The organism is Ruegeria sp. CDSA221 (assembly GCF_059611825.1).
Window position 1 is genome coordinate 1 of record NZ_JBXWPK010000001.1, and the last position, 56,885, is coordinate 56,885.

The 56,885-nt window shown below is 54.1% G+C and carries 52 protein-coding genes and 3 pseudogenes (1 of these 55 running past the window's edge); 32 read left to right on the forward strand and 23 right to left on the reverse strand.

All coding sequences use genetic code 11. The features are described 5' to 3' along the window. From AC2FJ5_RS00005 to AC2FJ5_RS00040, 8 genes are all read left to right on the forward strand, one after another. Positions 1-2,697: hypothetical protein (locus AC2FJ5_RS00005; RefSeq protein ID WP_496791936.1), on the forward strand; the 2,697-nt coding region annotated here is incomplete at its 5' end. Next, on the forward strand, positions 2,694-3,332 hold the full coding sequence (locus tag AC2FJ5_RS00010) for a tail fiber protein (protein ID WP_496702479.1): 639 nt from the start codon (positions 2,694-2,696) through the stop codon (positions 3,330-3,332). The genes AC2FJ5_RS00005 and AC2FJ5_RS00010, both read left to right, overlap by 4 nt. Positions 3,333-3,353: 21 nt before the next feature. Next, positions 3,354-4,070: a glycoside hydrolase family 25 protein gene (locus AC2FJ5_RS00015; protein WP_496791938.1), complete on the forward strand. Its 717-nt coding sequence runs from the start codon at positions 3,354-3,356 to the stop codon at positions 4,068-4,070. A gap of 370 nt (positions 4,071-4,440) precedes the next feature. After that, a complete protein-coding gene (locus tag AC2FJ5_RS00020) occupies positions 4,441-5,274 on the forward strand; it encodes a type IV pili methyl-accepting chemotaxis transducer N-terminal domain-containing protein (protein WP_496709093.1) in 834 nt (277 codons plus the stop codon). A 216-nt stretch (positions 5,275-5,490) separates the two neighbouring features. Beyond that, positions 5,491-7,104 (forward strand): phosphate ABC transporter substrate-binding/OmpA family protein, encoded by a 1,614-nt coding sequence (locus AC2FJ5_RS00025; protein WP_496702397.1) that lies wholly within the window; start codon positions 5,491-5,493, stop codon positions 7,102-7,104. Positions 7,105-7,186: 82 nt separating this feature from the next. After that, positions 7,187-8,824 (forward strand): phosphate ABC transporter substrate-binding/OmpA family protein, encoded by a 1,638-nt coding sequence (locus AC2FJ5_RS00030; RefSeq protein WP_496791939.1) that lies wholly within the window; start codon positions 7,187-7,189, stop codon positions 8,822-8,824. A gap of 101 nt (positions 8,825-8,925) precedes the next feature. Continuing rightward, complete coding sequence (locus AC2FJ5_RS00035; protein WP_496791940.1) at positions 8,926-10,746, forward strand: serine/threonine protein kinase; 1,821 nt, start codon at positions 8,926-8,928, stop codon at positions 10,744-10,746. 175 nt (positions 10,747-10,921) lie between these two features. Further along, entirely contained in the window at positions 10,922-11,743 is an 822-nt protein-coding gene (locus AC2FJ5_RS00040; protein WP_496791941.1) for a PP2C family protein-serine/threonine phosphatase, read from the forward strand. Positions 11,744-11,843: 100 nt separating this feature from the next. Here the strand turns inward: AC2FJ5_RS00040 and AC2FJ5_RS00045 are convergent, their stop codons facing one another. Further along, positions 11,844-12,362, reverse strand: coding sequence for a cold shock domain-containing protein (locus AC2FJ5_RS00045; RefSeq protein ID WP_496791943.1), 519 nt, complete (start codon positions 12,360-12,362; stop codon positions 11,844-11,846). Positions 12,363-12,804: 442 nt separating this feature from the next. On the opposite strand from AC2FJ5_RS00045, the gene AC2FJ5_RS00050 reads away from it, so the two are divergent. Beyond that, positions 12,805-13,101: a hypothetical protein gene (locus AC2FJ5_RS00050; protein WP_496791944.1), complete on the forward strand. Its 297-nt coding sequence runs from the start codon at positions 12,805-12,807 to the stop codon at positions 13,099-13,101. Positions 13,102-13,250: 149 nt separating this feature from the next. On the opposite strand, the gene AC2FJ5_RS00055 is transcribed toward AC2FJ5_RS00050, so the two are convergent. From AC2FJ5_RS00055 to AC2FJ5_RS00075, 5 genes are all read right to left on the reverse strand, one after another. Further along, positions 13,251-13,874 carry a class I SAM-dependent methyltransferase gene (locus AC2FJ5_RS00055; protein ID WP_496791945.1) on the reverse strand — a complete coding sequence of 208 codons (624 nt, stop codon included), beginning with the start codon at positions 13,872-13,874 and terminating at the stop codon, positions 13,251-13,253. 9 nt (positions 13,875-13,883) lie between these two features. Beyond that, positions 13,884-14,630 carry a CDP-diacylglycerol--serine O-phosphatidyltransferase gene (pssA, locus tag AC2FJ5_RS00060; protein WP_496702493.1) on the reverse strand — a complete coding sequence of 249 codons (747 nt, stop codon included), beginning with the start codon at positions 14,628-14,630 and terminating at the stop codon, positions 13,884-13,886. A gap of 12 nt (positions 14,631-14,642) precedes the next feature. Continuing rightward, a complete protein-coding gene (locus tag AC2FJ5_RS00065) occupies positions 14,643-15,317 on the reverse strand; it encodes a phosphatidylserine decarboxylase (protein WP_496791946.1) in 675 nt (224 codons plus the stop codon). A 347-nt stretch (positions 15,318-15,664) separates the two neighbouring features. Continuing rightward, positions 15,665-17,098 (reverse strand): NCS1 family nucleobase:cation symporter-1, encoded by a 1,434-nt coding sequence (locus AC2FJ5_RS00070; RefSeq protein WP_496791948.1) that lies wholly within the window; start codon positions 17,096-17,098, stop codon positions 15,665-15,667. A gap of 222 nt (positions 17,099-17,320) precedes the next feature. Further along, positions 17,321-18,778: an NCS1 family nucleobase:cation symporter-1 gene (locus AC2FJ5_RS00075; protein ID WP_496791949.1), complete on the reverse strand. Its 1,458-nt coding sequence runs from the start codon at positions 18,776-18,778 to the stop codon at positions 17,321-17,323. Positions 18,779-18,887: 109 nt separating this feature from the next. Here AC2FJ5_RS00075 and AC2FJ5_RS00080 point away from each other — a divergent pair, with 109 nt between their 5' ends. After that, the gene (locus AC2FJ5_RS00080; RefSeq protein ID WP_496691418.1) at positions 18,888-19,454 is read left to right on the forward strand and encodes a recombinase family protein; all 567 of its coding nucleotides are present in this window, start codon (positions 18,888-18,890) and stop codon (positions 19,452-19,454) included. A 46-nt stretch (positions 19,455-19,500) separates the two neighbouring features. On the opposite strand, the gene AC2FJ5_RS00085 is transcribed toward AC2FJ5_RS00080, so the two are convergent. Continuing rightward, entirely contained in the window at positions 19,501-20,454 is a 954-nt protein-coding gene (locus AC2FJ5_RS00085; protein ID WP_496791950.1) for a helix-turn-helix transcriptional regulator, read from the reverse strand. A gap of 454 nt (positions 20,455-20,908) precedes the next feature. Beyond that, positions 20,909-21,375: pseudogene (locus AC2FJ5_RS00090) on the reverse strand (IS6 family transposase); the annotation flags it as partial. Positions 21,376-21,553: 178 nt separating this feature from the next. On the opposite strand from AC2FJ5_RS00090, the pseudogene budA reads away from it, so the two are divergent. Both budA and AC2FJ5_RS00100 read left to right on the forward strand, forming a co-directional pair. Then, positions 21,554-22,348: pseudogene (budA, locus tag AC2FJ5_RS00095) on the forward strand (acetolactate decarboxylase). A 123-nt stretch (positions 22,349-22,471) separates the two neighbouring features. Continuing rightward, positions 22,472-24,124, forward strand: a complete 1,653-nt coding sequence (locus AC2FJ5_RS00100) for an NAD-dependent malic enzyme (protein WP_496791951.1) — start codon at positions 22,472-22,474, stop codon at positions 24,122-24,124. Between the two features lie 97 nt (positions 24,125-24,221). Here AC2FJ5_RS00100 and AC2FJ5_RS00105 read toward each other — a convergent pair whose 3' ends face one another. Beyond that, positions 24,222-25,445, reverse strand: coding sequence for a YbfB/YjiJ family MFS transporter (locus AC2FJ5_RS00105; RefSeq protein ID WP_496791953.1), 1,224 nt, complete (start codon positions 25,443-25,445; stop codon positions 24,222-24,224). 145 nt (positions 25,446-25,590) lie between these two features. Here AC2FJ5_RS00105 and AC2FJ5_RS00110 point away from each other — a divergent pair. Then, positions 25,591-25,797: pseudogene (locus AC2FJ5_RS00110) on the forward strand (isochorismatase family protein); the annotation flags it as partial. Positions 25,798-26,154: 357 nt separating this feature from the next. Beyond that, positions 26,155-26,478: a hypothetical protein gene (locus AC2FJ5_RS00115; protein WP_496791954.1), complete on the forward strand. Its 324-nt coding sequence runs from the start codon at positions 26,155-26,157 to the stop codon at positions 26,476-26,478. 218 nt (positions 26,479-26,696) lie between these two features. Here the strand turns inward: AC2FJ5_RS00115 and AC2FJ5_RS00120 are convergent, their stop codons facing one another. Continuing rightward, positions 26,697-28,001: a tetratricopeptide repeat protein gene (locus AC2FJ5_RS00120; protein WP_496791955.1), complete on the reverse strand. Its 1,305-nt coding sequence runs from the start codon at positions 27,999-28,001 to the stop codon at positions 26,697-26,699. 135 nt (positions 28,002-28,136) lie between these two features. Between AC2FJ5_RS00120 and AC2FJ5_RS00125 the strand changes: the two genes are divergently transcribed. The 5 genes from AC2FJ5_RS00125 to AC2FJ5_RS00145 all read left to right on the forward strand — a co-directional run bounded on the left by AC2FJ5_RS00125 (position 28,137) and on the right by AC2FJ5_RS00145 (position 33,952). Continuing rightward, a complete protein-coding gene (locus tag AC2FJ5_RS00125; RefSeq protein ID WP_142639695.1) occupies positions 28,137-28,415 on the forward strand; it encodes a hypothetical protein in 279 nt (92 codons plus the stop codon). A 1-nt stretch (position 28,416) separates the two neighbouring features. Then, positions 28,417-30,054: a sulfatase-like hydrolase/transferase gene (locus AC2FJ5_RS00130; RefSeq protein WP_142639693.1), complete on the forward strand. Its 1,638-nt coding sequence runs from the start codon at positions 28,417-28,419 to the stop codon at positions 30,052-30,054. 102 nt (positions 30,055-30,156) lie between these two features. Beyond that, positions 30,157-31,824, forward strand: coding sequence for a sulfatase-like hydrolase/transferase (locus AC2FJ5_RS00135; RefSeq protein WP_142639690.1), 1,668 nt, complete (start codon positions 30,157-30,159; stop codon positions 31,822-31,824). A 60-nt stretch (positions 31,825-31,884) separates the two neighbouring features. Further along, positions 31,885-33,129: a DUF3179 domain-containing (seleno)protein gene (locus tag AC2FJ5_RS00140; protein WP_496788971.1), complete on the forward strand. Its 1,245-nt coding sequence runs from the start codon at positions 31,885-31,887 to the stop codon at positions 33,127-33,129. Positions 33,130-33,199: 70 nt separating this feature from the next. After that, positions 33,200-33,952: an outer membrane protein gene (locus tag AC2FJ5_RS00145; protein ID WP_496705346.1), complete on the forward strand. Its 753-nt coding sequence runs from the start codon at positions 33,200-33,202 to the stop codon at positions 33,950-33,952. Positions 33,953-34,462: 510 nt separating this feature from the next. On the opposite strand, the gene AC2FJ5_RS00150 is transcribed toward AC2FJ5_RS00145, so the two are convergent. The 5 genes from AC2FJ5_RS00150 to AC2FJ5_RS00170 are packed head-to-tail and all read right to left on the reverse strand — an operon-like array spanning position 34,463 to position 38,103. Next, positions 34,463-35,032: a TetR/AcrR family transcriptional regulator gene (locus tag AC2FJ5_RS00150; RefSeq protein WP_496791956.1), complete on the reverse strand. Its 570-nt coding sequence runs from the start codon at positions 35,030-35,032 to the stop codon at positions 34,463-34,465. Between the two features lie 3 nt (positions 35,033-35,035). After that, positions 35,036-36,094, reverse strand: a complete 1,059-nt coding sequence (locus AC2FJ5_RS00155; protein ID WP_496791957.1) for a flavin monoamine oxidase family protein — start codon at positions 36,092-36,094, stop codon at positions 35,036-35,038. Positions 36,095-36,097: 3 nt separating this feature from the next. Continuing rightward, the gene (locus AC2FJ5_RS00160; protein ID WP_496791958.1) at positions 36,098-36,781 is read right to left on the reverse strand and encodes an SDR family NAD(P)-dependent oxidoreductase; all 684 of its coding nucleotides are present in this window, start codon (positions 36,779-36,781) and stop codon (positions 36,098-36,100) included. Further along, a complete protein-coding gene (locus AC2FJ5_RS00165; protein ID WP_496791959.1) occupies positions 36,781-37,449 on the reverse strand; it encodes a cupin domain-containing protein in 669 nt (222 codons plus the stop codon). Before AC2FJ5_RS00165 ends, AC2FJ5_RS00160 begins: the two co-directional genes overlap by 1 nt. A 33-nt stretch (positions 37,450-37,482) precedes the next feature. Next, positions 37,483-38,103, reverse strand: coding sequence for a glutathione S-transferase family protein (locus tag AC2FJ5_RS00170; protein ID WP_496702516.1), 621 nt, complete (start codon positions 38,101-38,103; stop codon positions 37,483-37,485). Positions 38,104-38,458: 355 nt separating this feature from the next. On the opposite strand from AC2FJ5_RS00170, the gene AC2FJ5_RS00175 reads away from it, so the two are divergent. Continuing rightward, entirely contained in the window at positions 38,459-38,746 is a 288-nt protein-coding gene (locus AC2FJ5_RS00175; protein ID WP_496691431.1) for a DNA polymerase beta superfamily protein, read from the forward strand. A 188-nt stretch (positions 38,747-38,934) separates the two neighbouring features. Here AC2FJ5_RS00175 and AC2FJ5_RS00180 read toward each other — a convergent pair whose 3' ends face one another. The 8 genes from AC2FJ5_RS00180 to AC2FJ5_RS00215 form a co-directional block, all read right to left on the reverse strand. After that, the gene (locus AC2FJ5_RS00180; RefSeq protein WP_496702351.1) at positions 38,935-39,378 is read right to left on the reverse strand and encodes a YqfO family protein; all 444 of its coding nucleotides are present in this window, start codon (positions 39,376-39,378) and stop codon (positions 38,935-38,937) included. Between the two features lie 80 nt (positions 39,379-39,458). Next, on the reverse strand, positions 39,459-40,163 hold the full coding sequence (locus AC2FJ5_RS00185; RefSeq protein WP_496791961.1) for an ArsR/SmtB family transcription factor: 705 nt from the start codon (positions 40,161-40,163) through the stop codon (positions 39,459-39,461). 360 nt (positions 40,164-40,523) lie between these two features. Continuing rightward, positions 40,524-41,333: an NAD-dependent epimerase/dehydratase family protein gene (locus AC2FJ5_RS00190; RefSeq protein ID WP_496791962.1), complete on the reverse strand. Its 810-nt coding sequence runs from the start codon at positions 41,331-41,333 to the stop codon at positions 40,524-40,526. Further along, positions 41,321-42,223: a hypothetical protein gene (locus AC2FJ5_RS00195; protein WP_496791963.1), complete on the reverse strand. Its 903-nt coding sequence runs from the start codon at positions 42,221-42,223 to the stop codon at positions 41,321-41,323. The genes AC2FJ5_RS00190 and AC2FJ5_RS00195 overlap by 13 nt, the downstream gene beginning before the upstream one ends. A 52-nt stretch (positions 42,224-42,275) precedes the next feature. After that, positions 42,276-43,271: a substrate-binding domain-containing protein gene (locus AC2FJ5_RS00200; RefSeq protein ID WP_496691436.1), complete on the reverse strand. Its 996-nt coding sequence runs from the start codon at positions 43,269-43,271 to the stop codon at positions 42,276-42,278. A gap of 56 nt (positions 43,272-43,327) precedes the next feature. Then, the gene (locus tag AC2FJ5_RS00205; RefSeq protein ID WP_496691437.1) at positions 43,328-44,290 is read right to left on the reverse strand and encodes an ABC transporter permease; all 963 of its coding nucleotides are present in this window, start codon (positions 44,288-44,290) and stop codon (positions 43,328-43,330) included. Positions 44,291-44,316: 26 nt separating this feature from the next. Continuing rightward, on the reverse strand, positions 44,317-45,882 hold the full coding sequence (locus tag AC2FJ5_RS00210) for a sugar ABC transporter ATP-binding protein (RefSeq protein ID WP_496791964.1): 1,566 nt from the start codon (positions 45,880-45,882) through the stop codon (positions 44,317-44,319). 136 nt (positions 45,883-46,018) lie between these two features. Continuing rightward, the gene (locus tag AC2FJ5_RS00215) at positions 46,019-46,690 is read right to left on the reverse strand and encodes a GntR family transcriptional regulator (RefSeq protein ID WP_496791966.1); all 672 of its coding nucleotides are present in this window, start codon (positions 46,688-46,690) and stop codon (positions 46,019-46,021) included. 92 nt (positions 46,691-46,782) lie between these two features. Here AC2FJ5_RS00215 and AC2FJ5_RS00220 point away from each other — a divergent pair, with 92 nt between their 5' ends. The 12 genes from AC2FJ5_RS00220 to AC2FJ5_RS00275 all read left to right on the forward strand — a co-directional run. Next, positions 46,783-47,667 carry an SMP-30/gluconolactonase/LRE family protein gene (locus tag AC2FJ5_RS00220; protein WP_496791967.1) on the forward strand — a complete coding sequence of 295 codons (885 nt, stop codon included), beginning with the start codon at positions 46,783-46,785 and terminating at the stop codon, positions 47,665-47,667. A gap of 26 nt (positions 47,668-47,693) precedes the next feature. After that, positions 47,694-48,728 carry a sugar ABC transporter substrate-binding protein gene (locus AC2FJ5_RS00225; RefSeq protein WP_058276292.1) on the forward strand — a complete coding sequence of 345 codons (1,035 nt, stop codon included), beginning with the start codon at positions 47,694-47,696 and terminating at the stop codon, positions 48,726-48,728. Positions 48,729-48,812: 84 nt separating this feature from the next. Beyond that, on the forward strand, positions 48,813-50,336 hold the full coding sequence (locus tag AC2FJ5_RS00230) for a sugar ABC transporter ATP-binding protein (RefSeq protein ID WP_496791969.1): 1,524 nt from the start codon (positions 48,813-48,815) through the stop codon (positions 50,334-50,336). Then, a complete protein-coding gene (locus AC2FJ5_RS00235) occupies positions 50,333-51,334 on the forward strand; it encodes an ABC transporter permease (protein WP_496791970.1) in 1,002 nt (333 codons plus the stop codon). The genes AC2FJ5_RS00230 and AC2FJ5_RS00235 overlap by 4 nt, the downstream gene beginning before the upstream one ends. A 1-nt stretch (position 51,335) precedes the next feature. Next, complete coding sequence (locus tag AC2FJ5_RS00240) at positions 51,336-52,124, forward strand: SDR family NAD(P)-dependent oxidoreductase (RefSeq protein ID WP_496791971.1); 789 nt, start codon at positions 51,336-51,338, stop codon at positions 52,122-52,124. 22 nt (positions 52,125-52,146) lie between these two features. Continuing rightward, on the forward strand, positions 52,147-52,641 hold the full coding sequence (locus tag AC2FJ5_RS00245) for a lactoylglutathione lyase family protein (protein WP_496702537.1): 495 nt from the start codon (positions 52,147-52,149) through the stop codon (positions 52,639-52,641). Continuing rightward, on the forward strand, positions 52,634-53,665 hold the full coding sequence (locus tag AC2FJ5_RS00250; protein WP_496791972.1) for a C-terminal binding protein: 1,032 nt from the start codon (positions 52,634-52,636) through the stop codon (positions 53,663-53,665). The genes AC2FJ5_RS00245 and AC2FJ5_RS00250 overlap by 8 nt, the downstream gene beginning before the upstream one ends. 12 nt (positions 53,666-53,677) lie before the next feature. Further along, positions 53,678-54,367: an RraA family protein gene (locus AC2FJ5_RS00255; protein WP_496691446.1), complete on the forward strand. Its 690-nt coding sequence runs from the start codon at positions 53,678-53,680 to the stop codon at positions 54,365-54,367. Further along, positions 54,348-55,268 (forward strand): 2-dehydro-3-deoxygalactonokinase, encoded by a 921-nt coding sequence (locus AC2FJ5_RS00260; RefSeq protein WP_496702306.1) that lies wholly within the window; start codon positions 54,348-54,350, stop codon positions 55,266-55,268. Before AC2FJ5_RS00255 ends, AC2FJ5_RS00260 begins: the two co-directional genes overlap by 20 nt. Continuing rightward, a complete protein-coding gene (locus tag AC2FJ5_RS00265) occupies positions 55,265-55,891 on the forward strand; it encodes a 2-dehydro-3-deoxy-6-phosphogalactonate aldolase (protein ID WP_496791973.1) in 627 nt (208 codons plus the stop codon). The genes AC2FJ5_RS00260 and AC2FJ5_RS00265 overlap by 4 nt, the downstream gene beginning before the upstream one ends. Then, on the forward strand, positions 55,888-56,589 hold the full coding sequence (locus tag AC2FJ5_RS00270; protein ID WP_496791974.1) for an SDR family NAD(P)-dependent oxidoreductase: 702 nt from the start codon (positions 55,888-55,890) through the stop codon (positions 56,587-56,589). The genes AC2FJ5_RS00265 and AC2FJ5_RS00270 overlap by 4 nt, the downstream gene beginning before the upstream one ends. Before the next feature lie 9 nt (positions 56,590-56,598). Next, on the forward strand, positions 56,599-56,885 hold the 5' portion of the coding sequence (locus AC2FJ5_RS00275; protein WP_050606110.1) for a 2,4'-dihydroxyacetophenone dioxygenase family protein. The gene runs 232 nt beyond the window's last position; the window shows 287 of its 519 coding nt (coding positions 1-287); it begins with the start codon at positions 56,599-56,601; its stop codon lies beyond the right edge, outside the window.

Genomic DNA, 56,885 nt, shown 5'->3' on the forward strand with positions numbered 1-56,885 from the left:
AAACATTGGCCGTCGATAGCGCCGGGCGCGCTGGATGCGGGTTTCATGGAGGTTCCGCAAAAGATCCTGGCGAACAGCGTGTTCCTGCAAAGCCTTGTTTCAAAATCCGGGGACAGGTCAGGGCAGGAGGCTTTGGCGGTTACTTACGTGGATCCAAGCTCGAACACCGACAATACACCAAGTGGGGATAGTTCGCCCCATCCGGCATCGGATGCGGGGCAATCCGGCAAGGCTCAGCCAGCGGCCGAACCGGGCAAACCCAAAGGGTTCATCTCCTCGATTGAAACGCTTGGCCCGCCATTCAGTTCTTACCCTGAACTGTGGCCGGCTCTGCGAGAGCTGCCGGAATTTTCGCTGGCCCAGATCACAGATCTGATCAAGGCCCGTCTGGGCGGATGGGCCGCATTCAAGGTTCTGGCAAATGCACCGGATGCGCAAAAGGAACTGGCCCGCATCTGGGAAAGCATCGTTGCGCTGAACCTTCTGGCTGGCTGGCAAAAAGACGAACTTGCAGTTCTGATTCAGGTGTTGACTACCCATCACGTTCTGACCCGCGCGCTGGCTGCAACCGAAGGAGGGCAGGCCAGTTTGATGACCGATCCGGTCACAGGACAACAGATCAAAGCTTGGATGCATGCGACGCTGGTTTTGCCTGGCTCCATATTCGAGCCGAAAAAGCCTGCGCCGGTTGCGGCAAAGGATACAGATCATCAGATCCCTTTGAAATTGACAAAGCCCGGCTGGGTGCGCGCCTATTCATACGGGCTTGCCCGTTCGATCCGGTATCAGCCACTTGGGTATGAATTGGGCGACGTGCAGCGTATCGAAAATGTCCTGCGCGGTGAAATGCGCGAGACGCGAAACCGGAGGTTGCAGCGCCGCGAAAGCCATGAGGCACATTCCGATGTGACCACCAAAATTGCACGGCGGGACGAGGATACCTCGGTCTCGGACCTAATCAACCAGGTGCAAAAGACGTTGGCCGACCATGTCTCGACCACGCATGTCAACTCCTACGACACCCAGTACGGAATGCCGACAGATGGCAATAAGATGAGTGTTACCGGGAATTGGTGGGTGCAAGAGCAGCCAGCCGGAGGCTTTGCGAAAAACGACCTGAAATTTGCTCGCGACATCGTCGAGAAAACGGTGCGAAACCTGTCACGCGAAATGCGCCATACGCGCGAGTTATCCGAAGTTGAAGAAACCGAATACTCGGATGTGACGCGCTTTGACAATCGGCGGAACGGCACGGATATCCGCGGCATCTATCGTTGGGTGAACAGAAGCTTTCGCTTGCGCACGAAAAGTCTGGGCGAGGTTTTGATTTTTGAGATCATGGTTCCCAGCCCGGGTGAGAATCTTGTCCGGCATATTCGCCGGTCCTGGCAGCTTGATCTGCGTCCACCGAAATCTCCAGGTGAGTTTGGGATAAGCGGGTTTCAGGATTTGACCGACGAGGCTGGCAAGACAGACGATGGCAAGGTCTTTTACCTTGATGCGTTTCAGGAATTCGGCGTGGAAGAGACCCGTATGGCCCCGCCATTCAAGCTTGTGGTCAGTCAAACGGTGCAAAGCCATACGCCAGTGGCCGAAGGCGCCGTTCTGATACCCAGAGGCTTTGAGCCCATCAACGCAACAGCAACGGTGATGAGTGTCGGAACCCCCGCAGAAACCCATGTCATCGTGGGGTCGGTCGCCCTGCAACCTCAGCAAGCGGGGGGCAAATCCGCCCCGCCCGGTTCAAACGGTCATGCGGACAAGTCACCGCAGCCACTGCGCCTGCCTGTCCGCCAAGCCTCGGGCGCGCAGGTGCTGAGCGCCCAGCTGGATAAAGGGTTCGGAACCGGAACCTCTCCGGCGGATGAAGGCCATCCGCTTGGTTTCACCATTCTGTGCAGCCTCAAGCAAACCGCAGCCACACAATCGTCCGAGCCCAACTCTCCGCCGGATATGCCGGTTCCCGATCCTGCACCAATGCATCTGCAATCCGAATTGACCGGTTTCTTTGCGGCAACTCTTGAAGTGACGTGCCAACGGTCGGCGCAGATTTATTCTGATTGGCAATTCGAAACCTATAGGCTGATCAAGGAAGCGTATGCGCGGCAGCTAGAGGGATATCGTCGCAAACTGGAACAACAGGTGGCTGCGATTGAGGCTCAGAACCCCGCGTTCCTGAACAAGGCGGTGACGACGGAAATCCTGTCCGCGGCCCAGGAGCAAATCTTGACCCTCAGCGGATCCGAGAAAGATGCCGTGGCCCCGGATTATGCCAAGCCGCGTATCCGGCACTATCTGCAACAAACGGTCGGGTGGTCCGACATCGCCACATTTATGGATATCGAGGACGAAGTCAGCGATCTGACAGGCGACCCCGCGGATCTTGCCCTGCGCGAGACCGTACCCGACCTGCGGTTCAGGGATTTTCTGCGCGCTGACCGTGTGCGCATTCTGGCGCCGGTCGACAGAAAGCACGCGCGCAGTTTCCTGTATTTCCTGCGCACCGGCCGGATCTGGCCGGATGCAGACCATCTTGCCCCTTGCTTGCCCGAAGACGCCGAAATTGTGGCCCGGATTAAATCGGAGCATACACAAGACGATGAAGGCAATGCGCAATCCTGGACGGTTCAGGTGCCCACGCATATGTGCATGCTGAGTGCGGATAGTGATCTGCCAGGTCAGGCGGATTCAGAATGAGACCGCCAGGCTTTCCGACCCCGCCCCGACCAAATGCTCCTGGCGGACCGCTTGAGCCGCAACAAGGCTGGGGTCCGTCTCCGGGCCGGGTATTGGGGATGCCGGTTGGCGCGGTGATCGCTTTTTCCGGGGAGCTTCTGGGACAATCCAAAAAGCTGGCGGGCGGGACCACTGATCTGCAACATTATGGCTGGAAGGTTTGCGACGGCTCACCTCTGTTGATTTCCGCTTATCCGGAATTGTTTGCCGCCATCGGATATCTGTTTGGTAAAGGCAAGGACGGAGAGTTTCGACTGCCTGATTACCAGGGCTATTTTCTGCGCGGGGTCGACCCCGGCGGGAAAGTCGATAAGGATCAGGACCAGAGGTACCGAACCGACAAAAAGAACCAGAAATATACCGGGGTAGGGTCGCTGCAACTGTCTGCGCTCCAGCAACACCAACATGTGCTGGAACAAAGCGACAGCACGGTTTCAAACGGAGTGTTAGGCCCGGAACCGGTTATCGCCCCCACACCCCAATCCAATTCGGGCAACGTCGTTAAAGGGTCGGCCCTGACCAGCGAGACCGAGACCCGCGCAATCAACATCTCGGTCTATTGGCTGATCAAATGTCGGTTGGATGCGGTGTTATGACAGATAGAAAAGGCCGATCTGATGGCATGTAGGCTGGGCAAAATTGTAAGGTCGTTTCGCAAACCATCGGGTCAGATTCCCAAAGCGGCGCCAGATAAGGCGCAGGCAAAAGGGATAGATGTCAGTGATCATCAGCGGGATATCAACTGGCCGCAAGTCGCAGCCTCGGGTGTTTCTTTTGCGCTGATAAAGGCGACCGAAAGCGTCAGCATCAAGGATGCGTATTTTCAGCCAAATGTACTGGGCGCGAATGAGGTGGGTATCCTGTGCGGCGCCTACCACCTGCTTCACATCAGCCACCCGGCCAAGCCACAGGTCAGGAATTTTGTCGATGCAGTGCAGGCAGTTCTTTCGAAAGGCCCGGTTGGAAAATCCGGCCTTCTGCACCTGCCATTTACACTCGATCTTGAAGGCGTCCCGACGGCACAGGGGGCGGCCTATCGAAGCCTCGCGCTGGAATGGCTTACCAGCGTTCAGAGGGCTTTCGGAACGGTTCCGATGGTATATGCCAATCTGAACACCTGGGAGACCGAGCTGACATCGGGTTTCGGGAACTACCCGGTCTGGCTGGCAGAATACGCAGCCAGACCCGCACCGAATGCTCTGCAATGGGAGTTTTGGCAGCACTCTACAAACGAGCGAGTGTCCGGTATTGCCCCAGAGGTTGATTTGGACGTGTATTGCGGATCGGTTCAGCAACTGAAGGCGCAGTACGGGGTGCAAAGTCGAAACTTATAATTGTCACAGTTCGATTAACCAAAATGTTCAGTTGCTAACTTGGGCAAACCCAAAAACGGTGGTGCAATTCCACAAAGGATTTGTGTGATCCCGGTTGGTTAGGATTGTTTTTGACCTGTCGTATGCGTCGAACAAAATGGCCCATCTACCTTATGAATCACCAGTCTTGGCTCGGTTTGGGTGACGTGGCGTAAGTCCCGAAATCAACACAATTTGATCTTGGGCGTTCCACATTGCCACCCGAAAGAAGAGGTCACGTTCGAATGTGGTGGGTTAAATGTGAACAGGGGTAAGGTTAACTGCAATGAGAATGAATCGACGAGTCTTCGTTAACTGCGCATCAGTCGCGACAGTTGCGACATTATTGCCAGTGGGGGGAAATGCACTGGCAATGGCCGCAGGTCAGGTAGCACACCGTATACTGGCCGCGGATAAGCTGAGTTTCCTCACAGAGAAGGTCGCCAAAGCCGTTGTGCTTTTGAGCCTCGGTGCTGAGGTGGAAAAAGATCTTGCAGAGCTGCAACATGCTCATGATGAGTTCGACAACATCCTTTTGGGGTTCCGCGAAGGCAAAGGGTCTTCGGGTGTGGATCGCGAAAGGTTTGTATCCGTCAACAATGCTCTGAAAGAGGTAGAGACGCTTTGGGCGCCCTATCGTACAGCAGTTGAAGAAATCATCGCGGCCGGGTCGGTTGATGACGAACATCTTCATATGATTGTCGACAATGACGAGGTTCTGGAAAAGGCCTGTCACCATGTTGTTCGCAAGCTGGAAGAAGCTTACGGGGACGTGGACATTGATCTGGCGCTTGCGATTGCGCTGGACTTTGCGGGTCGCCAACGAATGCTGACGCAGAAAATCTGCAAAGAGATCGCTCTGGCTGCCACAGGCAAAGACACTGTTGAGCACCACGAGAAGTTCAAAAAGAACGCCAAGAAGTTTGGTAAGATCGTGGATGTGCTGATCGAAGGTGGTAGCAGTTCGATAACAATCGCCAAACCGCCAAGCAAAGCTGCGCGTGAAGCATTGACCGAAGTGCAGACGCATTGGGTCAAGTTGCAGCCCGTCGTCGAACAGCTGGACGGTGTTGATGTTCCGAATGTCGCAGATGTAACCCATTTCTGCGCCGAGATGGATGTTCTTGAAATCGAAGCCGAAAGGGCCGCGCTTCTGTACGAAGAGGCAATCAAGCTCGATTCCTGATCACCATCAGGGGCTTGGGCAACGCCTGGGCCTGAGTTCGGGGATTTTCGCAATCCAAGGCATTGCAATCACCGAGAAACTGTAAATCGCGCGATTTGGCTCATTCACCTCTGCAACGCATATCCACAAACCGCAGTGCAGCCACATTCGCGTCTTTTGATGCACAAAAACATGCATCAAAAAAACACCAAATGAGTGCTAACTCGAGGAGTTAAGATGTTAAATTCGACATTCCAGCGGCTGTTCGCCGCCTCTGTAATCACAGGTTGTATCACCACAGGCTCACTCGCGCAAGAGGTGCGTCTGGTCGGGAAAGACAGCAATATCGATGTTATTGGCAATCTTTTGTCGTCGAAAGACGGGAAATATCTGGTCGAAACCGATATTGGCGAGTTTGTGATCAACCAAGATCTTGTGACCTGTGAGGGCGAAGCCTGTCCGACCGAACAGACATACGTCTATGATCTTGAGATTTCCGCACCGGACGAAATCGCCGAAGTTCTGGTTCCGATTATTGCCGAGGGCTATGCCGCGGTCGCGTTGGAAGCCGAAGCCCAGCTGTATGACGAAAACGGTGAACCGGTTGATACCGAGACTGTCGATGTGGGCGACCACAAGTTTGGCGAAGAACATGACTTTGCCTTGGTGCTGAGCGATCTGGAAGGCGACGACGTTGCCACGTTCGGCATTCATACGGCGAATGGTGCGCGCTTGTTTGAGCGGATGGCCAAGAAAGACGCGTCGATCATCTTCTCGGAAACGCCGGCCGGTAAAGCGGATCGTTCAATCGTATCCGAAGGCGGCGGTGGAAATCTGCGCGATTTCGACCAGGAACGCGTCATTGCCGTGGACGGATTTGCGATGATCGTGAACCCTTTGAACCAGATCCCTGATCTGAGCGTTAAGCAGGCGCGCGATATCATGTCCGGCGACATTACAAACTGGTCCGAGGTTGGCGGGTCCGATGCGCCCATTCACGTGTATTCCTTCGACCCTGACACCGAGGCTTATCACCACATTGAAAAGCTTCTGTTCAAAAAGTCGGACAAATCTCTGACAACTGAATCCAGTATCGTCCATGACAGAACCGAATTGACGACCGCGATCATGGAAGATGTCGCTGGCTTTGGTATCGTGAACTATGCGGCCAAGCGCTCGGCGCGCGCTGTTCCGCTGCGCACAACCTGCGGGATCATTCAGGACCCGAGCACCTTTAACCTCAAGACCGAAGAATACTATCTGCAGGAACGGGTTGTGGTCTACAACCGCGCGGATATCGACGGCTATGCGCGTGAATTGGTTGATTTTCTGGACACTGACGGGCTGGATGGACTGGTTGCAAAGGCTGGATATATCGACCTGTCGATCACAGCGGACAGTCAGGAGCGAGCTTCTGAACGGCTGGCGGCCGAGCTTGAAGAAGGTGAAAATGAATACGAGGCCGAACTGGTCGAGAGCCTTCTGAAAAACATGAATACCCATGATCGTCTTTCGACAACGTTCCGTTTTGCGCCTGGCTCTAAGCGTTTTGACAACAAGGCTGAGCGGGATTTGGCACGGATGATCAAATACCTGGGTGAGAGCAAACCAACCGAGGTCGTTATCGTTGGGTTTACAGATAACAAAGGCCCCTTTGACTCGAACCTGCTGATTTCGCAGGAGCGCGCCGAAGCCGCATTGGATCATCTGATCGAAGTGGCAACGGGTGGCGAGCTTGAAGGCATAACGCTGAAGGCATCCGGATACGGCGAGCTGGAACCCGTGGCCTGCAATGACAGCCCGCGTGGCCGCGCAATCAACCGCCGTGTTGAAGTGTGGATCAAAGAATAATCACATGATTGGAAGCCGCGGCCATTGTGCTGCGGCTTCCGCGTCACGCGTTAAAATTTATCCGGGGTTTTAGACGAGTATGATGAGTTTGTCCAAATACGCAGCTGCAGCAGGCTTTGTGGTCATTGCTTCTTCGGGGCACGCGCAGGATGTCACGCTGACCGCGAAAAACGGGTCCAGGTCGGTGACAGGTGAGCTGGTAGATATCCAGCCAGGGAAATTCATTGTCCGTTCCAATGTTGGTGTGCTTTCTCTGAACGCGTCTGAATTTCTTTGTCAGGGTTCAGGCTGCCCGAAAAGCCTGCCTTCGGATACCGACATGGTGGTTTCTGGCGCAGGAGGTTTGGCGGATATCCTCCTTCCTCTTGTCGTAGATGGGTTTGCCTCCGAGCGGGAACTGTTCTCGGACACCTTTGATCTGCAGGGTGTACCACTGGGAGAGCAGCACGGATTTGACACAGATGCCGGCAAGGTTTCGACGATCGAAGGACGAAAGGCCTTTGATATCCTGATCACCGATGACGCGGCTGAACCGGTTCACAATATCCTTGTCAAAGAAGCAACCGGGCAGGACTTGTTCGAGTCTCTCATTGCCGGTCAGAGCGATTTGATTATCAGCGAGGAGCCGGTTTCAGCTGAAATGTATCGAAAGGCCAGGAAGAGTGGTCTTGGCGATCTTACAGCTTTGCAGCAAGAGCATGTGCTGGCGGTTGATGGCTATACGGCTTCGGTCAATCCTGGAAATGGCACGAAGGCTCTGACGGTTGAGCAGATTTCGCAGATATTATCCGGTGAAATTACCAACTGGAAACAGCTCGGCGGCCCGGATCAAAATATCAACGTCTACTCGCTGCCCAAATCCTCTGGGGCGTTTCACCGAATTGAGGGTTTGATCCTGTCTCCATTTGGGCGTGAGTTGTCCCCCGGTGCCGAAATCGTAAATTCTGATCGCGCACTTTCCCGTGCAATCGAATCCGACCGGTATGGCTTTGGTGTCATGCGGTATTCTACGATCCGCGATGCGAGGGCCGTGCCTCTGCTCAGCGAATGTGGCATTGTCCATCTGCCAAACCAGTTTTCGATGAAAACCGAAGAATATGGGCTACAAAATCGGGTGACCGCCTATAATGGTCGCGATTCCGGAAGCTTTACCACAGCCTTGGTGTCCTTTTTGGATAGTCCTGAAATTGACGGGCTGGTTTCAAAGTCCGGGGTCACAAGCTTGTCTGTTGTCGAACAGGAAGAGGACGCAAAGTTCGAACAGCTGAAGGCGAGCATCGAAGCCATGGCGGTTTCGGCAAATTCGGCTGAGATACGGTCCTATGTTGCGGAAAAATTAGCGACCAGGCGCCTTTCAACGACGTTCCGTTTTGCGCCCAGCTCGTCCAGCCTGGACAACAAGGCGAAGCGGGATATCGCCCGAATTGCTGAATATATCCGGGATGTCGAACCCTATAAAATCGTTTTGGCCGGTTTTGCCGATGCCGGCGGCAGCTTTGGCAAAAACCGTCAGCTTTCGTTGGCGCGCGCCAAAAAGGTGCTTCAAGAGCTGAACAAAACCATCGAACCAAATGGCACTTTGGTCGAGGTGCGTGGTTACGGGGAAATGGCCCCGGTCGCGTGCAACACCAACTCGATTGGCCGTGCCAAAAACCGCCGTGTCGAAGTTTGGAGCGAACTAGAACGGCCCGATGCCGAAGTAACCGCATGGGGAGAGTAAAGCATCATCCCCAGGTTCCTGACACCACTTTTGTACAGATTTTGTGAGCAACAATCGGCCGGCACCGGAACCAGCTGACCAAGGTAGGGTAAATATTTCCAATGGTACAACCAGTCCACTCAAACGAACATTTCCCGGACGAACTCGCTCCGGGCACCCGGCTATTGGCCGGCCAATACACGATTATTCGATTTCTCAACAGCGGCGGTTTTGGCATCACCTACTTGGCCAAAGACAGCCTTGAGCGCACGGTCGTGATCAAAGAGTGCTTTCCCGAGGCAATCTGCAGACGGAGTCAAACGGCCGTTCGTCCCCGTTCACAGTCTCATACGTCTTCCTATGAGGCACTTGTCAGGTCGTTCGAAACAGAAGCGCGCAATCAGTCGAAGCTTGTGCATCCGAACATCGCGGGTGTGCACCAGGTGTTCCGGGACAACGAAACCGCCTATATGGCGATCGATTTCATCGAAGGCAAAGACCTTCTGGATACGATCGAAGAGCGCGGCATCCTACCTCCGGAAGAAGTGAAAAACCTGCTGCGCACCACGCTCAAGGCGATTGGATTCATACACAGTAAGGGCATGCTTCACCGGGATATCTCGCCGGATAATATCTTGATCGACAAGGATGGCGAGCCCGTGGTGATCGACTTTGGTGCCGCGCGCGAAAGTGCAGCTAAATCCGACCGGGCCATGTCGATGTTGCGTGTCGTCAAAGAAGGGTATTCACCGCAGGAGTTCTATCTGCAGGGCGGTGAGCAGGATCAATCCAGCGACCTTTATGCTTTGGCAGCTACGTTTTACCATGTCATCAAAGGGTCCGCTCCGCAGGATAGCCAAACCCGTCTTGCTGCCTTGGCCCAGAACGGAACGGATTGTTACGATCCACTAGAAGGCGCCGTAGAAGGTTATCGCCCCGCTTTTCTTAGGGCGATAGACCGCGCTCTCAGCATCCCACCCGAAGACAGATTCAAGTCCGTGCAGGAATGGCAGGACGCGATGGAAGAAAAGATGCCGATCGAAGCAAAGCCCGTTTTGGAATCTGATGTCGAATTCAACGATACGGTCTCAGTCAACAAGAAACCATCGCGTGGTCGGTCGGGTCCCATTGCCCTGGTCGCGCTTATCGCCATCGGACTGGTCGGAGGCGCCGGCTATTATTTCAGTCAGAGTGGAGAATCCGGGCAGGGTGAAACGATGGTTGCTGAAACCAATGTGCCAGTAGTCGCCGAACAGGCCAAAGAAACTGTGGTTGCGACGGCGGTCGAGGCCACGCCTGCCGCCGTCGAGCCCGTGGCAGAAGTTGAAACTCCTGCCCCGGCTTCGCCCGGCGTAAATTGGATCAGTTGGACCGGCCCCGCCGTTGATTTGCCTTTCACGACTGTCACAACTGCGCAGCCACAGGGCAGCTTTTCCATGGTCACACTTGTGCGCTCTGATCTTGATCAAGCGGCAACGGAATGGCTGAAATCCGGAACAATCATTTATGTGGTAAATGGCAATCTGGTAGTGGATGACGCCTCAATTATTCGTGCGATCCAGTCCAGTCAGACCGCATCGGATAGCGGTCAAATATCTGTGGACTTGCGGATTAGAACCGACGCCGACAGTCCGGTTACCGAACAGACCTTAAACGTCCAGATCGGACATGTGGTCGAACTGGCCAATGGCACTCAGTTCATTACCGTCAGTCAGGGAAATGGGAAGTGGATCACCAAGGTTCTGCGCGCACCATCATCCGTCGTGCCTGTCCGCGTCGGCGACATTGTTGTGTCCGAAGCCGCTTCGCAAATCGCGGTTGAAGGTGAAAACGACATAGCGCGCGTATTTGAGGAACTGACCAAAAATGGTGTGGAACTTGCGCAGCTGACAATTGCTCGAGATGGAGAATTGCAGGCTGTGGATCTGCCGCTCAATCCCTGATGCCTTCATGACCTGTGGTATCGGGTGGTGCCTGATCCGCCAGTAGCGGTCGCATTGGAGCTTTGATTGTCGCCTTTCATGTTTTGGTCCTGATCATTGAGAAGCCCCAGCACTGCAGGAAAGTACAGAATTTATTTGGAAGGGTTTTCTTCTTTCACTTTCGGAGAGATTTCTTATGCAGATTGGAAATGCCTTAAAACATCTGGCACGGGAACGTGCTGTCGAATTGTTTGACGTTGCGACAGCGATCAACCAGGGCGCACGTGACTATCAGGAAGATGCCATTCTGACCGACATCCCGGCCGGATCCGATTTCGGAATTATTGTTCTGTCCGACGGTATGGGGGGGCACGCAGCAGGTGATGTTGCATCGAACCTCATCGTCCATGCGGTGATGAACTGCTGGAGATCCGCCGGCCTGAGCTGTGAGTCATCGAATGCAGAGGTCACAGATTTCCTTCATCGCGCGACCCAAGAGGCAAATAGCCAAGTTCACCTTGCCAGCATCAAAGAGCACAAAACCAAAGGCATGGGGGCGACTTTGGTTGCGCTGGTCTGCATCCAAGATCGTGTGTTTTGGCTTTCGATTGGGGACTCGCCGCTCTATCTCTGGCGTGACCAAAAGCTGATGCAGCTGAACGAGGATCACTCGATGGCGCCTCAGATAGATATGATGGCGAATCTGGGAATGCTGGACCCCGAAGCCGCGCGCTGTCATCCCGACCGAAACACGCTTATATCTGTAGTATATGGCGGGGATATTGCCAAATTGGATTGCCCCGCTGATCCGATGATACTTTGTGCCGACGATATTCTGATCGTCGCCTCCGATGGCCTTCAATTTCTACGCAATGATGAAATTTTGGATGTTGTCACGCAAGATTGCGAAAAGCGCAGCGCTGCTATCGCGCAAAACCTGATGGGGGCTTTGACAAAGTTGAACCATCCTGATCAGGACAATGTGGTGTTTTCGGTGGTGAAGTTGGGCGCGCCGTAAGGCTCCGAAGCTTTGGCGATGAAGATGGGTCTGGGCAATTTTCGGGCGCTAAATCCGTGTTTGCGATGCACTTTGGCTGCCGACTATCCTCGGGACTATTTCATGTCCAGGCCTGAACCGAAACCACAACTCTGCCGCCGGGTTCATCGCTCACCTCTACGCCCAATGCCTCTCCGACGCTCACCAATCCAAGACCGGCTTCTGCTAGTGTGTTTGCGTGCAAAAAACAGTCCCTGCCGTCATTGAAAACATTGACGAACCCATAGTTCTTTTCCTGACTAAACCACTTGACCCTGGCCGGCAGAACCGAGGTCGAGGCTATCTGCCGGGAGGCATTGCCATTCTGCTTCGTCGCTGCGGGGGCGGCTTCTGACTGGATGCGCAGGATTTCGACAATTTGGAACCCCTTCGTCGCTTCGCGTGTCAGTGCCTCTACCGTGCATCCAGTGGCGATTGAGGTCTGGCCGAAATCGTGCAGCGCACTTTGATGCAGCAAAGCATCCTTGCCGGTCACAGAGCAGGTTAAAAAGCCATAGCCTTTTTTAGCCGAAAACCACTTCAATGTTCCTGTGATGTGCCCCAGTGAAACATCACCTAGTCTTGATCCGTCCATAACCATTTACCATTAAGCGTCACAACCTTCGCCTGCAAACCTGATCAGTAAATGTGGTATTTATTAGTCATGTTTAAAAATATCTGCCTGACGTAAAGTCAAATTTGCAGTTGCTATTCCCGGGCGCCGAGTCGGGTGTGATCTGAGTGTCCGAGCCAGAGCAAGCGGTGCAGATATACCGCTCTAATTGGCTCAATCCGATCCCTCGCGGGTTTCAAATGACTCTCTCGCTCCCGGAACACGCAAGGTCATTGAAACTTGCGGCGGTTTCTCTGAAAACCGCTGTGTATAGGTAATTGAGAACGACCCCATTGCTCGGATTACAACGAAAGTCTCCGGCGTCGAGGTGGCGTGAGGGTCTGGATTTCTAAAGGTGTTGTGCAGAACTGGGCGTCACCTCGACGCAAGTAAGCCGATCCCCCTCGTAGTGGACACCACGGGTCTGAAAATGCGTAGCGGCGACGGTTGGCATGAAGAAAAGCACGGCACCAGGAAAGCCCGCAAAGCCTGGCGCAAGCTGCATATCGAGCTTGATCCGGAAACCGGCGATATCCCCGCAGCGGAGGTGGCCACGGAACATGTGGGCGAGAAACTGCGGCCAGATCTGCTCACCGATGTTGATGCCGAAGTGAGCCGGTTTCTGGCGGGTTGTGCCTACGACGGCCATGGAGATCCGAGGACAGTAGCAACCCCTGCATCGAAATTCGCGAAGAAATTGAGCAACAGCAATGAAAACACACCGTAAAAAGCTGAAGACACCGCAAAACGGTTTGGTAGCAAAGCATTGTGGCTACACGAAGAAGCATCGTAAGCTAAATTTTGTTTAAATATCGAGGAAAGCTGGTGTTTCTCAGTTTCCTGTTTGCAGCCGTACCCAGTTCTTTTACCGAACAGTTACGTGACAACTGATTTTTTCAGTACCAAAAATGTCATCATCCCCAGGGGTGGAAGGGTTCTTTGCTCCTCTACGGCAAGCGCATCCTCTTGCAGCACTGTTTCAATATCGAAATCAGAATGCCAGCCAATCGTATTTGCGACCGGAGCAATCGCGCGTTCCAAGGATGCGAGCAACCCCCGCTTTCGTTGGAAATGGTTGGTAATCACTACTTTTCCACCCGGTTTACAGACCCGCGCTATTTCCGCCATTACCCTTTCCGGCTCCGGTACGACGGATAGCACGTGCATTGCTGCAACCGTATCGAAATAGTTGTCGGGAAAATCAAGCGTGCGGGCATCCATTTGCCTCAGCTCGACAACATGGTCCAGCGATAGATCTTTTGCTTTGTCGCGCGCCTTGTGCAGCATGTCCTCACTGAAATCGATTCCGGTCACTTGCGTTTCGGGCCCGTAATGTTCCAGCGAAAGTCCGGTGCCGACGCCAACCTCCAGAACTTTGCCTGGGCGTCTATTGATAAAATCAACCGCATGCTGCCGCCCGACATTGGTAACTGCCCCAAACGTCTTGTCGTAGATGGGGGCCCAGCGAGCATAGGAAGTTTGAACGGCTTTGATGTCCATATCGAGTCCTTAACGGTTAGAAGGTATTCCCCTGTCGAGCCACGCCCAGGCGACCGTGCCCACATATCCGAAACAAAGCACAATCAACGTAGCCCAGGCGAAAGTCAGCAATGCGGCCCCCGCAACAGCGACACCGATGAGAAAAAACTTTGCGTTCTCGCGCGAGATTCGCGTCGTCTTGAATGACCAAGTCGGTATTTGGCTGATAAGCAGAAGACCTATGATCACCATATAAAGGCAAATCAATATACTGGGTAGCAAAGGGGCATCGGCGAAGGCGAAGGACAGATACATTGGCAACATGACAAGCAGCGCCCCTGCAGGGGCGGGTACTCCCTCGAAATAGGCCCCATCTTGATCGCAGGTTTCGGATTTGCCGCCCACATTGAACCGGGCAAGTCGCATGACGCAGCACACCGCAAAAAACAGAACCGCAATCCAAGCCGCACTGCGTATATCCTGCAAGGCCCAGAAATAAAGAACGAGCGGTGGGGCGACCCCGAAGTTCAAGAAATCTGCAAGTGAGTCTAGTTCGGCCCCCAGTTTGCTGTCACTGCTGAGAAGGCGCGCAATACGGCCATCCAGCCCATCCAGCACACAGGCGGCAATTATCAACTGGACAGCGAGCACGTAATTGCCCTGAACGCCAAATCTGATTGCTGACAGGCCCGCGCATATGGCCGTTATAGTCAACGCATTGGGCAACAAGTGGATCAGCGCAAACTCGGTCTCTTCCTGTTTGGATGGTTTTCCCACTGATCCAGTTACCTACTTTTCTTCAGGCGTGGGCAAACTGGCAAGGACGGTTTCGCCCGCAATCATCGTTTGCCCTACACGCACTTGTAGGACCATGCCATCAGGAAGATAAACATCTAGCCGCGACCCGAAGCGGATCAATCCAAATCGTTCTCCAGTTTGCATAACTGCGCCTGGCTTCACAAAGCAGACGATCCGTCTGGCCACTAGGCCGGCAATCTGGACAACAGCCAGATTCTGACCGTTTTTCATACGAATGCGCAGGCTGTTGCGCTCATTATCAGCACTGGCCTTGTCCAGGGATGCGTTGAAAAATTTGCCGGGGCGATATGCAACAGCGGTAATCTCACCTTCAATTGGCGTGCGGTTCACATGACAGTTGAAGACACTCATGAACACACTGACACGGGTGAGAGGCGTGTCAGGCATCCCAAGCTCGTTCGGCGGCACCGCCGCTTCGATCAGCGAAACTACCCCGTCCGCTGGGCTGACGATCAACCCTTCTCCTGTGGGTGGCACGCGTTCCGGGTCGCGAAAGAAATAGTAGCACCAGATCGTGAGGCCGACACCAATCCAGCCCAGAATGTTAGACAGGAGAAACAGACCGAACGTAATGGCGGCAAAGATCGCGACAAACCGAATACCTTCCGGGTGCATCGGTTTGATGAACGTATCGCGCATGCGCATCGCAATCTTTCCCTTAGGTCAACTGATTGAACTTCATAAGTGGATTGGTAGGGAAGGCAAGTGGGACTATTGCGGTGGGCAACGATTGATGGCGGGGTGTTACAATTTGATGGGTTCTACTGACAGCTTTTTTGATGCCCAGGTATTGGGGGTTGGACCAGGCGCCAGATTTTCGCTGTGGCATTCCGCACCGTTATAGATCCCTGATCCATGCAAAAAGCTCCAAATGCTCCATACTGCGATCTCTTTAGCACTCCATTGCAGGCAGCTTTTGGTCAGAGCCACTGTCAACAACCTCAATACCTGATGGCAGGCGGCGCGCCGCCCGCCATCTATCTTCTGAAAGATTAAGTGTTCTTCTTGGCCATAGCGTTATAGATAACACCGCCAAGTATCGCACCGATGATCCAGGCATATCCTGACAGAATTCCCAGTGCTGGCACCCAAACAGTAGCGACCGAGAATACTGAAGCAAAACCAAAGGCAATTAGTGCCGAGTCATTCCAACCGTTACCATAATGGTAGGCACCGCCTTCCATGTTGTAGAGGTCGTCCACATTCAGCTCTTCCTTCCGAATCTTGTAGTAATCTACGATCATGATCCCAAAGATCGGAGCCAGAGTCGCACCGAGCGTGTTCACGAACCCGGCAATGCCGATATTCGAGATAATGGCCGTCCAAAGACCGCCAATTACCAAGGCAAAGACTGAAGTGGCCAGACCTGCCTGACGGAAGCTGATCTTACCAGGGGCCAGGTTGGCTATGCCATTCACCGCCGGAATGAAGTTCGCGACCAGATTGATGCCAACGGTTGCAGCGAAGAAGGTAATCGCTGCGATGATGGCCAGCAGAACGCTGTCGGTCTTCTCGACGATCTCGGTCGGGTTGATGATTTCTTCACCAAAGACCACGGCGGCACCGCCAGTCGTCAAAAGCGCCAATGCCGAAAAAAGGATCATGTTCAGCGGCAAACCGGCAAGATTACCGGCCTTCATGGATGCCTTGTCGCGGGAATAGCGCGAAAAGTCCGAGAAGTTGATCATCACGGCTGAGAAATAGGCAACCATAGTTCCGAATATGGCGATGAAGCCTTTAACTTCAGATCCAAAGGTTCCTTCTGGGTTGGCGAAGATGGTCGCGGTTGCGCTCAGAAGCTGCCCGTCCGCGCGCTGCCATAGCACGATGACCAAGCCTATCATCACCGCATAGACGAATGGTCCGGCAAAGTTCAGGAATGTCTCGACCCAACCCATGCCGCGCCAGAAAATGACGATGTGGAACACCCAAACGAGGAGAAAGGCAAGCCAGTCGATGCCCGTCAACCCTAAAATCTCTGCACCACCGCTGATGCCTGTTATCGAACGGATCAACAATGAAAGGGCGGTCGAAGCGAAATAGACCTGAACGCCATACCAGAAGACAGCGACTGTGGCCCGCAATACTGCCGGTAGCTTGGATCCGGTTGTGCCCATACTGGCGCGCGCCAGAACCGGATAGGGGATACCGTATTTTTCTCCGGGCGCGCCGGATAGGTTCACCATCCACATAACGAACAGCCCCGCGAAGATGAGTGCCAGGAAAGCTGTCCAACCCCCAACGCCGTAGGATATAAAGAGCGACGCAACTAGCGAATAGCCAAACAGTGATTGAACATCGTTGGCCCAGATGTTGAAAATTGCAAACGCGCCCCAGGTTTTTTCATTGGGCGTGACCGGATTTAGCGTGTCACCTTCCGGATCTGTAGTACTTGCATTTTTTGCAGTTGTTTCTGCGGTTACCATAATGGTCCTCCCATTTTGCTTTCGGGGGGAAAGCCCCCAAGATTTGCGGCAATAGCCGCCCATCGATTCAGGGTTTGTGGCCTGAACCGTTTCCGTCGCAGGGTTGCGACGTTCGTTCCCGTGTCGGCTTGTTGTCAGAGACAAATCAATCCAGTCCGATTGCATGTATCTGCAATCGGTTGATTTGCCCGTAGGCATCAAACTGGTGGATGTCTCAGCCTATCAGCGCTTTGCAATTGCCCAGTAGAAAACACCTCCAAATCCTGCGCCAATCACCCATGCAAAGCCTGACAGCGTATTCAGCATGGGAACCCAGACTGTGAGTACCGAAAATGTAGCCGGAAGGATGAACGACACGATCGCGGCCGTATTCCATCCGTTACTGTAGAAATAGGGGCCGTCGCGGGCCGCCGAAAAAAGCTGATCAACGTCCAGCTCACCGGATTTCACCAGATAAAAATCTGCGATGATGATCCCATAAACAGGTGCCAGAATGGCGCCTAATGTGTTCACAAACCCCAAGATACCGATCTGGCTGATCGTCGATACCCAAAGCCCGCCAATCACCAGCGCGTAGGCCGAGGTAATTATCCCGGCAACGCGGAAATTGATCCGACTGGGCATAAGGTTCGCCAGATCGTATGCGGGTGGTATGAAGTTGGCGACGAGGTTGATGCCGACCGTGGCGGCCAAAAATGTCGCCGCCGCCAGGAGTGTTAGTGGCAAGGAATCGACCCTTGCAATTATAGCGGTCGGGTTGGTTAACGCCTCGCCCCAGATTGCGACAGTACCTGCCGTTACAATCAAAGCAATCAGGGAAAAGAAGGCGATATTGATCGGTAGACCGATCAGGTTACCCTTTCGCATTTCATCTTCTGACCGTACGAACCTGGAAAAATCGCCGAAATTGATCACCACGGCCGAAAAATAGGCGGTCATTGTGCCCACGACTGCAGTGAATGCGCCAAGTGAGTTGCCCTTGTAGTCGCCGGTTCCGCGGAAAATAGTGCCGACCTCCAGCCAGAGATCGTTGCCGACTTGGACCCAGATCATGATGGCCAGCGCCACCATCACCGCATACACAAATGGGCCAGCAAAATTGAGAAAACCGACAATCGGATCAATACCGTTCCAGAAAAGTGCAATCTGAAAGGCCCAGACAGCCAGAAAGGCACCCCACTCGATGACGCTGAGGCCCAGAAAGATAGCAGGGCCATTTTCCCCGATCAGTGCGACCATGGCCAAGGCAAGTGCAGTCGATGCAAAATATGTTTGTACACCGTACCAGAAGATAGCCACGACAGCCCGGATAAGAGCAGGGAAATTCGCCCCGCGAACGCCCATGCTGGCTCGTGCCATTACAGCAAATGGAATTCCATATTTGACACTGGGTTTGCCGATCAGGTTGACGAGCCCCATGACAATGAATCCCGCCAACACGATACCCGCAAACACCGCCCAGCCATTCAGCCCGTAAGTCAGGAACAGCGACGCCGCCAATGTATACCCAAACAGCGATTGAACATCGTTGGCCCAGACATTGAAGAGCTCAAACCAACCCCAATCGCGCTTCTCGATAGGAACGGGGGCTAGGTCCTCGTTGTAGAGGCTGGAATCCTTTGTAGCTTCTGTAAGAGAATGCTGCATTTCGTCCCGGTCATTCGCTGCGGCGATTGTCATTGCACAGATTCAGCGCTATTGTCGTGCAGAACTGCGTGCAATAAAACGGTCATAAATGCGTGCAAAAGTCAAGAACTACTGTGATCCAATCCTACGAGACTGATTTAAAATGGTAAAAATCGGATATGCGCGGGTATCATCGAAATGGTACCGAAGTGAGGTTCAACTCAGCGAGCTTAAACGTCAGGGATGCGACCGCATATGGAGCGATACCGCGCAGGACGGGACCAACCGAGGCGAAACGCTGGAGGAATTTCTGGCGGATGTTTCGGCTGGTGACGTAATCGTCGTGTCTCGTCTGTCTGCGATTGCTGACTCGATCGCAGAGCTATTCAATCTGTTAGAACGGCTTCACGAAAAAGGAGCGGCATTTCGGTCAATGTCTGAACCCTGGATCAATACCGCAGACGGGCGCGCGAGTATGGTCTTGGAAGTACTAGGCGGAGTCATCGACTATGAGCTTGGGTTGGCTGACTTGGAAAGCCGTGCAGTGGAAGATCGGCCCAAATCCTTCGGCCTGAGTAAAGGACGACCACAAAAACTGAGCGCAACGGAACGCGAAGAGGCGATTTCCCTGCTATCGATGGGCAAGACTGCGGCAGAGATCGGTCGTATGCTGGGTGTGAGCAGATCCACAATCTCTCGGCTCAAGACTGCGCAAGCCGAACCCGGGTAAGAGAAATTATGTGTAATTTGCGCCTCTGCGCTTTTTCAATGCGAATTCAAAGATACCTGACCCACAATCTTTGATCACGGTTATACCCAAGTTCTTCGACCATCTTTTTTGAACTCAAGTTGAACTCTCTTGCGAGGTCTGTGATTTGGGCGGACCGAAAACTATCAGTGTTTCGAGCGAGTCCGCCGTCGTCAAAGGCGATCAACTCATGGGACCTGCCGCCCCAACGGACGATCCCACCACACAGCCGCTGATGTTCTGGATTGACTATTTCTGCCACGGGGTCGGCAAAGAAATCGCTCCATTTGAGGATACCGGTACTGACAGCTCGGGCAACCGCCTGTTCGATCGTCCGACTCTTGAGCTTGGTAGTGATGGAGGCAGTCAGAACATCGATCGTTCTCGAAGCGTGCCCCGTTTTCCTGGCAATGACAGTCGGTTTCAAACCCGACGCGAACATCTTCAACACATCCAGCTCATCCGCAGACAGGGAATCCGATGGAAAGTTGAATACGGTTTCTATGACATCAAGGGCAAGCAGATGCAGGACCTGCGCTTCCTGGCGTAGGGCAGGGAGCTTTTTCGCGATCAAGGCGCTCCACTCAGGACGAGCCATATTGGACGTGACGGTAAACACGCCGCGCTCGCCAAAAGGGTTGATCACCGGAATGGAAAGACCGTTTTGTCCTACTCCAAACCTTCTGGCCGCTTGAAAAAGCGCTGCATAGTCGGCTTGGTCGTCGAACACTGCCCAGTCGATTGGTGCGATAATTTGGGCGCCGAAACGAATGAGGGGATCGGCCAAAACGAGATTGTTGTCGACGTAATACTTGGCCCATTCCTCTGGAAATGTAGTGCAGCCATGAACGACATTATGATGCTTGTCGATGTGGGCGTAGGAGGCGTTTTCAAATCCAAACTTTTGGCAAATTTCCAGAAGAAGAGCTTCCCCAGATTGCCAGAGATCCAGTTCAGAATTGCCAATATCTGCAATTTTCATAGATCGTCTTTCTGTCCTGCGTTGCCGTCGGGGCGGAGTAGCAACCTAAAACTGAACTAACTATTCGGGAATTCCCGTAGCCAACCGAATATCTGAATACGGGTCTGTTATGGGGACGGTAACAGAGCGGAAAGCCGCTGATGAGACACATGAAATTGACTAGCTGGCAGCGCAAAACTCGTCACGGCAATAACCGTTTTTGTGGTCTTGCGCGGTTCAGTTTCCGTAGGTCGTGGGCATCTTGAGCGTGTGATCTAAGCCCATCCGGCGTCATGTATTTCATCTTGTCAGCACGCGGCCAGGAACGAAATTCAGCCTTCATTTCGTCGACATCTGCAGCAGGGTAGGGGAGCGCAAAAAGCGCCGCTAGGGCTATGTGTCAGATAGCGATAAAGCCGTGAGCGATCACCGCGCAGCAAAAAGGTTCCTGAGACGGAACGCAGATGGTGAGATCATGTCGATGGTGATCCGCGTGCGGCGCAAGATCGTAGATTGGCTTGAAATAGCTTCGCAACTTATCCGTGATCACGACACGGGGTTTGCCGAACTGCGAGATCAATCGCTCTAATAACGCCTGGCCGCCTTGGCGTTTCGCTGTGGTTGGACAAGAAAATCAAGGGTATTCCCATTCGCATCCACTGCCCGCCAGAGTCGGCATTTCCAACCGGTGATCGGTAAACAACTTAGTGCAAATGCCATTTGTCGGTCGCCTTTGGCCGGTCCCGCTTGATGCAGTCGGCGAAATGACGGCCAAAGCGGTTAACCCATTGCCGGGCTGACGATTACACTGCGCTCAGCAAGCAAATACTCGACAGTGGCCGTGCTGTGGGCGAAACGGTGATAAGCCCATACAGCTTAGGCGATGATCTCGCGGGGAAAGTGAAAGCCCTTCCGGCGCGGCATTGTCCGTGGCGTTCTCATGATGATCGGTTATCCCGGCGCAATCCCACGATCATCTTTGCAATGCCCGATGAAGCTGTAAATTATCAAATAATCTCTTGTGTTGCCCGATCTCGAGAGGCACGCGATACTGGAAAGCAAGACAGTTTCGAATGGTCGAAAATGTATAGACGCCAGGCAGATAGATTGGTGAAACAGCATGCGACAAGATAAAGAGCTTACTTTTGCAACGGCCCTGGCTAGTCATTCCAGAGAACGGGGTTTCCAATCGGAAAAACATGCACATGAGTATTATCAGGCTTCGTTGCTGAGCGCAGTCATGCAGGGCGTTTACGACGGGACCGTTTCTATCGAACAGCTGCTGGAACATGGAAACTTTGGCCTGGGTACGTTCAATGCGCTCGATGGAGAAATGATTGTGTAGGATGGCGTTGCCTATCGCCTCGACGGGAATGGCAATGCTTCGGTCGCAAGCGACAAGGCTCTGACACCTTATGCTGCCGTCATCAATTTCGAACCAGCGGTTTATCGATCTTTGGACAGAGAAACACAAAAGGATGCTCTTGAGGCCCAGCTTGATGCATTGGCGGAGGCAAGAAACCTGTTCTATGCCGTTCGATTTACCGGCGACATTAAACACATAAAGTACAGAAACGTTCTACGGCAGGAGAAACCATACAAACCTCTGCTGGAGGTTGTAAAAACGCAGGCTGAGTTTGAGCTGAACAACGTCGAGGGGACAATTCTGGGTTTTCGATGCCCGGATTATGCCGTCGGGATTGGCGTCCCGGGTTACCACCTACACTTTATTTCCAGCGATCTGAGCAAAGGAGGACACGTCCTGGATTACACTTTGACCAACGGTCGAATAGAAATTGATCATACGTCTTCTCTGCATCTTGAACTTCCAGAAACCAGATCATTTTCAGACGCCAATCTGTCTGCAGGCGCTTCGGCAGACAAAATCCTAAGTGCAGAGAGTAACAATACTTAAGTACTTCTATGCAAGATGGTTAAATGCAACCGTGCTCTAAGTTCGTTGCAATTGCCGTTTTATAATGCTGACTTTACTGGACGTCGCGTGCAAACAGTGCGTGCCGATCCGAAAGGGTAACCTATGGTCGATTCCGGTCCTGTAAATTTACAGTATTTGACAAACCCACTCCTGAACAAAGGTACTGCCTTTTCTCTACACGAACGAGAAAAGCTCGGATTGCTAGGCCTTCTTCCGCCACACATCGAAACGCTCGAAACCCAGGTAGATCGTGCCTATGCCGCCTTTGAGCGCGAAGAGACACCGCTGGACAAGCATGTCTATCTGCGTGGCCTGCAGGATGATAACGAGGTTCTGTTCTACGCTCTGTTGGTGCGGCATCTGACCGAGATGATGCCGATAATTTACACACCCGTTGTGGGTGACGCCTGCAAGCAGTTCAGTGAAATCTATGATCACCCACGCGGATTTATCATTTCGTACCCAGAGCGTGGCCGGATCGATGACATACTTGAGAACGCCATCCTGCCCTCTGTCGAAGCCATTGTCGTTACCGACGGAGAGCGGATTTTGGGTTTGGGTGATCAAGGCGCGGGCGGTATGGGAATTCCGATCGGAAAGCTCTCGCTTTATACCGCTGCAGGCGGGATAAGCCCGTCTGTAACGCTCCCGGTGGTATTGGACGTCGGCACCAACAATCAGGAACGGCTGGAAGATCCCCTTTATATTGGCTGGCGTCATGAGCGCATCACCGGGGATGACTATTTCGAGTTCGTCGATCTTTTTGTGCAGGCGGTAAAGCGCAAGTGGCCGGATGTGTTGCTGCAATTCGAGGATTTTGCACAGCAACATGCGGCACCCCTGCTTGCGCGGTATCGCGATCAGCTCTGTACATTCAATGATGATATCCAGGGCACGGCTGCGGTAACGGCAGGCACTTTGCTGGCTGCCTCAGATGTCACCGGCATTCCGCTAAAGGATGCTACCATCGCGTTTCTTGGAGCGGGATCAGCGGGAGTGGGTATCGCAGAACAATTAGTTCAACTCATGATCCGGCAAGGACTATCCGAAACCGAGGCGCGTGAGCGCGTCTACATGGTGGATCGAAATGGCCTGTTAACCGATGCGATGACAGATCTTCTGCCGTTCCAGAAGCAGGTTGTCCAACCCCTCAACAAAGTGGGGAGCTGGTCCAATGGTGAAATTTCCCTGCTGGATGTGATTAATCAGGCCAAACCCAATATTTTGGTGGGTGTCAGCGGTCAGGCAGGCTTGTTCTCTGAAGAAATCATCCGTGCAATGGCGGCTCAGACTGATCATCCTGTCGTGCTGCCGCTGTCGAACCCGACATCACGAATTGAGGCCGCGCCCGCAGATATTATCGACTGGTCAGGTGGCCTTGCAATAGTCGCCACCGGAAGCCCGTTTGATCCCGTTGTCTACAACGGCAAGACGCACCATGTCGCGCAATGCAATAATTCTTACATTTTCCCGGGTATGGGCTTGGGTGTGCTGGCGGCAGGAGCGCGCCGAGTCACTGATGGAATGTTCATGGCCGCCGCCGAGGCCTTGGCTGCATTATCGCCTGCGAAGTCCGATCGCACCGCAAGCCTGCTGCCCGATGTGGAGGACATTCGCCAGGTCAGCAAAGCTATTGCATTTGCCGTTGGTCAACAGGCGCAATCGGACGGGGTTGCGCATAAATCCTCAGAAAATGACCTGAAAGCGGCGATAGAGACGAAGTTCTGGATCCCGCACTATGAGGCAATGGCCTGAAGCAGACCCGCGCTGGAGCGACCAGAGCGCTATTCTTCGCGCAGTCAGAACCCACCTAGTCTGTTGTAGTGAATGAGCGCAGTTCGGAACAGGACGGTTACGCCACCGCACGCCCGAGTGGTTTTTGAATCGCAGCACAAAGGGCACCCACCAGCAGGACAGCAGAGGCCACTACAAGGCTATCTCCAATTTCTCCGGTTATGTCTCCGATGACGCCGGCTCCGATCGGTCCGAGTGTCTGTGAGATAGCGAAAACAACTGTAAAAAAGCTTACGGTTGCACCCCAATCCTGCTGATCCAGATTCTGGCGGACAAAGCTGGTGACAGCAGTGGGCGGCATAAAGACCGACAGCCCAAACACGAGCGCCGACATGATCAATCCATATCCGTTTGGAACAAGGATCGGCAGGGCTGAACCACAAGCGACGCCGGCTAAGATCAACGCCAATGGCGTCCCAGAAGCGAAGCGGGCTAATATCCCACGCCAAACAAATGGCGACGCCATAATGCTGAATCCAAGGATCATCCACGTTGCCGTGGTCAACAGGACACTGGAATGCTGCTCCTTCATCCAGACAGCGATGAAAGTTACGTAGACTATGTAACCCAACCCAAACAGCGCGTATCCGCTGAGTTCGCCTAACATCCTGCGCACCGGAGGAATGGAAGGAAGCGCTGCGTCGTGCTCGGCTTTGTTTAGCTTTGTGGACGCCCAAACGGAAAATGGACAAATGATCAGAGCTGCAATCCCAACTCCGATCCACGCCCAGTCCCAGTATTGCGGCCCGAAAACGTCCAGCATAGCCGGAAGGGTTGCACCACATAAGGCGATACCAAACCCACCGCCGCCGCCAAAGTACAAGGCGATAGCCAGTGCATTCCTTCGTGCGCAGTTCTGGAACAGAGATGCCGCCAGAACGCCGCCTGATACAAAGGAAAGAGCGCCGAACAACCCGACCAATGTACGACAAGCGGTTTGAAATACGAGGTCCTCATTTAACCCGGTTATTAACAGACACAGTGCGGTCGCCACAGTGCCGCCAGCAAACAGCCGTGACGGCGAAATATGGCGGATCAGGAAAAGTGTTAGGATTGCACCCATTATGTAGCCAATCGAATTGGCGGTGTTTAGCCAACCAGATTGAGTGAGGTTCCAGCCGAGGCTACTTTTCATTGATGGTAGAATTAGGCCGTATGCAAAGCGGCCAAAGGCGTTGGATATGCTGACGCCAAGCGCAAGGCCCAGCAATATGAGCCAAGGGTTAGTAGTTTTTGCCGAAGTCATGAATTTTCTTCCAGGTTGAACAACACCGTGCCCCATTGTGGGTGGCTGTGCAATCTCAACAGATCCAAGTCAGCCCCGTGCGGCTTAACCTGAGAAACAGCAGATTGAATATTCTCAACAAGTTGCCGCGCTGCTTTCGTCTACGCTATGTGAGTTCAACTGAGCAACGACCTGCCAGTTTGGATGGCCGGGTGTTGAGCTTGCTTCAGAGGTCGCTCGACTGCGAGACGACATTCTGCTTCGTCGCAATCGTCTGTCGGCTTTTCAGTCGGCACCTCCGAGTCACCTGACTCCTGGTGAAACGCTGTACGTTTGTGGCATTTCGACGAGCATATGCGTGTCGTCGACGGCCATTGCGGGCGAATCTATCAACAATCTCTTACAATAGCACGCCACCACGACCGGGAACCGCTCGAGAAACGCAAACCTTGCGAATGCTGCGATCGGTCGTCAACGACCGCTTTGGGGAAGCTGCACTGCGGCGCTAACCAAGCTCACGAACGCCAGGTATGTGCCCGTCCGGGAATTCTGTTTGAGGTGGGGCAGGGGATAATGCTGCACCGGCTGTGACGGCCGCTCTGAGCCCAACGTCACGAATGCTGCGCTTTGCGCGAGCGTCCGCTTTTCACCGGTTGTCCAAGAAGCAGAACTACAGAAATACAAATCTTCCAACTTGCATCGCGATGTTGGATCGGCTACGGGACGGTTATGTGAGGATTCTCTTCCAAACTCTCTGAGGTGTATTGTGACTGCTTTGACAGTCGCACTCATAGCTGAGGGCTTTGCGCATCGGACAGCTCCCACGTCTACGCCCCCGGAACTCACCGCCTATATCGCAGCAGGCGGGCAGTTGAGCGGCATCTGCAGAAATATAGATGGCGACAGCGCACCAGTGACCGTTGATTGCGAAGCTTGCCGCATCAGCAACACGTCCGTTCTGCTTCAAGACAGTTGTCCACGCTTCGTACAGACCACAGCAACGCGAACTTTCGAATTTATCGCCAAACGCGTTGCCGAGCGCAATGATCTCGATCCCGCGCGTTTGACCCGCGCCCTGCCTCACGCCTGATTTCATTACCTTTTATTGAAATCAAAGATGCCCGTATCCCGCTGGATGCGGCGCGATTGTGCTTGGAGGCCGCTAAATGACTATTACCGATACACCTGCGCAGTCCGGGGGCGGCGCAAACAAACTCTACTTCGCGGCATGGCGCTGGCATTTTTACGCTGGTCTTTATGTCATTCCAATCTGAGCAAATTGATTGTGACACATCCTACTGCGTAGAATCAGGGCCTGACGGTTCCTGACCAACCCGCAGCCTTCATTGCACCGATCAGCTCTTGAACTGGCTGTGGGTCTACAAACACTCGAGCCTTCAGTGCTTCGAGAGGGAAGCTTGGCCAAGTGTCCGAAAATACTTTTGCAAGCCGCTGAGCCTCTGCTTGTTCTCCGTTCCTCCAGTGGGCTGCCATAAGGTAAGCTGCGGAAATTGGTCCGAACGGCCCACCACGCGATATTGTTTCATCAAACGTCCTGATTGCGGCAGCATAGTCTCCCGTATGGAACTGAGCCGCACCCAATGCATTGTCAAATACAAGTCCCCCTCCTTGTGGGGCCAGGGCTCTATATCGCGCTGATTGAGACAAAACTCGTTCAAAATCAGATGTATAAAGGGAAATCAAGGCATCGAATTCAGCAGCATGTGAATCATCGGGTGCCAAACCTACGGCCCGTTGGGATAATCGAACTGCGCTATCGTAATTGCCCACCCCAAATTCAAACCAGGCTCGCGCTGAAAGCGGCCATGCTGCATCCGGAGCCAATTCCAAAGCATAAGCACTATTCTTGTCGGCCGCGTGCAAAAACTCATCAGAACCGGGATCGCCAGATTTCATGATGGCGAACATGGTTTCGACCTGAGCAGCGCCAGCATACCCCCCGTAATAAAACGGATCTCGTTCAATTGCTGTTTGGAATATCAACAACGCTGGTTGAAGGCGTGCCAAATCTGTAACCGGAAAAATCAGATCCCGGCCAGCATTGCTTAGGTTCATTGCTTCGACGCGGGCTGGCGACACGTCGTAGATCGCAGCTTTGCCAGTTATTGGAGCAACAGATTGCGAACCGCGGCCGATCAGAACACCGACTAGAATACCGGCTACTAGAAGTGAAAGCGAAATAACGACTGCGTAAGCCTGTTGCCTTCCGCGTAATGGTTGTCTGCTTCGATTGGAGCCCGGCAAAAACTCGGGTGCGTAACTTCCGACAGGCAATGAGATTACCAATTCGTCAGCAATCCCGTTACTTTCATAATAAGCTTGGAGTTTTCGCCGAACACGTCCCGCATCCACGCGTACGACGCCTTCGCGTTTCAATAGCTCATCCGCGTCGTATCCATAAACATCCATCGCAATGGTTTTGGCGCGTATCTCGTTGGAACGACCCTCGAGCGATTCCATCACAACATAAGACAGAAAAGACCGCATGCGGGCGGACCCTTTGAATTCATCTGACTTCTGAACCCTATCCAACGCATCGCGCACCTGCTCGGCCGAGAACTGTTGAGTGTCATTCTGTTCCTGATCGTCCATGCTGACGGTCAAAGAACTATCCTTTCGCAATAAGGGTTTGTCGCCATGGTGCTACGGTAGCATGCGGCTTTATACGTTCAATACATATTCTGTTGGATGCATGCTTGGCAAACGAATGCCTGAAGGGTGCTGCCAATGACGGATGATGAGTTCTTTGAATCCCAATTTCCCGAAGCGGGTCGCCTGCTGCAGGACCTGCGGGCAAAAGACCAAGAGTTTGATCGAATTTGCCGCGACTACAAAGAGGTCTTCGCCGAACTGGCGGTGCCGCCAAGGTCGCAGTCTGTTCTTCAGATGCGCTATCTCGCCGATCTGGCAGAAAGCCTTTCGGACCTGCGCAGCAGTATTGACGGACGGTTGCAGGCGCATGGCCTTGATTCGGAATCGGTACGGAACAAAGATTTGGAGGTTTGACATGAGACTTAGATACATTTTGCCTGCGTTGTTGATTGGTGCCGGCTCCGCGCTTGCTCAGGAAACCCCGATTGTTCATGATGGCGAGTTCGAATTCCTTCGCGCGCAGTTTGGTGAGGCATGGGATGCGCAAGACGTTGAAGTCGACGCCAAGCTGACCGAAATTCGTGCGGCCAATGGCGGCAAGCCTCCTAATTTCCTCTACATCTTGATCGATGATGTAAGCTTTGGTCAGATGGGTGACCGCAAGATGAATTACGTCATGGGGATCGAGACACCCAGCATCAATCAGTTGGCTACCGAAGGCATGTCGCTGATGCGCATGTATACCGAACCCTCTTGTACTCCCACACGTACCGCCATGCTGACGGGGCGCCACCCAATACGCGCCGGTGTCGAAGAGGTCAAAGTGGCTTTGGTTGGAGAAGGTCTTCCGACCAGCGAAGTGACACTGCCGGAGATACTGAAACAAGTTGGCTACAATACGGCGCATATCGGCAAATGGCACCAAGGTGACATTGAGCAATCGTACCCACACAATCAGGGATTCGACTGGGCCGCATTTCCACTACACCAGCAAGTGCAGCTGAGCCTCATGATCCCCGAGGCAATGAGGTCCAACGCCATGCTCGGCTACGTGCCCGAGGGGCAGAACAATCAGTTCCTGCTGGATGAGCGCTTCAAGCCATATGGTCTTGTCACCGGTGTCGAGGCCGAAGCCGGTGGGCCCGCCCTGGAAGTAGACATGTCAGCCGGTGAGGTTTGGACGCAGGCCAAATATGAAGAGATGAACGAACGATATCAACGGCAGGCGTTGGAGCAACTCGAACGTGTAGCCTCCGAGGATGCGCCGTTCTTCTTGCAATACTGGCCGCTGTACCCGTTGAACTTCGTCTACCCGGATCAGGCAATTTCACGAAATGGCGGGTTTCATGCCGACAAGCTGCAACTGCTTGATGGATGGATTGGAGATCTCTTGGCCAAGCTTGAAGAAACCGGCACGGCAGACAACACAATTGTTGTTCTGATGGCAGATAATGGTCTGATGTATCACTATGAAGGCTCATCCGGCCTGAACCAACTAATCTATCGCGGAGGCAAAACTCAGCATCTTGAAGGCGGAGTAAGAACCGATGCGTTCATTCGCTGGCCCGGTGTGATCGAACCCAACACTGCAGCTGGCGACATCGTTCATGTTTCAGATATCTTCACCACAATGGCGCGAATTGCCGGAGCCACCGCCTTTATCCCAAGGGACCGTGTGATAGACGGCATTGACCAGACGGCGTTACTGTTGAACGGCGAGGGGAACGGTCGGCGCGACTATGTCTATGTCTACGAAGGTCCTGTCTTGCGCTCGGTCGTTAAACAAGAATTCAAGATGCACCTTCCTGCCCCTGGTCAACCCGGCGCGGCTGCTCCAACCTATAACATCTATCGGGACCCTCGTGAGGAACACCCGTTGGTTGGCTACTCGCTTTGGGCCGGTGCATCTTTTCAGGATATGATAAAGCGCCACCAGAAGATGATCGCCAAATATCCACATTCAGAGATCGGCAAAGGTACCCCCTATGAGGGCATCGAAAACCTGCGTCCGGAAACTGAACTGACCCGTGATGTATTCATGAGCTGGCAGTGACGTCGCAAATTTAAGTAAATATTTGAATATAACGATGTTAAAAGTGGTTAACGCATCTAAGATCAAACACCGAAGCTCGGCTTCAAACCTGGGGGAGACGGAATGAAACTACAATGGCTTCTGGTTTTTTGTGCAGGCGTTACGGCACCACCTTTGCAGGCGCAGGAAGACCCAATTCAACACGATGCCGAATTCTATATTCTGCAGGCACAACATGCAGAACAATGGGCACAGGATGATACCGCTGTTGATGATGCTCTGGCCGCTTTTCGTGACGGTAACAATGGGCAGCCCCCAAACATAGTCAGCGTTCTGATCGACGATATGGGCTTCGGCGACATGGGCATCCCCGAGCTAAACGCTGTGCGAGGTTATGAAACGCCGAATATCAACGACTTTTCCGATCAGGCGATGCGAATGGTGCGCATGTATACTGAACCTTCGTGCACGCCGACCCGCGTGGCACAAATGACCGGGCGGTTGCCCGTACGCATGGGTATGGGCGACACAACGGTGGACATTGCCGGGTTTGGCTTACCGGAAAACGAGGTCACCTTGGCCGAAATTCTGAAACAGGCGGGTTATGCGACCAGCCATGTCGGCAAATGGCACATGGGCGATATCGCCGAAAGCTGGGCGATGAATCAGGGTTTTGACTATGCCCAGCACGCCATCCACCAACAGGGCCAGCTGACGATCTTCAATGATGATGCGATCAAAGAACAGGTCTCGGTCGCGATCCGTGACTATGACGACAAATATACGCTGGACGGCTGGTTCCGGCCGGACTCTGCCGCGATGATGACAGTCATCGAAGGGGAAACCGGCGGGCCCATCCGCGAAATTCGCATGGAAACCGGCGAACGCTGGAACGCTGCGAAGTACGATGAGATGAACCAGGGGTTTCAGGACAAGACGATGGAAGAATTGGATCGCCTAGCAAGTGGTGAAGACCCGTTTTTCTTACAATACTGGCCGATGATCCCGCTGGACAACACCCGTGCCGGGCGGTCGGGGCCAGAGAGCGTTAATGGTGGCCTGTATGTGGACAAAATGCAGTTGCTCGATCAGTGGTTGGGCGACTTGTTCGCGCGGCTGGAAGAGTTGGGCTTGACGGAAAACACTGTGGTTGTGGTCATGGGTGACAATGGCCATTTCACCAAATACGCGCCGCAATCCGGGTTCACCCCGCTGATCTATGCTGGCGGCAAAGGTGACACGACCGAAGGCGGTATCCGAGTTGACGCCTTCATCCGCTGGCCCGGTATGATCGAGGCTGACGGGTTGCTTAACAGCATCATCCATGTCTCGGACCTCTATACCACTTTGTCGCGCTTTGCCGGAGCAGATCAGTATATTCCGCGGGATCGCCTTGTGGATGGGGTGGACCAGTCGGCCGCCTTGTTGTTCACCGATGAATCCAAATCTCGCCGCGATCACGTCATCGTCTATTCGGTGAACAAGCCCGAGGCGGTCGTGAAAGACCAGCTAAAGCTGAAACTGCCGGGACCAGGCGAAAGCGCCATTCTTGCAAAGTTCTTTGATCTCTATCGGGACACGCGCGAAGAATACTCGGTCTCGACCGAGGTTGGCGCCTGGGGAGGGCAGGAATTCGCACGGATTTTGGGCCGCCACATGGCCCGCAAAGAAAAATTCCCTGATACCGCGCCCGCCTATGGCGTGCCCTATGAAGGGATCGAGAACATCCGCCCCGAAACCCAACAGGCAGTTGAGGCTTTCATGATCAAGCGCGCGTCACCACAGAAGTAAGCCTAATCCTTCGCAATAAACCTGTGAAGGACTGTGTTAATCAAGGTCGAGGGTCACAGCATGTTTGGTAGCATAATATTCGCACTGGGATTGATTGTGTCTCTCGGCATCGGGTTTGTCTATTTTCGCGATCTGGGCGACGTCTCTCAAATGCTGCTGAAAGTAAAGCGCGAGAATATGGTGCGCTTTATCCGCAATGAATATCGCCTGATCGGTATCGGACTTGGCGGGTTCGCAGCGGCAACACTTGCGCATTTCCTTTTGGGCGGTGGCCCTTTCTGGCTTTGGCTCATAGCGGCTGTGCTTACTCTTCTTCTTTATGGGTTTCCCTACGTTTGGGTGCATTTGGGTCTAAGGAACCAGCTCAATGACGCACAGTACTTTCCAATTAAAGAAGCCCGCAAATATGTCGGACCAACTGCGCCCGTCATTGTCATCGAAAACAACGGCCAAGCCCGCGCGCACCCGGATGCGCAGATTATGCGCCCTCATCTGGCCGGGAATGTAGATGGCTTGGGTGGCGAAGACGTGGTCATGACCTATTGCGCTATGGCCAATCTGGGTCAGGGTTACATTCCGCGAATAGAAGGACGACGGTTGAATCTCGAGGTTTTGGCCCAGCATGGCAATAACCTAATCCTGCGCGATAACGACACGGGCGAGCCGATCCAGCACATCTATGGTTTCCGCGAGGCGGACCGCGACCCTAACTCCGACGGTCCTGCCTGCCCCCTTCGACCCGAAGCGCAAATGGAGCCCTGGCCAACCTTTCGAATGACGTTCCGCGGGTTTCAGAAGGCCTATCCTGACGGTGAGGTATTTCTGAACAAGCCATCCCCGAACCCATTTTTGCGCCTGCTGGATATGATGACCGAGATCACGTTTGGCTGGGGCATCGGACGCCAGCATCAGGAAGACGCGCCCGTGATGGACAACATGGATCGTTCAGACGATCGGTTACCAAATAAAACCTACGTTTGGGGAATTACGATCGGTAAGGATGCGGTTTGCTGGACTGATGATTTCATCGTCGAGAACGAGTGGATCGTGAATGCCAATGTCGGCGGACGAGATGTCGTGGTCAGCTTGGATCCAAAGTATGAAAGCCTAGGCGTTTGGTACAACGACTTTGGTCAACCTGTGAGCCATTGCGATTTTTGGGGCCATTCAGATCAGGGTCAGCTAAAACGTGTCGAAACCCTGCGCGCAGGCGCATTCTGGCATGTCTGGTCCGAGTTTTTCCCGAACACAGATATTAATCGTGTCGGCAGCGGTTCGATGGCAACCGAAGGAGCTGTAGAATGAGGCCCATGGCCAAACAACCACAAACCAAAGACCATTTATTCAAACTTGATTGTTTGACGGGAGGGACAGAATGATTTCGTCAATTTGGGTGAAAAGCTGCGCTTGCGGAGTAGCTTTTTTTGCATCTGTGGCCACAGTGGCTTCGGCTCAACAATCCGATTGGTCATATGAGGCCACAATCTACCTGTTCATGCCGGAAACAGAGACTACATTGGACACACCTTTGGGCACTCTGGACGGTACGCTCAGCTTTTCGGATGCGTTGGAAAACCTCGATTTTGCCTTTATGAGTGCGTTCTCGGCCACCAACGGACGTTGGCTGATACTTGCAGATTACAACTACACAGACTTATCGTTCAGCAACAGCGCTCCTGGACCTGTCGGCTCGGGTCTGGAGACATCATTTACCACACAATACCTGAGTGGTTATGTTGGCTACAGAGTGTATGAAGCGCCAACTATCACCGTTGACGTCGCCGGGGGTTTCCGGTGGTTCAGCACCGAAACGGAATTTACCCTTCTACCCGGCGCGGCACCGGGGCGCACAACAACGGCAGACGATAGCTGGACCGACCCTGTCATCGGCGCCAGAGCACGGGTACAGTTCTCGGATAAGTGGACGGGCTCCGGTTTTGTCGACTACGGAGGCTTCCGCAGCGACAGTGAAACCTGGCAGATTCTGCTGACGGCAGATTACGCAATCAACGACAGGTGGCTGATCCGCGGTGGCTATCGCTATATCTCATTCGATCATGAAATCGACGGCAACGATTTTACATTTGATCAGTCGGGGCCTGTGCTAGGCGCGACTTATCGGTTCTAAAATTCTTTGTTGGCGAACCCGAGACAAGGTTGTGATGTTACGAACGTCGTTTGATTGGCGCGATTCAATTGAAAAAAGGTTTAGAGAATCAAATTCGCATATGCCGTCAGATTTGTTTTCGTGCCTGACCCCAGATCTTGACCTCCGGCATCGATAGCTGGATGGAGTTTGTTGTAGCCTTAGAAAGGTTAGCAATGAATGAGACAAGTCTGAGGTAGCGATGCCACTTTCGACCGCGGAGTGAGAATTCACCTAGGCTAGCTTTCGCAATCGCAGCGAATGTCTGAAATGCGGGTTGCTAACGCAATATTTCAAAGGGCTGATGGATGTCGGCTATGGGCCGTTCAAATCGATGGCTAGTGGTTCTTGAACCGAAATGCTGCGCTGCACCCAAGGTCTTGAAAGAGCCCAAAACGACCAATGCTGCAGAGCGCAGCAATGTCTGTTTTTGAACGTGCTCAAGTCCTAACGGACAAAAGCCAGTGTCAGGACGAAGGGTTGCGCATTGGTTTATTGAACCAATCGCTTGGACATAATCTGGACTGCCGCTTCAAACCTTTGCGGGTCCTGTGCCACTCGGGCTGCCAGTTGTGCGCCCTCGAGCAAAGGCAGTGTTGCGGCGGCTTCTGTTGCCGGATCGGCAACATGTAGGATCGTTCCATCGCCCTGACCCAGTGAAAATGCCCTCGCAAGCCATTCGGTCATCATTGTGCGAAAACGGTTCATCTCGGCAATCGTGTCTGCTGATAGATTTTCTGTACTGGTCGAAAAAGACACGCACAGGCACAAGCTTTGACCACCTTCAAGTGCGCCACGATACCGCTTGATCAAAGCGGCCAAGCGCGTCGCCCCTGTTGCATGGTCTTGATCAATCTCGCCACAGGCGGTTTCCAAATCTGAATAATACCGCTGCATCAGCGCGACGGCCAAAGCTGCCTTGCTGGCGAAATGATGGTGAATGCTGGCCTTTGTGATTCCGACGTCGGCGGCCAGGTCGGCATAGCTGAACCCATCAAAGCCACGCCTGCGCGCGGCCCGTTCAGCCGAATTGAGCAGAGTTGTCTTGGTGTCGGTCGCCATGTGTTATCCAAGATTTTGGTCGTTTAGGCTGTGTAGGACATTCTCTGCCGCTTCCAAAGCACCTTCGATATAGCCGCCGAAAACCGGGGCGACCTCTGTTCCTGCGAAATGCAGCTTTCCGTTCCTCAGATTGCTCATCGCCTTCGGTAGACCGTATGTCGGATGGGCATATAGCGGTGCCTTATCCGCCTCAGTTGCAGTGTAGGGATCAATGGCCCAGTCTTTCAAGTAGAGCTTTTGGGGCTCGGCGGCTTCAGGCCCGAACAACCGTGTTAATTGAGCGTGCAGGTGCTGACGCAGCAGTTGTTCGTCCGCGCGACCTTGGGGCGGTACACCGATGAAGCCAAAGAGCGCGTATGGTCCGCCCTTAGGGGGGGATGCATCATGGATTTCGACCATCGGTCCTTTCCGGCTCATTGCATCACCGGACAGTCCTTGTTTGCGCCAGAATGGTTTGTCGTACACCGCAACAGCCTTGGCCTGACCTGCCATCCATGTCGCGATGCCTTTCATGGTTTGGGTGGCTTCGGCAGACAATGCGGGCGAAAATGCGATTTCCGCCGCAACACGTGGGGGCACAGCGAGGACAGCTTGATCCGCATGGATCTGTTCGCCCTTTGCCGTTGTTGCAATGCATTGATCGCCGGACATATCCAGTTTGACAACCGGCGCGTTTAGCTGTTTGCGATGATCCGGCAGGCGGTTGGCCAGTGTGCCTGTCAGAGCAGCCAACCCTCCCTTTAGCCGCCATGACCCTTCCAATGATGAAAAACCCTGCCCGCGTTGCACGTTGCCATTTTCATCCTCAAAGGTCAGAGCGCCATCGGCGAATTGTTCGAACTTTGTCAGACCAAACCGATCAATCAGAGCTGCAATAAGTGGCTGGCCCGGCCAGAACCAGGCAGGCCCCATGTCAAAGTAGCCTGCCTCGAGATGCTGCGTCATGATTCGCCCGCCAAACCGCGGGCGGGCCTCAAGCAGCATATAGTCGCGCCCTTGCGCCTCAAGACGTTCGGCTAAGACAAGCCCTGACAACCCGCCGCCGACAATCAGCGTTTGCATGCGCTAGAACCCTTCGGATGCCGGACGCAGATCAAGCTCGTGCGTCCATGTGGATTTGGGTTGGTGGGCGAGGCCCCAGTAGGCCTCTGCGATGTCCTCGGGCTTCATCATCTTGCCCGGATCAAGGTTGTGCAGGTCCCGAGATCGCGCTGTATCAATGATACCGTCCAGAATCGCGTGGCAGACATGAACACCTGCTGGTTGATACTCCCGTGCAAGCGATTGCGTCAGGCCGCGCAAGGCGAATTTTGCGCTGGCAAAGGCCGAGAATCTTGTACCACCCCGCAAGGACGCTGTGGCGCCAGATACAATGAACGTACCACCGCCAGCGCGGACCATCGGTTGCAGTGTCGATTGGGCAAGCAAAATGGCAGACTGCACCATGGATCCCCACGTGCGTTGATAATCAGCAAGCCGGGTTTCTGCGAAAGGCGCGATGATCAGTTCGCTCGTGTTGTGGATCACAACCTTAGGCGGGCCATGTTCTGCAATAACCTGTGCCAGGATGCTGGGAACGGCACTCTGGTCCGTCAGGTCCATCTCAAAGAACTGGCCAATCACCGTTTCAGGTTGCGTGCGTCCCAAGCCAACGGCAGCAAAGCCATCTTTTGTGAAACGGGACAACAGGGACTGACCAAGGCCAGCCCCCGCGCCGGCCACAAGGACCAAAGGTTTTTCAACACTCATCAGACGGCAGGCGGTTTGGCGTGGGGCAAATGACCCGTCTTGATCCACAGCTTTGCCCCATCAGGGCCAGCCGTTGCAGACAGTTGATCGCCTTCCGGCAGTCGCAGCCATGCTCCTTTTTCAAGCGTATCGCTGCCTTCGGTGACGGAACCGGCAATCACCAGCATTTCGATCCCACCCACATCGGTATTTTCCAGTGTCGCGCCTGCATCAAGGTGGCTGTAGGTCACTGTTTCACGCGCATCACGGTGTAGTTCAGCCGTTGCGACACCATCCACAGGATCGGTCAGTTCTTCGGCCATGGTTTTGCGAAACTGATTGCGGTCGGCCATGTCGAACTGCCACAGCTTTACAAAGATCGTGCAGCCCGGCTCTGACCCCGGCTTATGTGCAGTGGTGGGAGGATTGCGCACATATGTCCCTTCGGGGAAGTCGCCATGTTCGTCCTGAAATACACCATCAAGCACGATGAATTCTTCGCCACCTGTATGGGTGTGTTCCGAAAACTTGCTGCCCGGCGCATAGCGCACAATCGTCGTGGCACGGGCAACTTCGCCGCCGATGCGGTCCAGCATACGCCGATCCACACCGGGCATAGGCGAAGCGTTCCACTCAAGCTGTTCAGAGTGAACAACCACGCGTGTTTTAAAGTCTGCGTTCAGTTCCATGTTTTTCCTTTCGGCTTGAGTGGTATCGCGTCTTTAACCTGCGATGCTGGGCCGTGCCGAGACCTTTGCCCGCCATGCCGCCAGATTGGAGAGTGTTTCTGGAATGTCGACCTTGGCAAAGTCCGCAAAGGCAAGACCGGCAAACGCCGTGATATCAGCAACCGAAAACTCAGAACCTGCCAGATATTCATTGTCAGCCAGAACTTCATCCAAGTAAGCCATTGTCTGACCAGCAACTTGCTTTTGCTTGTTACCCCATTCAGCACATTGATAGGTCTCAAGGTCTGGACCAAGACCTGGTGTGGCATGGTGAAAGTAGGTTCCCACAGCATTCAGCAGACCATTTTCTGCACGCAGGTTCATCATCGAAATTTGCGCACGTTGTTTTGGTGTCTCTCCGGTCAGCGACGGGCCTTCGAAATGATTGTCGATATATTCTGTAATCGCATTGCACTGCGAAATATGTGTACCGTCCGCCAGCTCAAGGCAGGGCACAACGGCATCGGGGTTCTTGGCTTTGAAGGCCTCGGTGCGATGTTCGCCACCCATCACGTCAACCGGAACGAATTGGACCTGGTCTGTTGCGCCTTTTTCAGCAAGCGCAATGCGCACACGTGCGGGGTTTGGGAAACCCTCAGTATCATAGATTTTCATTTTGTTCTCCTTGGGAATAAATACCAACCTACTAGTTGGTAGATATCTTGAACAAGATATACTTTGGTCGTTGCGATCACAAAGTTGTTACGATGATAAGTTCAGCAGCGTCTGGGTTTGATGCCAGCTTCCTTCGAGCGGTCATTTGTGTCGTCCTAAATAATGACAATAAAGTCCCGCAATGTGTGAGTTCGAGCAGCGCCAAAGTTTGCACTTGCAGCGAATGACCGGAATTCGGGCTGCGACCGCAGAATGCCAGCAGGGTGCCGAATGTCTCTTATGGGCCGAACCAACAGTTTTCTAGGTCTGCTAGAATGCCCCCTGAGACGCATACGAAAAACCTACGGTACCCGATATGTCGCCGCCGATGAACCTGCATGAGCTCATTAAAGATCAGGACCTGGCACCTGACCTCATCGGGCATATTGATAGACTTTTGGTGTTAAAAAGCAAAACCAAGGAAATGGGCCGTGGACAACGCATAGCGATCCTTGACGATTTAATACACGATCAAATGGCGTGGGCAGCCGTGGTGAAAAAGAACGAAGATCGCCTCGACCTCATGGCCGAGGGTAATAACTTGCTGCGGTACATCGTTAGGGAAAATGCCACGGCCAGAATTGCCATTATCGAAGGCATGTGACAGCAGATCGGGCATTCAACGAGAGACCGGTGCATATAACACCCGAACCGCGATGTGCAGGAGCTTTCCGCTATTGCCTTGTTTCCAGGAAATCAAAACCGGACCCTAGTACAGCGTGCGGCGAAGGTTCCAAAGGAGCCCTTCCTACTTATTCGTTGGGGTTCGGAGATTGCTGAGTTCAACCTCACTTACCAGTGCTCTTTTGGCACCCAATCTTCGGTCTCGTTGTTCCAGAACCTGTTAGGATTGTCCTCGTCCATTCCCCGGATATGAAGCGTCCGCATGCACGGTTCTACGAAGATCACCGGCTCTTCGTAGGGGTGTGATGAATAGATGTTTCTTAGAACCTGCACGGTTTTGGCTTCGTTACTGTCCAGAAAGAATGACAGTTCCACACAGGGTACCTCGACAACCTTTGAGGTTGCCATGTTGCGCCCACTCCCCAGGGATCTGAATTTTTGCATTCCCGGCGCGGTCTGATAGGTGACGCAATCGTAGTCGCCATATTTCAGAACGTCATCGACCAGCACCGCGTCAATGATCTTTTGCGCATGTGTATCTGGCACCTGGACGACGATCCGCAGACCGTTTTCAGGAACGAACCTGTCATTTTCGAGTTTGGGCAATGTCACGTTTATCTCCAGCAGCTTCTGCCGAAATAGCTCGTATTGGCGAAGCTGTGGAAAAGGACGGTTCGTTATCGGCCGAACTGTCAATTGTCGTCCGAGCCGTCCAGAGCCTTTCTGCTCAGGCCAAACCAGCGTTCGAGCGCATCGAACCCGTCGTCGGAAATGGTAAGAGCGCGACTACCGGTCCTGCGCTCCAGCCAGTTCGCTGTCAGTGACTTCTGCATGATCGCTGTGGCCAGCGGGCCGGAAATGTGGTGCCGACGCTCTGTCCAGTCAAGGCAGAGTTTTGCCGGAGGTTTCCCCGATGAAACAGGTGGCGGCTCGATCCCGATATCATCGAGGAAATCCTGATAGCGAGGTCCGGATGTCAAAGCGTCATCTTTGAGATTCAGCACATTAAGGGCAACAAGGCGCTTCGTCATCAGGACGCCGAGCTTACCAGCGATATGATTGTAGCAACTGCGTGCGCGTTGTGTGTCTGTCGCGATCCGGCCGGGCCGAGACAGGTGGTCGGTCGGTGACAGGGTAGCCAATCCTTCCAGCACCTGGGCAACGTCAGCGCTTGCCACCCAGTGATAAACATGCCGACCGCTTCGCAAAGAAGCGGTCAGACCGGCAATTTCGAGTTGCTTCAAATGGGCACTCGCGGTCTGCGGGCTTATCTTGGCCGCACAAGCCAGCTCTTTGTTGGTGAATGCGCGCCCGTCCATCAGTTCGCACAGTATGCGGGATCGGCTGGGATCGGCGAGCGCGGCCCCGATTATATCCAGTCTCGGTTCGATTGCCATGCAAGACAGATTAAAGACAGAAAATGAATGCAGCCAGTAATAACTGTTCGATGGCGAACGAAATGAGCTTTAAAGCGGACGCTGATCATGTGTCTGTGTTTGTCCCGCTAGAGAGCCACTGGCATTAGTCCCACTGAATCGCCACTACTCAACCAGAGATCGCTTCACATAACACCGGTTCAGGACGTTCGCAGTTTGTTACAGCGCAGCGATTCAGCCGAAGATTGCGAAATCTGCCGTTCCTGACGTGGGGCGTCGACAACCGCAATGCGAACAACGTTGACCTTCTTAACGCTTACCTCAAGGCTAGGTTTCGGAAACTGAATGCCCAAAGCAACAACAATGTCTGGGCCTTGTACTTTACCAATCCGGAAAACGTGTGGTGAAATAATCGGGGATACGGACTGCAAACAGGCGCTTCAGCGCAGACCTATAGGCAATGCCTGTGGTAACTTTTGCCGGGCTCCCATCTTTCGGAGAATAGCCGATCACTTTCTGCGTTTCGGTGATATCCCAACGCATGCCCGGGTTATTCGACATCAAGTTCAGTGCTGCAAAGGAAACGTCTTTTGCATCAATTGCGGCGCGCATGCCGCTTAGGAAATCCCGATCGCTCAACCACATTTCCTGGCCCCATCGGCCCATCGCCATATGCGTGCCGGGTTGGTTGTTGTGGGTCCATTGCGTCCAGCCAATACGCAGGCAAATGACAGACAGTCCGTGATGCTCGGCGAAGTAAGCTCCTGTCTGTTCACAGAACAGTTTTGACATTCCGTAGGCGTTCACCGGGCCAGGTGGTGTCTTACTGTTGAGCGCTACATGCGTGAATCTTTTGTCGCCATGGATCCAATTGGAACTGGCAAGAACCACGCGACTGACACCCATGGCGACCGCATGGTGATAGAGTGTAAGGGTTGCATCCATATTGTGCTTGATCGCTGAGGGCCAAGTGGCGGCCGGCTCTCTGTCACCGGCAAGATGCACGACTACGTCCACGTCCTCGAGCAAGCTGATCCAACTGCTATCATCAGATAGATCCGCAGTGTGAATATTGGGATGATCGGCGGGTCGGATGTCGATGCCGGAAACCGTGTAGTCGGGATCACTTTCGAGCGTGTCGAACAGTTTGCGCCCAAGATGTCCACCAGCGCCTGTGATCAGGACATGCATAACAGGAATTCCTTGTTGCTTGTAAGACCCGCTGGCATTTGTGGCTGGTCCTCGTCCGTCAAGACGCGGAACATCTGCCTAAAACTCAGCCTTTCATTTGGGGCGAGGTTGCGCACGGGGGAGTGCCACGCTGCTTCACAGTAGGCGTAATCGCCTGAATTGAAGACCTCGAATGGATAGTGATGCGCAAATCGGTCACCTTGCCGAGGTTCCGGTACTGAGCACATCAACAAAGGTCCATCCGTTCCGCACTTTATCAGCGTCCGGCTGTTGGGGTTCGGAAGTCCGATCTTGAATTCCTGCAGTCTGCTACAATCCACGACAGTGCTTCTGCTGTGCGTTGCAACCATCTGTTCGGCAGAGCCGAAAACAGGATAAAACGCAGGATGATCCATTTCGGCGCCGATCTTGGTTGGGGTGTTAAGCATCATGACCGACCAAATGCCAGTCAAACGCGAGGAAGTTCCATGATTGGCAACGATATGTTCAATGTCCCAGCTCTTCTCAGAAGTCAGTGTGATGCGACGCGAAACAGATAAGTGAGATATGGGACAGACGGCGCTGGTCATGTCGATGCGAGTGCTGGTTCTAGAAGTGATCTGATAGGAGCCGCTGTCCAGCACGGGAAACGGAGCGCCGTTTTCCCAAGACGAGTCCGGGGCGATCCATGTCTTCTCGCCTCCCCAAAGTGGAAAGCCAAATTGTGGAGAGCATGTAGGCAAATCGGCGAGCCGGGTGTCGTCGATCTCCACTCCGTCAAGATCTGGGTTTTGAAAGAGGAGTGAGCTCCCTTGAAAACTCACGTCCCACAGACGGCCGCCGATGCCTGGCAGGAGTGTCAGTCGCAGATCACACTGCTGTAGCTGAAGAACACTCCATCTGTCCGGCATGTTTGCTCCCTGACGGTGTTCCGGCGCGACATGGCCGCGCCGGGATGAAAATTTAGACGTGCTTAAACTGTGCGACATTCTCGGACGTGATCGGCATCACCCCGGTTTCGACGCGTTCAGGCAGCGGGTTGATCCCGGCGGCCTTCCAATCCGGCAAGACCTTCAACGCATCGGTATTTTGCCAATGCATCATGTGGAAGGCGAGGAATATCTCCAAATAGGACTTCTGAGCCACAGCACCGTGTATGGTGCCGTCTTCGATGTAGGGCAGCATGTCGTCATTACGATCCATCGCGACGATCTTGATGTCCTTGCGACCCGCCTCGTTGACCGCAATCGCAGCGCCTTTGCCGCTGTCGCCGTCTGTGCCGCCAATGCCAACAATATCGGGGTTTGCCTGAATGGCTTGAAGATAGGCTGTCGGAGCATAGGACGGGTCGGCCTTGTCGTTCACAACATCGACGACTTCGATATCCGGGTATTTCTCAGCGAAGATTTGTTTGTAACCCTCGACCCGCTCCAGCGTGGAAGGAGCGGGAAACGTGCCGAGGATGACCTTCCCCTGGCCGCCAATCGCTTGCGCCAGCATCTCGCCGCCGACACGTCCTGCCTGAACGCCGTTGATGCCAAGGAACGTGGATCGGGGGCTGTCGGGGATGTCACCTATACAGCACGTGATTGGAATCCCGGCCTCGACCGCGCGTTCAACGCCGGGTGCCAAAGTAGCCGGATCACCGGGGAATATGAGGATACCTGCGGGGCGTCTGGCGATCAATTCGTCCAGTTGGCGTGCTTGCGCTGCAGTGTCAAAATCTAGGGGGCCCGTGAACGTGGCCTTGATGCCCATCAACTCCTCAAGATCTTCCATCGCGTTGCGATAATCCACCCAGAACGGCACTTGTGTGACGATGGACAGAAAAACGTATTCCTTGCCAGCGGCTTGCGCCATGGCTTCCGTGGACAGCATGGGCAGTCCGAAAGCGGCGGCCAGTCCCGCAGTCGTGCCCGCTGTCAGCAGCTTGCGCCGATTTACTTTCAATTCGGTCATCGTAGTCTCCCTGTTTTGGATCTTTGGTTGTTGTTGAGTTTTGGAGAGCTTCGGGCCTAACCCCGTTTGCTTCGGATCAGCATGTCCAAGGCGACTGCTGTAACGAGTACACCGCCGATGACGATCATTTGCCAGTAGATCGATACGGCAAGCATCGTCATTGTGTTGTTGATTAACGCGACGAAAACGACGCCAAGGAAAGCTCCGAGGATAGTGCCTTCTCCTCCTCGTAAAGATGCGCCGCCGATGACGGCCGCCGCCAGAACTTGCAGTTCGATGCCATTGCCGGCCGTGGGCGTACCGCTCATCAAGCGGGAGGCCAGCAAGACACCCGCCAGAGCAGCCAGAATACCAGTCAGTGCGTACAGAATGATGCGCACGCGTGTGACGTGGATGCCCGATAGCATCGCGGCTTTTTCATTGGCACCAATGAAATAGACCTGACGGAAGAAACGCGTATGGCGGACGGCCAGGTCAAACAGGATCACCAGCAGAATGGTGAACAAGACAATCACCGGAAAGCCGCCGATGTCAGCTTTGCCGATCCAGGCGAAGGACGCCGGCAGGCTGGATACTGAAAACCCCTCGGTCAATACGAGGGCAATACCGCGTGCGATCGACATCGTTCCGAGCGTTGCGATCAACGGATTGATCCCGAGGCCGGTCACCAGCACTCCGTTCACCACGCCCACCATGCCACCTAGAATGAGCCCGCATGCTACGGCGAGCGGGATTGCCATACCGGTCAAAAGCAGCATGGCGACGACGGTGGAAGACAGGGCCATCACCGAACCAACCGACAGATCGAAACCACCGGATGCAAGCAGGATTGCCATGCCGATCACAATGATCGCGGTCGGTGCCATGCCCACGGCCACCGCGCGAAAATTCGAGAAACTCAGGAAGTAGGGGTTGATGTTGGACATCACGATGATGATGGCGGCGATCAGGACGATCAGCGTCAGCTCACGAATATCAACAAAGGCTTGCAGGACACGGCGCAACAGGGGTGGTTTCATGGGCAAATTGGCTTGAGCTGTCATAGTCAAGTCGCGACTCCTGATTGATTGGTTTGGGTTGCATCCACCGATGGAACAGAGTTTCCGGCGGCCAATTGAAGGAGCGTGGTCTCGGTTGCGTCAACCGCCGCAACATCGCCCATGAGGCGACCGTCGTGGACCACAAGAATGCGCGTAGAGAGAGAGACAAGTTCAGGGAAATCGGATGACACCACGAGGATGGCCATACCTTCGGCGGCTCGACGTAAAAGCTCTGTGTGAATCTGAAATTTAGCCCCGACATCAACACCTTTTGTGGGCTCCTCGATGATCAGAAGAGCTGGAGAACGTTTGAGCCATTTGGCCAGCATGATCTTTTGCTGGTTGCCCCCTGACAGATCGCCAACAAGTTCGGTAATCCCGCTGGTTTTGACACTGAAGGCGTCAATGGCGGCCTGGCTCGCAGCTTTGATTGTGCTGGCACGTATGAAACCGACAGACGTGTGTTCGGAAAGACTGGCTGCAATCAGGTTGTCGCTGAGCGATTGTTCCAGAAATAGACCTTCGGTCTTGCGTTCCTCGGGGACAAACCCGACACCAGCGCGCATCGCTTGCCGCAAGGACGCAAAGCTGACTGGCTTGCCATGCAATCTGATTTCGCCTGTCGCGCCATGCATCAGTCCAGCGATGGACCGGACAATCTCGCTGCGGCGGGCGCCCATTAGACCGGCCATACCAACGATCTCTCCGGCTTTTATGGAAAACGAAATGTCTTCAAACTCGCCGGGGTGCGTCAGGTTCTTTACATTCAAAACTTCGTTGCCGCCGCCTTGATCCGAACGGGTGACATCACCGGGATGTGCGCCGCCGATCATCTCGGCAACGACCTTTTCCTGTGAGGTTTCTGACACGGGCAATGTGCTGATGCGGTGTCCGTCGCGCAGAACAGTGATGCGGTCTGAAATCTGGAAGATCTCGGCCATGTGGTGACTGACATACACGATGCCAATCCCCTTCTTTGTAAGGGACTTTAAGACGTCGAATAGTGCGTCCACTTCATCGGGTGCCAATGCTGAAGTTGGCTCATCCAAAAGCAGGACGCGGGAGTTCAGTGACAACGCCTTGGCAATTTCTACGATCTGGCGGGAGCTAATCGGAAGGCCGTCAACCGGCATGGAAACATCAATATCCAGACCGAACTCCGCCAACAACGCTTCCGCCCGACGACGCAATTCAGGCCAGTTGACGACACCCAACCGGGTGGGTACGCGGCCTGCGAAGATGTTTTCCGCTACGGAGAGGACACCGGCGAGGCTGAGTTCCTGAAAGACACAGCCAATACCGAGTGATTGCGCATGTGATGGGCTTTCAATCAGCTGCTCGTTGCCATCGCACAGGATTCGCCCGGCTGTGGGCTGGTGAAGTCCATAAAGAAGACCGAGGCAGGTGGATTTCCCAGCACCGTTTTCACCACAAAGCGCGTGAACTTCACCGGGTCTCAACTCGAAGTCGACACCGTCCAAAACAATATTCGTTCCGAAGCTTTTGCCAGCCGCTTCCAGTTGAATCAGTGGCTGTGACCTCAGTGCGCCATGTTCCATTGCAGGTGTCATACAAAGCTCCTCCCGCTTTTTGATTGGCATCTGATATCTCAGATGTCAATCAAAAAGAGATAGCGGTGAAGCGGAACAAGAAAGGGGCGGTGCCGATATGGCCCGCCCCCCTTCAAAAACTCAGCTGTTCTATGCGTCAGGGCGCAGCGGCTCCTTCGAGAACAATTGCAGCGCTCTTGTAGGCCTGCCGCGTGCGATCAATATGTGCCGTAAGAAGAGACTTGATCTTGGCCATGTCCCCTTCGCGCACTGCAATCGCAATCTTCGCATGTTCATCAAAAGAGAGTTCGGTGTGCTGCGGCAGCTTCGCCAGGTGGGTTCGTAGTGCTGCAATCTTACCGATGTATCGGGTATAGCTAGCCGTCAAATAATCGTTCCCGGCATGTTCGAAGATCAACTGATGAAACGTGGTATCTAGTGAAAGGTAGCCTTTCTCGTTGCCTCGCCTGCGTTCTCGCTCCATTTCCGTCACGACGCGTTGCATTTCACTGGCCAGTCCTTCCGGGTCACGCGACAATGCCAGTTCGAAGGCGGCTGTTTCGATCGCTTGTCTGAAGTCGCAGATTTGGGTGACTTCCGGTTCAGACAAGGAAAACACGCGTGCGCCTTTTTGCGGTTCGATACTGACCAACCCTTCGTCACGCAATTGAGCGAGCGCCTCGCGGACCGGTGACTTAGACACGCCCAGTTCTTCGGAGATTTTTCGCTCCGACAAAATCTGACCCATCTTCAGGGAGCCATCGATAATGCTGTTCCGCAAATGCTCCAGTGCGAGTTCACGCAATGATTTGGGTCTCTCAAGGGCCATCTGGGGATATCTCCAAAAAAGGTGTTGCTAGATGCAAGATATCTGATACACCAGATTAGGCAAGCTGGTATATCAGATATCAGAATGCGATAATGGAGGTCAAAAAATTGCGCGCAGAGTTGGTGGTTGACTGCAAGAACCAGCACGGGGAAGGGATTTTCTGGAATCCCGCCGATGGGCTTGTCTGGTGGACCGACATCGAAGGCAGCGCGCTTTTCTCATTTGATCCGGTAACTTCGAAAAGCACGTCTCATAAGATGCCAGAGCGCGTATGTTGCTTTGCTCCGCGGATCTCTGGAGGGCTGATCGTTGCTTATGCAGATCGTGTCGTTTTGCTCGATCAGGCCATGAAAGAAGAATCCCTCGTCACCCGATTCGAGTCGAATAACGCGGAGACGCGGTTGAATGACGGGCGGACTGATCGTCAGGGGCGGTTGATTGTCGGGGGGATGAACGAAGTCTCAGGTAATGCCGATTCGTCGGTTATTTGCGTCGACACGGATCTGAACGTGCGCACAATCATCGAAGGGGTGTCTTGCGCCAATTCGACCTGCTTCACGGCGGATGGAACTACAATGTTCTTTGCCGATACCCCGGATCGGGAAATCGTGGCGTTCGACTACGACACTGATAGTGGATCTGTTTCGAACCGTCGGATGCATGTTTCTTTCCAGGACGAACCCGGCCTGCCCGATGGGTCCTGCGTGGATGCAGAAGGCGGTGTCTGGAATGCCGAATGGGAAGGCCATCGCGTTGTGCGTGTTGCACCCAACGGCACGATCAATCGCGTGATCGAGGTGCCGGTCTGGAAGCCCACCTGTTGCGCATTCGGCGGTCCAGACCTCGACACGCTTTTCATAACGACATCGCGGCTGATGAGTGACGAAGCCGCTTTATCAAAAGAACCGGAATCCGGCGGTCTCTTCGCCGTGAAACCCGGCATTCGTGGCGTGATCGACACGCCGTTCAACGGATAACCAACGAATTTCTGGAGGAGAAAACAATGTTGAAAACGCTTATGAGCACTACGCTTGCCGCGGGATTCGTCACGCTGGCAACGGTCGCAATGGCCGAGAACTATCCGACACCGGTGCCGTTGCAGGACGGGGCACAGGCTGCGATTGATGCGATTGAACCCAAGAATGACACGTTCCGGATCGCGTATATGCCACCGGCTACCGAGTTCAACTACTACATCGCCATTGGTGAGGGCATCAAAGCGGTCGCTGCGGAGGCCGGGGTCGAAGTCTTCATGCTTGCGCCTCAGTCTGGCGCGGATATCAACGGTCAGATGGGTATGATCCAGGATGTACTGACACAGGATGTGGATGCGATCATCTTTGGAACGCATGATGAATTTGCTGCGGCGCCGCTACTTAAGCAGGCCGTTGACAAGGGCATGGCTGTTTTGATGATCAACTCGGACATCCCGAACTTTCCGACTCCGATCCACGGTGTGGTCGGGTATTCTCAGCGCAATGGTACTCAGGCCATCGCTGATTGGGCCATCGAGACCTATGGCGATCAACCATTGAAGGTCGGCATCATCGAAGGGCAGCCAGGGTATCACTCAACCGAGCGGGTCGGTGGCTTTCTTGACGGCATTGAGGGCAACGACAACTTTGAAGTCGTTGTATCCATCGATGGCAAATGGAACGTCGAAGGCGGCAACACAGCTGGCATGGATATCCTGCAGTCGAACCCCGATCTCGACATGATCTTTGCTGCGAATGACTACATGATCATTGGAGCATCCTTTGCTGCGAAAGCACTCGGCCGAAATGACATCGTTCTATTGGGCAATGATGGCGACACGTCCGGCCTTGAAGAGATCGCGGCGGGCAACATCACGGCAACCGTCAACACTTCACCATTCCTGATGGGTAAAGCAGCAATGCACGCCACTATTGATGCGCTTAACGGGTCTTATCCCGGTGGCTGGATCGAAACGCCCACATCGATTGAGGACAAGGATGGCGCGATCAGTGTGCTGCAAGAGCCTGAAAAGCTTTTCCCACAACCGTCCAAAGAGTACTGAGCCATCTCCCCGGCTTCCCGGTGGCGCGCGTGCGTGCTGCCGGGTTGCAAACCAACCGAATTTCATTTTGTCGAGGCATTCGCAATGACACCCGCAACGCCCCTTTGGGAGTTTGTCGATATTACCAAGGCCTATCCCGGTGTCTTGGCGAACGACAAAGTCTGCATCCGGCTTATGCCCGGTTCCATTCATGGGCTGCTGGGCGAAAACGGCTGTGGCAAGTCCACGATGATCAAAACCTTGTCCGGCGTACAGCAACCAGATAGCGGCCAAATCCTGTACAATGGAAAGTCTGTCACAATCAGCGACCCGCAGGCGGCGCGCGATTTGGGCATCGCGACAGTTTTTCAGGAATTCTCGATCGTGCCGACCTTATCGGTTGGCGAAAACATCTTCCTTGGCAATATGCCTCGGTCTCGCTTTGGTGTGATCGATTGGGCCAGGGTCTACGATGAAGCCGCCCGCGTGTTGGCGGAAATGGATGTCGATGTTTCACCCGAAACTATCACCGGTACGCTGTCGGTAGGCGAGCAACAGTTGGTCGAGATCGCGAAAGCCATCGCGATGGATGCCCGTATGATCATCCTTGATGAGCCAACTGCGGCATTGGGCGAAGATGAGATTGAGCGCCTGCACCAGCTTTTGCGAAATATGCGCGAACGCGGCACCGCCATCCTCTATGTTTCTCATAGGCTGGATGAGGTTGAGCGGATCGTCGATGAAGTGACGATCTTACGCAACGGATGCGTTGTGCGCGCAAGTGGTGAGACCAAGATCACTGTCTCTGAGATTGTCAGCGCCATGGTTGGTGAAGACATTGGTGAGCATTATCCTAAAGAGCAGAACGCCACCGATGATATTGTGCTGGAGGCGTCCGGTCTGGCCACAAAATCAGGTGTGAAAGATGTTTCGTTTTCACTGTGCCGAGGCGAGGTTTTAGGCTTGGGTGGCGTCTTGGGCAGTGGCCGCACAGAAATTGCGCGCGCGCTGTTCGGGACCGACGAATTGATTGCCGGGCAAGTAACGCTGAACGGCAAACCGGTTCACTTCCGCCGGGAAATCGATGCGATCCGTGCTGGATTGGCCCTCGTTCCGGAAAACCGCAAGTTTGACGGGTTGTTCTTCAACTTTCGCGCAAGCGGGAACGTCACTGCAGCGTCTTTAGGCGAGCTAAGCCGGTTCGGAATCTTGAACCTTAAGGTGGAAGATCAAGCCACCCATGATCTGATCCGCGATCTGGAAATCTCGACCCAGGCCGAAGGAAAAACGGTCAATTTCCTGTCTGGTGGCAATCAGCAGAAGATCGTGATCGCGCGCTGGCTGTTCTCTGCCTCGGACATCCTGATCCTCGATGAGCCGACACAGGGGATCGATATTGGCGCCAAGATCGCCGTCTACAAGCTGATCAACAGGCTCACCCGTGCGGGAAAATCGATCATCCTGATCAGTTCGGACCATGACGAGCTGCTGGCGATGAGTGACCGGATTGCCGTTGTACAACATGGCACAATCGCGCGCACGGTCGATGCATCTGAGCTTACTCATGACGATCTAGTGCGCGCTTCCGCCGACATTCCCCATTCCAAGCCTGAGGAGGCTTTCGCATGAAGCGGATTTTTGACACTCAATTGATTGGGCCATTTGCAGCCATGGTGATCGTCGCCCTGATTGTCGCCCTTACGACAGAGCGCTTTCTGAACCCAGGCAACCTGTCGAACCTGTCCTTGCAGGTGAGCATTGTGGCGTTGATTGCAATTGGATCTACCATCGTGATTTTCGCGGCGGGCATTGATCTGAGTTCAGGGTCGATGGTGGCCTTGCTAACCATGATCCTTGCGCAGTTGTTGAAATTCATCGGTATTCCGTTGGTTTTGGCGCTGCCACTCATTCTCTTTATTGGCGGGTTGCTCGGTCTTTTCATCGGATTGATAACCGCCTACGGGCGCATTCCGTCGTTCATCACCACACTGGCGGCATTGATTGCCTTTCGAGGCCTTGCGCTGATCTTCAACAATGGCTCGCCGATCTTTTCGCTGGATCCAGCGTTGGAGCCGATCTTTTACGGTAAGCTGTTCGGCGTTCCGTTGCCGTTCTTCTACCTCGTGTTCTTCTATGCCCTTGCCGCGTTCACGATGAACTTCACAAAACTCGGCCGAGAGATCTATGCCGTGGGTGGCAACCCAGCCGCTGCCGTTCTGACGGGCATCAACGTGCGTAAGGTGCAGACGACGACGTTTGTCATCGCAGGTTTCATGACGGCTGTCGGGGCCATCCTGATGTCGGCGCGCCTCAATTCTGGTTCGCCCAACTATGGCCAGACGCTGGAGCTGCAGGCAATTGCCGCCGCCGTGGTTGGCGGGGCCAGCCTTGCAGGCGGTCGTGGAAACATTCTCGCCACGCTGATGGGAGCGATGACAATCGTTATCGTCCAGAATGGTCTGAACCTGAACGCCGCACCATCTTCTGTTCAGAACATCGTGCTGGGCCTGATCATCTTGATGGCCGTTGGAATAGATATGTGGCGCGCGGAAATCTCTACGTTGATGGGGCGCATGTTCGGCGGCTTGTCATCGCAGCAATCATCAAACGTTAAGAAGGAGGCTTGAGATGGATCTAGGTCTCAAGGATAAGCTGGTCCTGGTGACCGGTTCAGGTTCCGGTATCGGCAAAGCCACTGCCCTGCTTTACCTGGAAGAAGGCGCCCGGGTCATCGTGCATGGCCTAACCGAGGCGGAAGTGTCCGCCTGCGTCGATGACCTGTCATCTCTGGGCGAGGTTGAAGGCATTGCGGCCGACCTAACAAAAACCGCTGATGCGGAAACTCTGGCGGATTTCGCGCAAGCGCGCGGTACAGTTGATGTGCTGGTGAACAATGTCGGCATCTTTTCGGTCAAACCGTTTGAGGATCTGACCGATGACGACTGGATGCACTACTTCAACATCAACGTCCTGTCCGCCGTTCGGATGAGCCGGATTTTCCTGCCCGAGATGCTACGCCGAGGGGAAGGGTCCATCATAAACATGGCCAGCGAAGCAGCGGTCAAACCTCTACCCCAGATGGTGCATTACTCCGTTACTAAAACTGCCATGTTAGGTCTCACACGTGGCATGGCAGAGTTGACAAAGGGGACGAAAGTCCGGGTTAACTCAATCCTGCCCGGTCCAACCTGGACCGAAGGTGTCGAGGCCTACTTTGACGGCCTCGCCGATCAAAAAGGTGACCCGCTCGACATGATCGTCGACAATTACTTCAAATCGGATGAGCCAACCTCCCTTATTCAACGCTTCGTCCAGCCAGACGAGGTCGCCCGCATGATCGTCACAATCTCGGCCAGCACTGCCTCCAATGGTTCTGCGCACCGGATCGAAGGCGGCATCGTACGTAACATTCTTTAACTGCTAACAGAAGGAGCCTGCCATGGCCGCTCTTACATTCTCTCATATCGGCATCACGGTTCCAGACCTGGAAAAAGCCGTGGAGTTCTATTCCAAAGCATTTGGTCTCTACGTGTTGATGGAGCCAACCGAAGTACTACACGACGAAAGCGCCATCGGTCAGATGTGCGATGATGTGTTCGGAGAAGGCTGGGGAAGTTTTCGCATCGCCCATTTGTCGATGGGGGATGGTGTCGGTATCGAGTTGTTCGAATTCCCGAAAACTGTCGAAGAGGAGCGCCCGTTTGAATACTGGCGGCGAGGCTTGTTCCATTTCTGCGTGCAGGACGAGGATTTGGAAGGTCGCATCAAGGTCATCGAAGATCTGGGGGGCCGCCAGCGCATGCAACAGGTGCGTAAGTACTACCCCGGCGAAAAGCCCTATCGCATGGTCTATATGGAAGATCCGTTTGGGAATATCTTTGAGCTCTACAGTCACTCGTACGAATTGACCTATTCGGCGGGTGCCTATGACTGATCTCGCTGGCATTGCTCCTAAAACGGACAAACCCAAGGTCGTGATCACCGATTACGATTTTGGTGACGTCTCCGTTGAGAAGGAAATCCTGGAAGCCGCCGGTGCCGAAGTGATCGCGCTTCAGGCCAAGCGTCAGGAAGACCTGTTCGATGTCGCGCCGCATTGCGCTGCGATGATGAATCAATACGCTCGGATCGGGAAAGAAACAATCACGCGGATGCAAAAGTGCGAGGTCATCGCGCGATATGGTGTTGGCGTGGATATCGTTGATGTCGGCACGGCGACGGACAAAGGCATTCTGGTCACCAACGTGCAAAACTACTGTACCGAGGAAGTCGCCGATCACGCGATTGCCCTTTGGCTCACCTTGGCTCGCAAGCTGCCGGACTATGATCGGGCCACGCATGCGGGGGTTTGGAAATGGCAAAGTGGGCAGCCTGTTTACCGTCTGCGCGGACGCACGATGGGTGTTGTTTCGCTGGGTAAAATCGGGCAAGCCATCGTCGCGCGGGCGCATTCCTTCGGGGTTACCGTCATTGCATTTGATCCGTTTTTACCCCGAGAAGTAGCCGCGAAGCTTGGGGTCGAGTTGGTGAGCAAACCCGAGTTGCTGGCACGATCTGACTATGTCCTGATGCAGGCACCGATGACGCCGGATACGCATCACTTTCTGTCTGACGCCGAATTCTCCGCCATGAAACCGGGCGCGATCCTTGTGAACACCGGGCGCGGGCCTACAGTTAACAACAAGGCGCTGTTCCGGGCGCTGACAGAGGGTCGTCTGGCCGCAGCGGGGCTCGACGACCCCGAAGAAGAACCCGCCAAGCGTGCAAATTGGACGCCCGATGACAACCCGCTGTTCACATTGCCCAACGTCCTCGTGACGCCGCATTCAGCCTACTATTCCGAGGAATCCATACACGCAGCGCGGGTCACCGCGGCCACGCAAGTGGCCAAGGTCCTGACAGGGCAAAAACCCGACTACACCGTCAATGCTGACGCATTGGCTGTATCTACCGCATAATAGGAGAAGAGAATGCCGGAAGTCAGCACGGACCTTAGGGTTTTCAATGATTTTGAAAGAAGCCCGGAACTGCTCAAGAAATTCGACAAGGTGTTAGAGGCGTACTCTGCCGCAGCCATTTTCGCGGATGTGCAATACCGAACTGGTGTGATGGATAGCGCCATCAAGCCAGCTTTCCGCGCTAAGGTGACAGGCCAGGCCGTGACGGTTCAGCTTTCAAAAGGCGATCTGGTGGACCCCTTGAAAGCGCTTGAAATGGGACAACCCGGGGATGTGATCGTCGTGGACGCGGGTGGTGATCGTCAAACGTCAGTTTGCGGCGGTTTAATGGGCGGTCTCGCCAAGAACCGTGGCATCCGCGGCATGATCGTTGATGGCACCGGGCGCGACACAGACGAACTGGAAGACATCAACTGGCCAATCTGGACGCGTGCGATCACGCCGCGTGGGACGCACACGATGTTCTCAGAACGTAAAGAAGAGCTTTCGATCAATGTGCCAATTGCCTGCGGAGGCGTCGTCGTGAATCCTGGTGATTTCATCGTAGCTGATCTGATGGGTGTCGTCGTGATTCCACAAGAAATCGCCGAAGAAACCGTGCGCCTTGCTCAAGAGCAAGCTGACCGTGAGGAGGAAACCCGTAAATGGGTGGCCCAAGGCAAAACCGTCGAGGATCTGCTGAATGAATTCGGTCGCATCTGAGCCAGCGCTGATCGGCGTCGATTGGGGCACTTCATCGTTCCGTGCTTTTCTCATTGGAGCAGAGGGCGAGGTGATCGACGGGGTCTCGTCGCCTGAAGGTATAATGCAGGTTGCGGGTCAAACCTTTGAGTCGGTTCTTGATCGTCTTATCGGCCCTTGGGTGGCCAAGGCAAACCTGCCTATCCTGGCATCTGGCATGATTACCAGCCGCAATGGCTGGGTTGAAACACGCTATGCCGAAATGCCGCTCGGCGCGGGCGGTCTTGCACGGGCTCTGGTCCCTCATGACGCAACCAGTGGAGCACGCATTCACTTTGTAACGGGTGCTTCGACCGAACATGCCGGAGGTCCGGACGTCATGCGCGGCGAAGAAACCCAGATCATTGGGGCCTCTTCGCTGGGCTTAAGCGAAGGTACGTTTGTGATGCCGGGAACTCACAGCAAATGGGTTCAGGTTGCAGGCGGGAAAATCGTGGATTTTTCGACTTACATGACGGGTGAGATCTTCTCTGCGCTGAAAGGGCACACAATCCTCGGGACATTGATGAAGGACGATACCTTCAGTGAGGAGGCGTTCACAATGGGTGTAAAAGCCGGCCTCGATGGAACGTCGAACTTGCTGCACAGCCTTTTCCATGTCCGGACGCTTCCTCTCATGGGCAAAATTCCAAAGGTTGCAACGGCTGACTACATGTCAGGTTTGTTGATCGGTACCGAAGTAGCTGCTGCAACGGGTGAATTGAACGAAGTTGGGACAATCACTGTTGTAGGACGTAGCGATTTGTCAGACCGCTACGAAATTGCTCTTCGAATAGCCGGTTTCGAAAGTCGTCGCGCGCCAGTTGATATAGTGGCAAAGGGGCATTTCCTGATCGCACGCGCTGCGGGGTTACTCGGATGATTGACCTTACTGCAGCGCTTGCGGCAAATCCGCTGATTGCGATTTTGCGGGGGCTGGCACCAGAAAATGCGCGCCCGGTGTCTGATGTGCTCTTCAATGCCGGGTTTCGGATTATTGAAGTGCCGCTCAACTCACCGGACCCGCTGGACTCGATATCGCAGATCGTTGCGAAACATGGCGCTCAAGCCATAGTCGGCGCTGGCACAGTGTTGACCACGGATCAGGTCGCGGCGGCCGCAGATGCGGGCGGGCGCATCATCGTATCACCCAATATGAATCCGGACGTCGGGCGCGCGGCTGTCGCACGGGGTCTGATTTGGTGTCCGGGCGTCATGACCCCGTCCGAGGCCTTTGCGGCATTGGAAATCGGAGCCTCGGTGCTCAAATTCTTTCCGGCGGAAATGGTGCCCCCCGCTGCCATAGCGGCTATGCGCGCCGTATTGCCTGCAGACGCAGTCGTCGCTGCGGTAGGTGGCATAACGCCGGATACGATGGCGTCGTATCATGCTGCGGGTGCAGATGGATATGGGCTGGGCTCCGCACTGTTCAAACCGAGCTATACATTGGATGATATCGCTAGGCGCGCGCGCGCCTTCACCAGTGTATTGGAGGAACTTGGATGAAGCAGGCCCTTGTTACGGGTGGTACGCGAGGGATCGGTGCGGGTGTTGCGCGATCGCTGGCTGAGGCGGGCTGGTCCGTCATCGCTGCATCTGCATCCCAATCCGAGTTGGATGCGTTCGTGCCCCAGGACGGGATCAAGGTACAGACCCTGGATGTGACTGATCAGGTCTCCGTCGATACAGTGTTTAGCGATCTTACGCGTCTTGATGCTTTGGTGAACTGCGCAGGTATTCTTATGCGTGAAGAAGAATACAACATCGAAGTATTTGCCAAGGTGCTTGATGTGAACTTGACCGGTACGATGCGCTGCTGCCTCGCCGTACATCCTTTGCTGGCGGAAACAGATGGGGCCATCGTCAATACCGCCTCCATGCTCAGCACCTTTGGTGGGCCTTTGGTTCCAGCCTATTCCGCTTCCAAGGGCGGCGTTGCACAATTAACCAAGGCGCTTGCAGGTCGCTGGGCCGAAGACGGCATCCGGGTCAATGCCATCGCGCCGGGGTGGATCGAAACAGAGATGACCCAAGGCCTGCGGGAAGATTCCGCGCGAACAGCCGGAATCATGGCGCGCACGCCGATGAAACGCTGGGGAAAACCCGAAGAGGTCGGCGCGCTTGTGCAATGGCTTTTAAGTGAAAATGCCAGCTTTGTGACCGGATCGATCTATCCGGTCGATGGCGGCTATCTCGCTATGTGAGGAATATCAATGAATGACGACGACACCGCCCGAATGCCTTATCAATTGCCGTTCCCCAAGGATGCGCAAGAAGAGATCGTGATCCCGAACGCTATGAGTGAGGACGACAGGCTATGGGTTCCGCAGGCCGAAAACGTCTGGTTCCGGCCGCTCTGTCTGAACCGCTCGCAAGGCTATTGGATGAACCTTCTCAAAGTGCGCAAAGCTGGTGTTCTTTCACGGCACCGCCATCCGCAACCTGTCCACGGCTTTGTCTTGAAAGGGCGTTGGCATTACCTGGAACACGATTGGGTGGC

Excerpts from the sequence above, each read along its gene's own strand:
- AC2FJ5_RS00250 (WP_496791972.1), top strand. The coding sequence starts at position 52,634 with ATGACTGATCTCGCTGGCATTGCTCCTAAAACGGACAAACCCAAGGTC.
- AC2FJ5_RS00045 (WP_496791943.1), bottom strand. The coding sequence starts at position 12,362 with ATGGTTATGGACGGATCAAGACTAGGTGATGTTTCACTGGGGCACATC.
- AC2FJ5_RS00150 (WP_496791956.1), bottom strand. The coding sequence starts at position 35,032 with ATGGCGACCGACACCAAGACAACTCTGCTCAATTCGGCTGAACGGGCC.
- AC2FJ5_RS00185 (WP_496791961.1), bottom strand. The coding sequence starts at position 40,163 with ATGGCAATCGAACCGAGACTGGATATAATCGGGGCCGCGCTCGCCGAT.
- AC2FJ5_RS00175 (WP_496691431.1), top strand. The coding sequence starts at position 38,459 with ATGTCGCCGCCGATGAACCTGCATGAGCTCATTAAAGATCAGGACCTG.
- AC2FJ5_RS00145 (WP_496705346.1), top strand. The coding sequence starts at position 33,200 with ATGATTTCGTCAATTTGGGTGAAAAGCTGCGCTTGCGGAGTAGCTTTT.
- AC2FJ5_RS00160 (WP_496791958.1), bottom strand. The coding sequence starts at position 36,781 with ATGAGTGTTGAAAAACCTTTGGTCCTTGTGGCCGGCGCGGGGGCTGGC.
- AC2FJ5_RS00075 (WP_496791949.1), bottom strand. The coding sequence starts at position 18,778 with ATGACAATCGCCGCAGCGAATGACCGGGACGAAATGCAGCATTCTCTT.
- AC2FJ5_RS00200 (WP_496691436.1), bottom strand. The coding sequence starts at position 43,271 with ATGACCGAATTGAAAGTAAATCGGCGCAAGCTGCTGACAGCGGGCACG.
- AC2FJ5_RS00245 (WP_496702537.1), top strand. The coding sequence starts at position 52,147 with ATGGCCGCTCTTACATTCTCTCATATCGGCATCACGGTTCCAGACCTG.
- AC2FJ5_RS00270 (WP_496791974.1), top strand. The coding sequence starts at position 55,888 with ATGAAGCAGGCCCTTGTTACGGGTGGTACGCGAGGGATCGGTGCGGGT.
- AC2FJ5_RS00015 (WP_496791938.1), top strand. The coding sequence starts at position 3,354 with ATGGCATGTAGGCTGGGCAAAATTGTAAGGTCGTTTCGCAAACCATCG.
- AC2FJ5_RS00225 (WP_058276292.1), top strand. The coding sequence starts at position 47,694 with ATGTTGAAAACGCTTATGAGCACTACGCTTGCCGCGGGATTCGTCACG.
- AC2FJ5_RS00205 (WP_496691437.1), bottom strand. The coding sequence starts at position 44,290 with ATGAAACCACCCCTGTTGCGCCGTGTCCTGCAAGCCTTTGTTGATATT.
- AC2FJ5_RS00265 (WP_496791973.1), top strand. The coding sequence starts at position 55,265 with ATGATTGACCTTACTGCAGCGCTTGCGGCAAATCCGCTGATTGCGATT.
- AC2FJ5_RS00260 (WP_496702306.1), top strand. The coding sequence starts at position 54,348 with ATGAATTCGGTCGCATCTGAGCCAGCGCTGATCGGCGTCGATTGGGGC.
- AC2FJ5_RS00210 (WP_496791964.1), bottom strand. The coding sequence starts at position 45,882 with ATGACACCTGCAATGGAACATGGCGCACTGAGGTCACAGCCACTGATT.
- AC2FJ5_RS00030 (WP_496791939.1), top strand. The coding sequence starts at position 7,187 with ATGAGTTTGTCCAAATACGCAGCTGCAGCAGGCTTTGTGGTCATTGCT.
- AC2FJ5_RS00140 (WP_496788971.1), top strand. The coding sequence starts at position 31,885 with ATGTTTGGTAGCATAATATTCGCACTGGGATTGATTGTGTCTCTCGGC.
- AC2FJ5_RS00190 (WP_496791962.1), bottom strand. The coding sequence starts at position 41,333 with ATGCATGTCCTGATCACAGGCGCTGGTGGACATCTTGGGCGCAAACTG.
- AC2FJ5_RS00080 (WP_496691418.1), top strand. The coding sequence starts at position 18,888 with ATGGTAAAAATCGGATATGCGCGGGTATCATCGAAATGGTACCGAAGT.
- AC2FJ5_RS00165 (WP_496791959.1), bottom strand. The coding sequence starts at position 37,449 with ATGGAACTGAACGCAGACTTTAAAACACGCGTGGTTGTTCACTCTGAA.
- AC2FJ5_RS00170 (WP_496702516.1), bottom strand. The coding sequence starts at position 38,103 with ATGAAAATCTATGATACTGAGGGTTTCCCAAACCCCGCACGTGTGCGC.
- AC2FJ5_RS00010 (WP_496702479.1), top strand. The coding sequence starts at position 2,694 with ATGAGACCGCCAGGCTTTCCGACCCCGCCCCGACCAAATGCTCCTGGC.
- AC2FJ5_RS00050 (WP_496791944.1), top strand. The coding sequence starts at position 12,805 with ATGCGTAGCGGCGACGGTTGGCATGAAGAAAAGCACGGCACCAGGAAA.
- AC2FJ5_RS00240 (WP_496791971.1), top strand. The coding sequence starts at position 51,336 with ATGGATCTAGGTCTCAAGGATAAGCTGGTCCTGGTGACCGGTTCAGGT.
- AC2FJ5_RS00055 (WP_496791945.1), bottom strand. The coding sequence starts at position 13,874 with ATGGACATCAAAGCCGTTCAAACTTCCTATGCTCGCTGGGCCCCCATC.
- AC2FJ5_RS00155 (WP_496791957.1), bottom strand. The coding sequence starts at position 36,094 with ATGCAAACGCTGATTGTCGGCGGCGGGTTGTCAGGGCTTGTCTTAGCC.
- AC2FJ5_RS00065 (WP_496791946.1), bottom strand. The coding sequence starts at position 15,317 with ATGCGCATGCGCGATACGTTCATCAAACCGATGCACCCGGAAGGTATT.
- AC2FJ5_RS00215 (WP_496791966.1), bottom strand. The coding sequence starts at position 46,690 with ATGGCCCTTGAGAGACCCAAATCATTGCGTGAACTCGCACTGGAGCAT.
- AC2FJ5_RS00040 (WP_496791941.1), top strand. The coding sequence starts at position 10,922 with ATGCAGATTGGAAATGCCTTAAAACATCTGGCACGGGAACGTGCTGTC.
- AC2FJ5_RS00100 (WP_496791951.1), top strand. The coding sequence starts at position 22,472 with ATGGTCGATTCCGGTCCTGTAAATTTACAGTATTTGACAAACCCACTC.
- AC2FJ5_RS00195 (WP_496791963.1), bottom strand. The coding sequence starts at position 42,223 with ATGCCGGACAGATGGAGTGTTCTTCAGCTACAGCAGTGTGATCTGCGA.
- AC2FJ5_RS00230 (WP_496791969.1), top strand. The coding sequence starts at position 48,813 with ATGACACCCGCAACGCCCCTTTGGGAGTTTGTCGATATTACCAAGGCC.
- AC2FJ5_RS00025 (WP_496702397.1), top strand. The coding sequence starts at position 5,491 with ATGTTAAATTCGACATTCCAGCGGCTGTTCGCCGCCTCTGTAATCACA.
- AC2FJ5_RS00070 (WP_496791948.1), bottom strand. The coding sequence starts at position 17,098 with ATGGTAACCGCAGAAACAACTGCAAAAAATGCAAGTACTACAGATCCG.
- AC2FJ5_RS00255 (WP_496691446.1), top strand. The coding sequence starts at position 53,678 with ATGCCGGAAGTCAGCACGGACCTTAGGGTTTTCAATGATTTTGAAAGA.
- AC2FJ5_RS00120 (WP_496791955.1), bottom strand. The coding sequence starts at position 28,001 with ATGGACGATCAGGAACAGAATGACACTCAACAGTTCTCGGCCGAGCAG.
- AC2FJ5_RS00105 (WP_496791953.1), bottom strand. The coding sequence starts at position 25,445 with ATGGGGCACGGTGTTGTTCAACCTGGAAGAAAATTCATGACTTCGGCA.
- AC2FJ5_RS00220 (WP_496791967.1), top strand. The coding sequence starts at position 46,783 with ATGGAGGTCAAAAAATTGCGCGCAGAGTTGGTGGTTGACTGCAAGAAC.
- AC2FJ5_RS00125 (WP_142639695.1), top strand. The coding sequence starts at position 28,137 with ATGACGGATGATGAGTTCTTTGAATCCCAATTTCCCGAAGCGGGTCGC.
- AC2FJ5_RS00085 (WP_496791950.1), bottom strand. The coding sequence starts at position 20,454 with ATGAAAATTGCAGATATTGGCAATTCTGAACTGGATCTCTGGCAATCT.
- AC2FJ5_RS00130 (WP_142639693.1), top strand. The coding sequence starts at position 28,417 with ATGAGACTTAGATACATTTTGCCTGCGTTGTTGATTGGTGCCGGCTCC.
- AC2FJ5_RS00135 (WP_142639690.1), top strand. The coding sequence starts at position 30,157 with ATGAAACTACAATGGCTTCTGGTTTTTTGTGCAGGCGTTACGGCACCA.
- AC2FJ5_RS00235 (WP_496791970.1), top strand. The coding sequence starts at position 50,333 with ATGAAGCGGATTTTTGACACTCAATTGATTGGGCCATTTGCAGCCATG.
- AC2FJ5_RS00035 (WP_496791940.1), top strand. The coding sequence starts at position 8,926 with ATGGTACAACCAGTCCACTCAAACGAACATTTCCCGGACGAACTCGCT.